This window comes from Flavobacterium antarcticum DSM 19726, assembly GCF_000419685.1.
Classification (GTDB): Bacteria; Bacteroidota; Bacteroidia; order Flavobacteriales; family Flavobacteriaceae; genus Flavobacterium; species Flavobacterium antarcticum.
Window position 1 is genome coordinate 346,029 of the sequence record NZ_ATTM01000004.1, and the last position, 57,671, is coordinate 403,699.

The 57,671-nt window shown below is 34.6% G+C and carries 52 protein-coding genes (2 of these 52 cut by a window edge); 26 read left to right on the forward strand and 26 right to left on the reverse strand.

The features are described from left to right. Positions 1-135, forward strand: partial view of a hypothetical protein gene (locus YWA_RS0108930; RefSeq protein ID WP_022828174.1) — the end only. The gene continues 330 nt to the left of window position 1, outside the view; only the last 135 of its 465 coding nucleotides appear in the window; its start codon lies off the left edge, out of view; its stop codon occupies positions 133-135. A 212-nt stretch (positions 136-347) separates the two neighbouring features. Here the strand turns inward: YWA_RS0108930 and YWA_RS15680 are convergent, their stop codons facing one another. Then, positions 348-485: a hypothetical protein gene (locus tag YWA_RS15680; protein WP_157505323.1), complete on the reverse strand. Its 138-nt coding sequence runs from the start codon at positions 483-485 to the stop codon at positions 348-350. Between the two features lie 207 nt (positions 486-692). Between YWA_RS15680 and YWA_RS0108935 the strand changes: the two genes are divergently transcribed. After that, complete coding sequence (locus tag YWA_RS0108935) at positions 693-1,082, forward strand: hypothetical protein (RefSeq protein ID WP_022828175.1); 390 nt, start codon at positions 693-695, stop codon at positions 1,080-1,082. Positions 1,083-1,215: 133 nt separating this feature from the next. On the opposite strand, the gene YWA_RS14865 is transcribed toward YWA_RS0108935, so the two are convergent. After that, positions 1,216-1,872, reverse strand: a complete 657-nt coding sequence (locus YWA_RS14865) for a hypothetical protein (RefSeq protein WP_022828176.1) — start codon at positions 1,870-1,872, stop codon at positions 1,216-1,218. A 227-nt stretch (positions 1,873-2,099) separates the two neighbouring features. Further along, the gene (gene prfA / locus YWA_RS0108945; protein WP_022828177.1) at positions 2,100-3,176 is read right to left on the reverse strand and encodes a peptide chain release factor 1; all 1,077 of its coding nucleotides are present in this window, start codon (positions 3,174-3,176) and stop codon (positions 2,100-2,102) included. 657 nt (positions 3,177-3,833) lie between these two features. Between prfA and YWA_RS0108950 the strand changes: the two genes are divergently transcribed. The 10 genes from YWA_RS0108950 to YWA_RS0108995 all read left to right on the forward strand — a co-directional run bounded on the left by YWA_RS0108950 (position 3,834) and on the right by YWA_RS0108995 (position 15,073). Further along, on the forward strand, positions 3,834-4,373 hold the full coding sequence (locus tag YWA_RS0108950; RefSeq protein ID WP_022828178.1) for an IS1096 element passenger TnpR family protein: 540 nt from the start codon (positions 3,834-3,836) through the stop codon (positions 4,371-4,373). A gap of 99 nt (positions 4,374-4,472) precedes the next feature. Next, positions 4,473-4,889, forward strand: coding sequence for a four helix bundle protein (locus tag YWA_RS0108955; protein WP_084683040.1), 417 nt, complete (start codon positions 4,473-4,475; stop codon positions 4,887-4,889). Beyond that, on the forward strand, positions 4,873-5,931 hold the full coding sequence (locus tag YWA_RS0108960; protein ID WP_022828180.1) for a nucleoid-associated protein: 1,059 nt from the start codon (positions 4,873-4,875) through the stop codon (positions 5,929-5,931). The genes YWA_RS0108955 and YWA_RS0108960 overlap by 17 nt, the downstream gene beginning before the upstream one ends. Positions 5,932-6,043: 112 nt before the next feature. Further along, complete coding sequence (locus YWA_RS15355) at positions 6,044-6,430, forward strand: hypothetical protein (protein ID WP_022828181.1); 387 nt, start codon at positions 6,044-6,046, stop codon at positions 6,428-6,430. A gap of 258 nt (positions 6,431-6,688) precedes the next feature. After that, positions 6,689-7,585: an ABC transporter ATP-binding protein gene (locus tag YWA_RS0108970; RefSeq protein WP_026718698.1), complete on the forward strand. Its 897-nt coding sequence runs from the start codon at positions 6,689-6,691 to the stop codon at positions 7,583-7,585. 10 nt (positions 7,586-7,595) lie between these two features. Beyond that, positions 7,596-8,447: an ABC transporter permease gene (locus YWA_RS0108975; RefSeq protein WP_022828183.1), complete on the forward strand. Its 852-nt coding sequence runs from the start codon at positions 7,596-7,598 to the stop codon at positions 8,445-8,447. A gap of 15 nt (positions 8,448-8,462) precedes the next feature. Then, complete coding sequence (locus YWA_RS0108980; protein WP_022828184.1) at positions 8,463-10,763, forward strand: choice-of-anchor L domain-containing protein; 2,301 nt, start codon at positions 8,463-8,465, stop codon at positions 10,761-10,763. 44 nt (positions 10,764-10,807) lie between these two features. Next, on the forward strand, positions 10,808-13,237 hold the full coding sequence (locus tag YWA_RS0108985) for a T9SS type B sorting domain-containing protein (RefSeq protein WP_022828185.1): 2,430 nt from the start codon (positions 10,808-10,810) through the stop codon (positions 13,235-13,237). Between the two features lie 79 nt (positions 13,238-13,316). After that, on the forward strand, positions 13,317-14,498 hold the full coding sequence (locus tag YWA_RS14875; RefSeq protein WP_022828186.1) for a cation:proton antiporter: 1,182 nt from the start codon (positions 13,317-13,319) through the stop codon (positions 14,496-14,498). Between the two features lie 404 nt (positions 14,499-14,902). Then, on the forward strand, positions 14,903-15,073 hold the full coding sequence (locus YWA_RS0108995) for a hypothetical protein (protein WP_157505324.1): 171 nt from the start codon (positions 14,903-14,905) through the stop codon (positions 15,071-15,073). Positions 15,074-15,249: 176 nt separating this feature from the next. Here the strand turns inward: YWA_RS0108995 and secDF are convergent, their stop codons facing one another. From secDF to gyrB, 4 genes are all read right to left on the reverse strand, one after another. Beyond that, positions 15,250-18,216: a protein translocase subunit SecDF gene (gene secDF / locus YWA_RS0109000; RefSeq protein WP_022828188.1), complete on the reverse strand. Its 2,967-nt coding sequence runs from the start codon at positions 18,214-18,216 to the stop codon at positions 15,250-15,252. Between the two features lie 224 nt (positions 18,217-18,440). Further along, positions 18,441-19,376 carry a malate dehydrogenase gene (locus YWA_RS0109005; RefSeq protein ID WP_022828189.1) on the reverse strand — a complete coding sequence of 312 codons (936 nt, stop codon included), beginning with the start codon at positions 19,374-19,376 and terminating at the stop codon, positions 18,441-18,443. Positions 19,377-19,401: 25 nt separating this feature from the next. Then, positions 19,402-20,406: a DUF6588 family protein gene (locus YWA_RS0109010; RefSeq protein WP_026718700.1), complete on the reverse strand. Its 1,005-nt coding sequence runs from the start codon at positions 20,404-20,406 to the stop codon at positions 19,402-19,404. Then, positions 20,399-22,339 carry a DNA topoisomerase (ATP-hydrolyzing) subunit B gene (gyrB, locus tag YWA_RS0109015; protein WP_022828190.1) on the reverse strand — a complete coding sequence of 647 codons (1,941 nt, stop codon included), beginning with the start codon at positions 22,337-22,339 and terminating at the stop codon, positions 20,399-20,401. The genes YWA_RS0109010 and gyrB overlap by 8 nt, the downstream gene beginning before the upstream one ends. Positions 22,340-22,592: 253 nt before the next feature. Between gyrB and YWA_RS0109020 the strand changes: the two genes are divergently transcribed. Beyond that, complete coding sequence (locus YWA_RS0109020; RefSeq protein WP_022828191.1) at positions 22,593-23,213, forward strand: porin family protein; 621 nt, start codon at positions 22,593-22,595, stop codon at positions 23,211-23,213. Positions 23,214-23,267: 54 nt separating this feature from the next. Here YWA_RS0109020 and YWA_RS0109025 read toward each other — a convergent pair whose 3' ends face one another. From YWA_RS0109025 to truA, 4 genes are all read right to left on the reverse strand, one after another. Then, positions 23,268-23,621: a hypothetical protein gene (locus YWA_RS0109025; RefSeq protein ID WP_022828192.1), complete on the reverse strand. Its 354-nt coding sequence runs from the start codon at positions 23,619-23,621 to the stop codon at positions 23,268-23,270. A gap of 173 nt (positions 23,622-23,794) precedes the next feature. Further along, positions 23,795-25,183: a dihydrolipoyl dehydrogenase gene (lpdA, locus tag YWA_RS0109030; RefSeq protein ID WP_022828193.1), complete on the reverse strand. Its 1,389-nt coding sequence runs from the start codon at positions 25,181-25,183 to the stop codon at positions 23,795-23,797. 145 nt (positions 25,184-25,328) lie between these two features. Further along, positions 25,329-27,089: an ABC transporter ATP-binding protein gene (locus tag YWA_RS0109035; protein ID WP_022828194.1), complete on the reverse strand. Its 1,761-nt coding sequence runs from the start codon at positions 27,087-27,089 to the stop codon at positions 25,329-25,331. A 53-nt stretch (positions 27,090-27,142) separates the two neighbouring features. After that, positions 27,143-27,889: a tRNA pseudouridine(38-40) synthase TruA gene (gene truA / locus YWA_RS0109040; RefSeq protein ID WP_022828195.1), complete on the reverse strand. Its 747-nt coding sequence runs from the start codon at positions 27,887-27,889 to the stop codon at positions 27,143-27,145. Between the two features lie 236 nt (positions 27,890-28,125). On the opposite strand from truA, the gene YWA_RS0109050 reads away from it, so the two are divergent. Then, positions 28,126-28,623: a metallophosphoesterase family protein gene (locus YWA_RS0109050; RefSeq protein WP_022828197.1), complete on the forward strand. Its 498-nt coding sequence runs from the start codon at positions 28,126-28,128 to the stop codon at positions 28,621-28,623. Here YWA_RS0109050 and YWA_RS0109055 read toward each other — a convergent pair. Beyond that, entirely contained in the window at positions 28,620-29,261 is a 642-nt protein-coding gene (locus tag YWA_RS0109055; protein WP_022828198.1) for a protein-L-isoaspartate(D-aspartate) O-methyltransferase, read from the reverse strand. The genes YWA_RS0109050 and YWA_RS0109055 overlap by 4 nt on opposite strands. 144 nt (positions 29,262-29,405) lie before the next feature. On the opposite strand from YWA_RS0109055, the gene YWA_RS0109060 reads away from it, so the two are divergent. The 10 genes from YWA_RS0109060 to YWA_RS0109105 all read left to right on the forward strand — a co-directional run bounded on the left by YWA_RS0109060 (position 29,406) and on the right by YWA_RS0109105 (position 38,950). Next, positions 29,406-30,374 (forward strand): Gfo/Idh/MocA family protein, encoded by a 969-nt coding sequence (locus YWA_RS0109060; protein WP_022828199.1) that lies wholly within the window; start codon positions 29,406-29,408, stop codon positions 30,372-30,374. A gap of 26 nt (positions 30,375-30,400) precedes the next feature. Beyond that, entirely contained in the window at positions 30,401-30,955 is a 555-nt protein-coding gene (locus YWA_RS0109065; RefSeq protein WP_022828200.1) for a hypothetical protein, read from the forward strand. A 120-nt stretch (positions 30,956-31,075) separates the two neighbouring features. Next, positions 31,076-31,945: a hypothetical protein gene (locus YWA_RS0109070; protein ID WP_022828201.1), complete on the forward strand. Its 870-nt coding sequence runs from the start codon at positions 31,076-31,078 to the stop codon at positions 31,943-31,945. Positions 31,946-31,955: 10 nt separating this feature from the next. Next, on the forward strand, positions 31,956-32,849 hold the full coding sequence (locus YWA_RS0109075) for a 3-hydroxyacyl-CoA dehydrogenase NAD-binding domain-containing protein (protein ID WP_022828202.1): 894 nt from the start codon (positions 31,956-31,958) through the stop codon (positions 32,847-32,849). 196 nt (positions 32,850-33,045) lie between these two features. Next, positions 33,046-34,263 carry a DUF1015 domain-containing protein gene (locus YWA_RS0109080; protein ID WP_022828203.1) on the forward strand — a complete coding sequence of 406 codons (1,218 nt, stop codon included), beginning with the start codon at positions 33,046-33,048 and terminating at the stop codon, positions 34,261-34,263. An 85-nt stretch (positions 34,264-34,348) separates the two neighbouring features. Further along, positions 34,349-35,011 (forward strand): YggS family pyridoxal phosphate-dependent enzyme, encoded by a 663-nt coding sequence (locus YWA_RS0109085; protein ID WP_026718701.1) that lies wholly within the window; start codon positions 34,349-34,351, stop codon positions 35,009-35,011. A 71-nt stretch (positions 35,012-35,082) separates the two neighbouring features. Further along, complete coding sequence (locus YWA_RS0109090; protein WP_022828205.1) at positions 35,083-36,444, forward strand: exonuclease domain-containing protein; 1,362 nt, start codon at positions 35,083-35,085, stop codon at positions 36,442-36,444. Between the two features lie 3 nt (positions 36,445-36,447). Continuing rightward, the gene (locus tag YWA_RS0109095) at positions 36,448-37,299 is read left to right on the forward strand and encodes an ion transporter (protein WP_022828206.1); all 852 of its coding nucleotides are present in this window, start codon (positions 36,448-36,450) and stop codon (positions 37,297-37,299) included. After that, positions 37,296-38,222: a tRNA (adenosine(37)-N6)-dimethylallyltransferase MiaA gene (gene miaA, locus YWA_RS0109100; protein WP_022828207.1), complete on the forward strand. Its 927-nt coding sequence runs from the start codon at positions 37,296-37,298 to the stop codon at positions 38,220-38,222. Before YWA_RS0109095 ends, miaA begins: the two co-directional genes overlap by 4 nt. Beyond that, positions 38,213-38,950, forward strand: coding sequence for an acyl-[acyl-carrier-protein] thioesterase (locus tag YWA_RS0109105; RefSeq protein WP_022828208.1), 738 nt, complete (start codon positions 38,213-38,215; stop codon positions 38,948-38,950). Before miaA ends, YWA_RS0109105 begins: the two co-directional genes overlap by 10 nt. 30 nt (positions 38,951-38,980) lie before the next feature. Here YWA_RS0109105 and YWA_RS0109110 read toward each other — a convergent pair whose 3' ends face one another. The 14 genes from YWA_RS0109110 to YWA_RS0109175 all read right to left on the reverse strand — a co-directional run bounded on the left by YWA_RS0109110 (position 38,981) and on the right by YWA_RS0109175 (position 56,246). Further along, complete coding sequence (locus tag YWA_RS0109110) at positions 38,981-39,712, reverse strand: response regulator transcription factor (protein WP_022828209.1); 732 nt, start codon at positions 39,710-39,712, stop codon at positions 38,981-38,983. Between the two features lie 3 nt (positions 39,713-39,715). After that, positions 39,716-41,302, reverse strand: coding sequence for a sensor histidine kinase (locus tag YWA_RS0109115; protein WP_022828210.1), 1,587 nt, complete (start codon positions 41,300-41,302; stop codon positions 39,716-39,718). A 67-nt stretch (positions 41,303-41,369) separates the two neighbouring features. Further along, positions 41,370-41,963, reverse strand: a complete 594-nt coding sequence (gene coaE, locus YWA_RS0109120; protein ID WP_051126935.1) for a dephospho-CoA kinase — start codon at positions 41,961-41,963, stop codon at positions 41,370-41,372. 6 nt (positions 41,964-41,969) lie between these two features. Beyond that, entirely contained in the window at positions 41,970-42,962 is a 993-nt protein-coding gene (locus YWA_RS0109125) for a glycosyltransferase (protein WP_022828212.1), read from the reverse strand. Between the two features lie 79 nt (positions 42,963-43,041). After that, complete coding sequence (locus YWA_RS0109130; protein WP_022828213.1) at positions 43,042-47,640, reverse strand: T9SS-dependent choice-of-anchor J family protein; 4,599 nt, start codon at positions 47,638-47,640, stop codon at positions 43,042-43,044. A gap of 335 nt (positions 47,641-47,975) precedes the next feature. Next, positions 47,976-49,166 (reverse strand): enoyl-ACP reductase FabV, encoded by a 1,191-nt coding sequence (gene fabV, locus YWA_RS0109135; RefSeq protein ID WP_022828214.1) that lies wholly within the window; start codon positions 49,164-49,166, stop codon positions 47,976-47,978. 46 nt (positions 49,167-49,212) lie between these two features. Then, on the reverse strand, positions 49,213-50,865 hold the full coding sequence (gene recN, locus YWA_RS0109140) for a DNA repair protein RecN (protein ID WP_022828215.1): 1,653 nt from the start codon (positions 50,863-50,865) through the stop codon (positions 49,213-49,215). Positions 50,866-50,931: 66 nt separating this feature from the next. After that, positions 50,932-51,822 carry a type IX secretion system protein PorD gene (gene porD / locus YWA_RS0109145; protein WP_022828216.1) on the reverse strand — a complete coding sequence of 297 codons (891 nt, stop codon included), beginning with the start codon at positions 51,820-51,822 and terminating at the stop codon, positions 50,932-50,934. After that, positions 51,815-53,026 (reverse strand): bifunctional phosphopantothenoylcysteine decarboxylase/phosphopantothenate--cysteine ligase CoaBC, encoded by a 1,212-nt coding sequence (gene coaBC / locus YWA_RS0109150; RefSeq protein WP_022828217.1) that lies wholly within the window; start codon positions 53,024-53,026, stop codon positions 51,815-51,817. The genes porD and coaBC overlap by 8 nt, the downstream gene beginning before the upstream one ends. An 8-nt stretch (positions 53,027-53,034) precedes the next feature. Next, positions 53,035-53,355: a DNA-directed RNA polymerase subunit omega gene (locus YWA_RS0109155; RefSeq protein WP_022828218.1), complete on the reverse strand. Its 321-nt coding sequence runs from the start codon at positions 53,353-53,355 to the stop codon at positions 53,035-53,037. A 7-nt stretch (positions 53,356-53,362) separates the two neighbouring features. Continuing rightward, positions 53,363-54,160 carry an outer membrane protein assembly factor BamD gene (locus YWA_RS0109160; protein WP_026718703.1) on the reverse strand — a complete coding sequence of 266 codons (798 nt, stop codon included), beginning with the start codon at positions 54,158-54,160 and terminating at the stop codon, positions 53,363-53,365. Positions 54,161-54,333: 173 nt separating this feature from the next. Beyond that, on the reverse strand, positions 54,334-54,843 hold the full coding sequence (locus YWA_RS0109165) for a ferritin (protein ID WP_022828220.1): 510 nt from the start codon (positions 54,841-54,843) through the stop codon (positions 54,334-54,336). A gap of 9 nt (positions 54,844-54,852) precedes the next feature. Beyond that, complete coding sequence (dapA, locus tag YWA_RS0109170) at positions 54,853-55,728, reverse strand: 4-hydroxy-tetrahydrodipicolinate synthase (protein WP_022828221.1); 876 nt, start codon at positions 55,726-55,728, stop codon at positions 54,853-54,855. Between the two features lie 2 nt (positions 55,729-55,730). Continuing rightward, complete coding sequence (locus YWA_RS0109175; RefSeq protein ID WP_022828222.1) at positions 55,731-56,246, reverse strand: DUF6913 domain-containing protein; 516 nt, start codon at positions 56,244-56,246, stop codon at positions 55,731-55,733. 49 nt (positions 56,247-56,295) lie between these two features. Between YWA_RS0109175 and YWA_RS0109180 the strand changes: the two genes are divergently transcribed. Both YWA_RS0109180 and YWA_RS0109185 read left to right on the forward strand, forming a co-directional pair. Beyond that, positions 56,296-57,075: a 5'-nucleotidase C-terminal domain-containing protein gene (locus YWA_RS0109180; protein WP_022828223.1), complete on the forward strand. Its 780-nt coding sequence runs from the start codon at positions 56,296-56,298 to the stop codon at positions 57,073-57,075. Position 57,076: 1 nt separating this feature from the next. Continuing rightward, a protein-coding gene (locus YWA_RS0109185; protein WP_022828224.1) for a bifunctional metallophosphatase/5'-nucleotidase crosses the window boundary here: on the forward strand, positions 57,077-57,671 show its 5' portion. It continues 320 nt past the right edge of the window; only the first 595 of its 915 coding nucleotides appear in the window; the start codon lies at positions 57,077-57,079; the stop codon falls past the right edge of the window.

A 57,671-nucleotide genomic window follows, 5' to 3' on the forward strand; every position in this document is an offset into this window, starting at 1 on the left:
GAATTACTTGGTAGTAGATTTCAATTTTGTTTTGTATCTATAAATCCAAAAAGCCCATCATATAAACTTCTATCGTTATTAGAATTAGAAAATATTATTCGCACAAAAAGAATTCAGTATCAAATTAATTTATAAATAGAATTTCTGTTAACAGCTTGTAACATCAATCGCGGAGATTTCGGTAAAGGTAAATTGTAGTTTCACGAATAACGTCGATCTTGGGCAGAAAGAAATCGTTCCGCTTTGATTTGCGACTGACGTTTATAGGGTACACTTTATTTCTTTAGACCATCAGTGGGATTAGATACGGGTTTCGCACATGCTCTTTTACGAGCAAAATATCAAAGTTAGAAAGGAACGAAAAGCCACATGCGAACTATTGGAACTATACTTTTACTTCTTTTAGATATCCATTTGGTCATTCTATATTGGTCAATAATAACGGCATTAACGCTTTTAATTTTTAAATTAGTATTGTTTCTCATCTTAATTATTTTGACTTTTTTAATCAACGTCAGTGATAAACAAAATTTAAAAAATAATAAAGAAGGAAATTTAAAACAAATAGAACTAAGGGAATAACTCACTTTAGTAGGTATTTTAATTATTACAATTGTAGTAAATGTTTTTCATTAAAAAATTACGACACTAAAATCTTTTACATAACTAACCTATTTCTAAAAACTTAAACGATGAACATCGAACTTAGTAAATGGATCATAACTCTCTTTGGAACTTTTATTATCTTCATTGGATTTCTAATGCTAATTGCTCCAGTAAAAGCAAGGAATACTTTAAAGAAAGCCGGTAGTACCAACTTTATAAATTACACAGAAATAACGCTTCGACTGATTCCGGCAATTGCATTAATCATTTGTTCTGAAACAGCTAAATTCCCTGTTACTTTTAAAACGTTTGGATGGGTAATGCTCATCACTTCTCTGATTCTTTATGCAGCACCAAGAAAACTACACCACCACTTTTCGATGAAAAGTGCTGAAATACTTAAGCCTTTCTACTTTCAGTTGCTTGCTCCGTTTGCGTTTCTTCTTGGCGGATTCCTTATTTACAGTATAATTTGAACTGAGAATAAACCAGTTTGAGATTATATACACAACGAGAAACTGAACATAGCTTTGATCGGTAAATTAAATACTGAAAAAGGCAAGAGAAGTCAAAAAGCACTATTTTAGTTGGATTCATTTCCAAACTAAATTATTTCCCTTTTAAATTATTAATTTTTGACGTTAGTTCCTGAGTGAAAACGTCAAGTGCAAGAGCGGAATTCTTCATTCCGTCTATCAGCTCTTTATCAGCACCGGAAAGATGAGAACCTTCAAGTTGCGTAGCCAAGCCAATGATATTGGTTACCGGTAATCGGACCGCATGGGAAGTTATGAACATCAGTTCCTCTAAACCTTTGATATACTCCTTCTGCTCTTTTCTTATTTTTTTTAGTTGTCGGTTTACCGCTAGTAATTCTTTAGCTCGTTTTCCCCTTTCTTCATTTTGAAAAACAAGTTCAATATTAGCAAGGATTAATTCTGCAGCACGTTTTACTTTTTCGCTGTTTTGAAATTTCAATTCCTTTTTGGCAAGAACTAGTTCACCGGCTCTTTTTTCCTTTTCAGAATTTTGAAAAACCAGTTCCGTATTTGCGATAATTAATTCCGCAGCACGTTTAAGCTTTTCAGATTCCTCAAAAACAAGTTTTTTATTCGCGACGATTAATTCGGCGGCGCGTTTTATTTTCTCAGACATTTGATACGCCAATTCCGTATGAACCGCCTTCAATTGGTCTATTTTATTTGATTCCCTTCCATTTTGAGAATCAAGAACTGGCGGTCTCGATATTCTAATATATCTTGTCATTTTTACGGTATTGTACTACTTTTCAATTACTTAATTAAATTCAGTAAACAATCATAGGTGTTATTTAATTAGAACCGACGTTTATCTACAAACAAATATATTAAATTAACGCTTATCTCAAAGGAATTAAAGAAGTACAAGTGCATACTTTCAAAAATTAACAAAAAAAACACCGAACAAAGTCCGGTGTTTTTTCTATTCTCTTAAATCTATTTTATTTTCGCTTCTTAAAAAACCTCACTCGCTTCTTTCAACTTCTCCATATTATTAACCAACTGAAGTTCGTCAATTAATTTTTGGATTTTACCGTTCATTACACCATCCATGTCAAAAATGTCCATCCCAATTCGGTGATCCGTAACCCGACCTTGCGAATAGTTATACGTACGAATCTTTGCAGAACGGTCACCTGAACTTACTTGTGAAGTACGTTTAGTAGCATCTTCCGCTTGTTTTTTAGCCAATTCTTGTTCGTATAAACGAGAACGTAAAACACCAAATGCTTTATCCTTATTCTTATGTTGTGATTTCTGATCCTGACATTGAGCCACTAATCCTGTAGGAATATGCGTCAATCGAACCGCTGATTTCGTAGTATTTACCGATTGTCCACCAGGTCCTGACGAACAAAAGAAATCGACACGAACGTCGTTCATATCAATTTGCACGTCAAATTCTTCCGCTTCTGGCAAAACCATTACTGTTGCTGCTGAAGTATGTACGCGACCTTGCGTTTCCGTTTGTGGAACGCGTTGAACACGATGAACACCCGCTTCAAATTTCAAAGTTCCGTAAACATCTTCGCCGGAAACCTCAAAAATCACCTCTTTAAATCCACCAGAAGTCCCCTCATTCATATCCACAACCGAAGTTTTCCAACCACGGCCTTCGCAATATTTCGTGTACATACGGAATAAATCGCCCGCAAAAATACTTGCTTCGTCTCCACCCGTTCCTGCACGAACTTCCACCATTACGTTTTTCGCGTCTTCGGCATCTTTTGGAATCAACATAAACTTGATTTCCTCTTCCAGTTCAGGAATTCGGTCTTTTGCTTCGTCCAGTTGCATTTTTGCCATTTCAGTCATATCGGCATCGCTCCCGTCAGCAATAATTTCGTTCGCTTCGTCAATATTTGCCATCAACAAAACGTATTCATCGCGCTTTTCAGCCAATGCTTTTAAATCCTTGTATTCCTTATTTAATTGTACGTAACGCTTCTGATCTGAAATCACTTCCGGCTGAATAATCAAATCCGAAATCTCGTCAAAACGCTGCTTTACTATCTGAAGTCTATCTAACATAGTTCAATTCCTTTATTTTGGAGTGCAAATTTACGAAAAAATAGTTTAGTTTTTAAAAAGTTGTTACTGTAGCAATTAATTTGAATTTTTAGGAGCTACTTCCAGCTATCCACTTTATCTTTTCCCTGCTAAAGAAGCAGGAAAAAGGATGTCGTTGCTATCTGGGCTATGGATTTAGGGATTTTAAGAAATTTATGCATCAATTAAACATTCAGATCTCTTAACTCCGACAGCGTTTGAAACTCTGTCCGAGTTTATTAAAAAAAATAAATTACTAAAATCTTCAGGCTAAAGCCTGATGCTAATGCATTAAAAATTATAATGGTAGCATTTTAGCATTTACTTTTGGATCTATTAAAAAGTGAAATTACTAAAGTCTAAAGTCATTACCCTAACAATTATTTATGAAAAATTGCCTCATTTGCTTTTGGCTTTAGCCAAATGAAAAAATGGTAAAAGAAAGCCACAAGAAGATCTCTAGCCCTGATAGGAGGAATCTCGTCTTTTGGGACGAGATGGAAGGATAGTAGAAATATGGATATTAGAAAAGCCAAAGCCTTTCGCTCCCAAAAAAATAAAAACCCAATTGTTGATTACTTTTTAAACAAAACCAAAATATAAATTTTACCTTTGAACCCTCAATACTATTTACAGATTATGGTTTATAAATTTAGAGTAATTCTCGATGCGGAAGAGGATATTTTTAGAGATATTGCAATTCAGGAAGACGATACCTTAGAAGATTTGCACAATGCAATTTTCAATGCATTTGGCTTTGATGGAATGGAAGTGGCTTCTTTTTATACGTGTGATGAAACTTGGAATCAGGAAGATGAAATTTCGCTTTTTGATACAGGTGACGAACCGGGTGAACAAAAAATCATGAGTGATTATGCACTTTCTGATTTGCTTGACGCACAGAATACTAAAATTATTTATGTGTATGATTTTATTCAAATGTGGACATTTCTTGTAGAACTTGCCGCAATTGAAGAACCACAATCGGGCGAATCGTATCCTGCGTTACTTTTTTCACACGGAGAAATGCCGGATGAAGCAGGAGAAAAGATTTTTGAAGCTGAGAATCCAGACGACCTTTATGGCGACTACGACGATGATTATGACGAGGAAGACCTTGATAATCTGGATGGTGGAGACAACTTTGAGGACTACGGATTTGAAGAAAATTGGAACTAAAAACTAGTTTGTAGAATTTATTCTACAAATATTTTGTATTTTTGTTGCGTGTTAAAATATTTTGATTAATTTTAGCATAACCTATTAATACAAAATGTTATGAGATTTACAAAATCCCTTCAAGCTTGGCATCAATCAATGCAACTTGTATCACAAATCCACCATTTAATTCCAACTCAGTCAGAGTTAAGTTATAACTTACAATTTAAAAAATCAGCTGCTGCAATTACCCATTCTATTGCAGAAAGTTTCGGAACAATTACGTACAATGCGTATTTGCTTAATTTCAGCGAAACAAATGCGATAATTAATAATTTGAAAACAGAATTAAAAGTTGCCAACGAAACCGGTAACTTACATTTTACTGATTATTTAATTTTAGTAAACAGTGCAACTATCGTTCAAGAAACATTAGTTCAGTTGCTTTCTAAAATAACAGAACGAAAAAACAAACAAAAAATCAGAGTACCTGTATTCCCTCTGAACCCTAATTTAAAAAATGATAAATTTATTTAATACCCATATTGAGTCGTTATCAATCCACCGGGTTGGCAATAAAAGCCGTAACGAACCACTATTTTTATCCGAACAAACATTTAGCCTCAGCGATGAGATTGTTCCCTTAATTAAGGAGTATTTTTTTAAACCTTTTAGAGATAAAGAGGAAAATTATTTTCAGTTTGCACACGAAGTCGACTTAGACTATAATGACATGTTTATGTTTGCAAGCGAAATTTTTGACAACCCAAGTTCAGTTCATGAGGTTTCAAAAAAAATAACAAACCACCTTTTCGAGCAAAGTAATCATCCACACATTAAAAACGGAGAAGTTTACGTCGCTCATTTAACCAATATAAATATTGACAATAACGTCGTTGACGCCATTGGAATTTTTAAAAGTGAGTTGCAAGCCGATTTCCTGCAATTTGAAGAAAAAGGAACGCATCTTGAAATGATCTTGCAACAAGGAATTAACTTGAATAAGTTAGATAAAGGTTGCTTGATTTTTAATTACAAAAAAGAAGAAGGATACAAAATCTTAACCGTTGACAGTAATCGCTACGATGCACGGTACTGGTTAGAACATTTTTTATCCGTTGATGCTTTTCAGGATGAAAATTTTATTACCAAAAAATACCTGAAGTTTTGTCAAGATTTTGCAAAAGACGTTGTTCTTCCTGCAGAAGACAAAAAAGAAGAAGTCATGTTCCTGAATCGTTCTGTGAATTATTTTGCAAAGAACGATCAGTTTGAAGAAACGAATTTCCTAAATGAAGTTTTAGATAATCCGGATTTAATTCCTGAATTTAAAAATTATAAAGTAGACAAAGGCGAAAAATACAGTATTGAAGACATTACCAACTTCCCTATTGCAAATGCAGCCGTTTCAGACGCGAGAAAGAAGATGAAAAACGTCATTAATCTGGACACTCATATCCAAATTAAATTAGACTTCATCAATCCCGAAAGTGCTGAGAAATATGTTGAAAAAGGTTGGGACGAGGAAAAGCAGATGTACTACTACCTTGTTTATTTCAACAAAGAACAGAAAAGTTAGTTTTAGTTAGAAATTAGATTGCAAAAATCTCCACTGTAAAGTTGGGGATTTTTTTTTTACGCAACCATTTGATTATAAATTACTCTTAGAATAAACCAATACATCATTTACCATGAAAACATTTTACTTCTCTTGTCTCGCTTTATTTTTATTCAGCTGTAATTCAAATGATGTTACTGCTGACAATTGTCTTGAACTTACACCAGCAGGCATAATTAGCGTTGAACCAAATTTATCTACAGAAGAAATAGAAAACGATTTTGAAGTCACTTTCCCGGTTACTAATGGTTGTGGCACATTTGAATCATTCAAGCAAACTGCAGTTGGCAATATAACTACTATTGAGGTTATTGCAAAATATGAAGGTTGCATTTGTACACAAGACATCCGATTATTAAAATCAGTTTATAATTTTAATCAAACGACTCCTGGAACCTACACGTTAAAATTTAAAATGACGGATGGTACTTACACCAATGAAACAGTAATCGTAGAATAATTAAAACACTGCGTATTTTAAAACAACGACGCAACCTTTTTAGTTTTCTTACATCTAAGTAGTATTAAATCAATTTCCCAACTTGATTTATCATAAAGTTTTTGGTTAGACTTTCATAATGTTTTGTTTAATTGTTATCCCTTTACGGGAATTGAGATGTGTTTTCGAAAGAGAACGCATCTTTTTTTTTGCATAACTTTTTTTATTAGTAACAAATATTCGGTTTTGGCGTCTTACTTAAAAACAAATAGCAGTGGTATGGAAACGATTCTTTCTATTAAAAATTTGCATAAATCCTACGGTCGAATTAAAGCCGTAAAAAACCTGTCGTTAGAAATAACAAAAGGGAATGTTTACGGTATTTTAGGTCCAAACGGTAGCGGAAAGTCTACCACATTGGGAATTGTACTGAATGTAGTGAACAAAACATCCGGTGATTTTGAATGGTTTGATGGAAAACTTACGACACACGAAGCTTTGAAAAAAGTAGGTGCGATTATCGAACGACCAAACTTCTATCCATATATGACTGCCTATGAAAACTTAGCTTTAGTTTGCAAAATCAAACAAATTAATTTCTCAAAAATTGATGAGAAGTTAGAAATTGTAGGTTTAACTGATCGAAAAGACAGTAAATTCAGAACTTTTTCACTTGGAATGAAACAACGGTTGGCCATTGCTTCTGCCTTATTAAACGATCCTGAAATTCTAATCTTAGACGAACCCACCAATGGTTTAGATCCTCAAGGTATTCACCAAATTCGCGATATTATCAGATTTATTGCCTCGCAAGGAACCACTGTTTTATTGGCTTCTCATTTGCTAGATGAAGTTGAAAAAGTTTGCAGCCATGTTTTGGTTTTACGAAAAGGTGAAATATTGTACCAAGGAACCGTAAATGGAATGATTACTACGCAAGATTTCTTTGAATTAAAAGCGACCGATAATCAACTGTTAGAAAGCATTTTACTAAAACATCCTGCGGTTAATACTATTGAACAACACCACGACAAGACAGTGGTGTACTTAAAAAATTCACTTTCGGCAGCTGAGCTAAACCGGTATTGTTTTGAACATAATATTGTTTTGGAACATTTAGTAAAGCGAAACAACAGCCTTGAAGAGGAATTTATTAAACTGATCAGCAACTCTTAATTTTCACAACATGAAACGATTATTATCCATTGAATTTCAGAAAATTCAGAAAAATAGAGCGAGTAAAATTTTGGTCATTACTTATTTCGTCTTGCTTAGTTTAATCAGTCTTATTGCTTCTTTGAAGTTCACTATTGGTAGTTTAGAAATCAATATTGCCGAACAAGGAATTTTCAACTTTCCATACATTTGGCATTTCAACACCTATGCGGCTTCTTTGTTTAAATTATTTTTAGCTGTAGTCATTGTTTCGATGATGGCGAACGAATACACTTATGGAACACTTAAACAAAACTTAATAGACGGTTTAAGCAAGAAAGAATTCATTTTGTCTAAATTTTATGTAGTCATTTCATTTGCGTTAGCTTCTACCGTTTTTGTATTTATAATGACTTTATTATTGGGTTATTCATTCTCGTCGTATACTGAAATTGCTATTGTGTTCAGTGATTTAGAATATCTTTTGGCTTATTTTATAAAACTAGTTGGCTTCTTTTCATTTTGTTTATTTCTTGGAATTTTAGTAAAAAGAAGTGCTTTTGCTTTGGGTTTTTTAGTCGCTTGGTTTTTTGTAGAGAAAATAACGTACGGATTTATTAAGTTCAATTTATTAAACGGCACTTACAAAACAAAAAATTTCGCAGATACCATAATTCAGTATTTTCCACTAGAATCCATGAGTAATTTGATTAAAGAACCCATTTCGCGACTTAACGCAGTAAAATCTATAGAAAATGCACTTGGCGGAAGCGAAAACATCAAAATTTATGCAGTGCAGTTTTCTGATATTGCTATTGTTAGCACGTGGATCGTTATCTTTATTTTAACATCTTTTTACATTTTGCGAAAAAGAGATTTGTAGTATCTTTACGCGATTATGAAAGGAATTAAATTTATTGGGTTTGTGCTGATTCTGTTGGGTTTTCAAACGATATCAAGAGCACAATTTATAACTGTCGACGAAACTTTGACTCCCACTCAACTCGTTCAAAATATATTAATTAACAATCCCTGTGCTAATATTTCAAATGTTTCCGTGACGACGTGGGATTTTGGAAACGGAAAAAGCTTTGGGAAATTTACTTCTGGCGGAAGCGTTTTTCCATTTGCCGATGGAGTTGTATTGACTACAGGTCGTGCGAAAGCTGCTATTGGTCCAAATAGCTCCATCATTAGTGATGGACCCTCAAATTGGTCAGGTGATCCTGATTTAGAAGAGGCTTTAAATATTGGACAAAGTTCAATAAATGCCACCGTTTTAGAATTTGACTTTCTTCCGCTATCGGATAAAATCAGTTTTGATTATATTTTTTCGTCCGAACAATATCTTACTTCACCAAGTCAAAATCAATGTAATTATACAGACGGATTTGTCTTTTTACTAAAAAAAGCCAATACAACGGATACGTATTCAAATCTAGCTGTTGTTCCTGGAACAAATATTCCAGTGCGAGTGAATACGGTGAGAGGAACAGGAACACTTTGTCCTCCTGCAAACCCGCAATATTTTGATGCTTTTAACGGCACGAATCACCCTACAAATTATAACGGGCAAACGAAAGTACTGACCGCTCAATCAACTGTTGTTCCTGGAACGCTGTACCACATTAAGTTAGTCGTTGCTGATCAAGGAAACAACCTGTATGATTCGGCCATATTTTTGGGTGGTGGAAGTTTTAAAGTTGAAAAAAACTTGGGATCTGATCGATTGCTATCTACGAATAACCCATTATGCTTTGGCGGAACGCTTGATTTATTTGCCAATGAACCTGGAACAAACACTTATAAATGGTTTAGAAATGGCGTTGCAATTCCTGGAGCAACAAACCCACTTTACACGGTCAGTCAAGCAGGAATCTATAGTGTTGAAATTAATCTCGGTTCTTCTGGATGCATTTCTACCGGTAAAATTAACATTGAATATGCAGCACAACTGACACCAAGTCCTGCTACAATTGTGCAATGTGATCCCGATATGGATGGCATCACAATTTTTAATTTAAAAAATGCGGAAACAAAAATAAAAGCAACGGATACTTCTATTCAAACTATAAAATACTATACGGATGCAAACGCCGATGATTTAATTTCAAATCCAACAGCATTCAATTCTACAGAAACAACGGTTTACGCTAAGGCATTTAATACATACAATTGTTTTGTAATTGTTCCCGTTACTTTAAAAATTTCAAACGAAACACCTGCTCCTCCTGCTCCACTTTCTTTTTGCGATACGGATGGAGGAAAAGATGGAATTCGTCAATTTAACTTAACAAACGAAGTTTCGCCTTCCGTTCTTAATGGACTTCCTGCAGGACTAGACGTAAGCTATTTTTCAAATGTAAACGACGCGTTGTCTGCTACAAATCCGTTGCCAAATGCATTCACCAACACGGATCCTTCACAAGAAATTATCTGGGCAAAAATCACAAACGGACCTGATTGTTATGGAATCATTCCTGTTACATTAATTATAAATTACCTTGAAGTTCCTAATTTTGATGATGAACAAAAAATTGTCTGTGAAGGCTTAAATTCAATTGTACTTTCTGTTCCATTGGGTTTTCAAAGTTATTTATGGAACGACAGCAATGCAAGTACTTCAAATAGCATTACCGTAACAACTGCCGGAAATTACACAGTTACAGTTACGGATGCAAATGGCTGTAGCGATACAAAAACATTTATAGTCAAGGCTTCTGGAGTGGCAACAATTACAGGAGTTAACATCGTAGATTTTAATGGCGGCGAAAATACAGTAACTATTGAATTTACCGGTCCTGGTATTTATGAATTTTCGCTTGACGGCTTTAGCTATCAAAGTGATCCTACTTTTTACAATGTACCGTCCGGAACTTATACTGTTTATGTTCAAGATACACAATTCTGCGGAAAACGCACACAGGAAATTTTTGTTCTAGATTACCCAAAGTATTTCACGCCAAACGGAGATGGTTTTAACGATATTTGGAAAATTGACTATCTACAAAAACAAAATCGAAGAGCTCAAGTACATGTTTTTGATCGCTATGGAAAACTGGTTTTCAGCGGAACTGGCGATACAGCTGGTTGGGATGGTACATTAAATTCCTATCCACTTCCGGCAAGCGATTATTGGTTTACTATTATTTTAGAAAATAAGCGCGTGATCAAGGGACACTTTTCTTTAAAAAGATAACAATTTTTAAAACTTTAGAATATATTTGACAAAAAAAACACAAAATGATTCAATTTCGTTATTTTCTTCTTTTAATACTAATAGGTTCGTTTTATAATGCTTCAGCTCAAAACGACTGTAGCGATGCGTTAGTAGTTTGCGGAAATACCGGATTTGAAGGTTTAAGTGCGACAGGTGTTGGTATCCAAGAATTATCGGGGTCAAACACGTGCGGAAGTCAAGAGAATAATAGTATTTGGTTGAAAATTTCTATTGATCAAGGCGGTACATTGGGTTTTACTTTAACGCCTCAAAGTACTAGCCTTCTTGTAGATTTCGATTTCTTTATTTTTGGTCCAAATGTGACCTGTGGAAATATTGGTCAAGCCATTCGATGCAGTACAACCAATCCTGAAGCAGCAGGAAGTAGCAGTAATACGACAGGTTTAAATGCCACAGAAACCGATACAGCGGAAGGTCCCGGTCCTACAGGAAATAATTTTTTAAAATGGTTAACAGTTAGCGATGGAGACAGTTATTTTTTAGTAATTGATCGTCCTCAAGGTTCTAGTAATTTCTCGTTGACTTGGACTGGAACCGCTACATTTACGGAACCTCCTGTTTTTGATATTCCCACTGGAGCCGGAATTGACATCGAAGAATGCGACATCGATGCGACTGACGACGAAAAAACCGTTTTTAATTTGGCACAAAATACACCAATCACCATTGGATCACAAACTAATGTTGCCGTAACTTACCATTTGAATTCGAATGATGCAATTGTAGGCGAAAATGCAATCGCTAATCCCGCAAATTTTACAAATTCACAGAATCCACAAACAATTTATACTAGAATAACCGATACGAATTCAGGGTGTTTCAATACTACTGATTTTGAAATTCGAGTGATCAATTCAATAAACATTCCAAATTCAGCATACGGAATTTGTGACGACAATTCCGATGGAAACAGTACAAATGGATTTGCAACATTCAACTTAGATCAAGCAAATGATGTGATTTTAGAAGGTGAAGACATCTCAAACTTAACGATTAAATATTACGCGAACAATCAAGATGCTGTTGATGGAGTAAGTCCACTTCCTAGTAATTTTACCAATACGACAGCTAACCAACAAATTGTATTTATTAAAGTGGTCAATCCTGATAATTGTTTTAAAATTAAGGAAGTTACTTTAATAGTGAATCCACTGCCGGTTATTGTTAATACCACATTGGTTCAGTGCGATTCAGGTTTCAATCCAGATGGATTGACCACTTTTAATTTAAATGAAGCACTTTCAGAACTAACCAATAACGATACGAATTTCGAAGTAAAATTCCGTTTCAATGGAACTGAAATTAATCCTATCTATAACAACATTTCAAATCCTCAAATTATTCAAGCGGTAGTAACAAATTTAAGTACCGGTTGTTCCAGTAGCAGTACCGTCAACTTAAATGTGAATCTTGTAAATCCAATTGTTACAATTCCGGCCGTTTGCGACGACGAGGCAAGTGAAGACGGATTTGCATCTTTTGATTTGTCAAATGCGGATTTAATCTTAACTCCAAATCAAACGGTACGTTACTTTGAAACAGTAAACGATGCTTTATTAGAGCAAAACACGATAACAAACACAGCTAATTATACCAACTTAACTCCGTACGACGCTACGATTTATTTTAGAATAGAAGAGCAAAATAGTTGTTCAGGTATTGGAAGTTTAGCCTTAAAAGTAAATCGCTTGCCCACTATTTTAAAAACGCTTGAAAAAGACTATTATGTCTGTGAAAATTTACCAATAAAATACATTTCACTTGATCCACGGCTTTTAGAAGGAAATCCTGCTGACTTTACTTATGAATGGTTTAAAGACAATCAAATTTTACCAGAAACTACTTACAGTATTCAAGTGAACGAACCCGGAAATTATTCCGTAACGGTAACAAATACACAAGGTTGCTCTAAAACGAGACTGATCCCGGTATTAAATTCAAGTGACGCAATTATTGACGACATAATTATTACGGATTTGACTCCCTATCAAAATAGTATAGAAGTTATTTTAAATCCGGCCAGTATTGGAAATTATGTATTTGCATTAGATTACGAAGATGCTATTTATCAATCTTCAGGTTTTTTTGACAACGTTAGTATGGGTTTTCATACCATTTACATCAATGATTTAAATGGTTGTGGAATGGTTCAAAAGCTAATTGCTATAGTTGGTGCTCCAAGGTATTTTACACCAAACGGTGATGGTTATAATGATTCTTGGAAAATTGAAGGAATAAGTCAATACTTTAGTCCTTCAACGGTTACGTACCTATACGATCGATACGGTAAATTTATACATAAAATATTTGCACTCGACGACGGCTGGGACGGTACATTAAATGGAACACCACTTCCTGCAGATGACTATTGGTATGTAATAAATTTAGAAGATGGACGAACGGTTAAAGGACATTTTTCTTTAAAAAGATAAAAAAAAGTTTTATATTTCGATAAATTAAGAATGGCTTCCCTCATACGAAGCCATTTTTAATTCAATCAATCTTGCTTATATGACTACATCGATTATAATTTCTATATGTGCTTTACTCCTGTTTGCTTATGTTTTTGACATAAGTTCCGCACGAACTAAAATCCCATCAGTAATTTTACTCTTATTTTTAGGTTGGGGAGTGAAACAAACAGCTAATTTCTTCGCTATTGAAATTCCCAATTTAACTTCCGTCTTGCCTATCTTAGGGACAATCGGTTTAATACTGATTGTTTTAGAAGGTTCGCTTGAACTAGAATTAACGCGATCCAAGCTTCCCTTTGTACGAAAGTCTTCACTGGTAGCGTTCATTCCAATAATCGTCATTAGCTTTGGTTTGGGAGCCGTTATTCATTATTACAGCGGCATTAGTTTTAAATCTGCTTTGACAAATTCGATTCCATTAGCAATAATCAGCAGTTCGATCGCGATTCCCAGTGCAAACAACCTAATATCGAAAAATAAAGAGTTTATTACTTATGAAAGTAGCTTGTCCGATATATTCGGGGTGATTATGTTTAACTTTATAGCGTTTAATGATTATTTTACCTTTGAATCCATTAGTATATTTGTAGGACAAATTATTCTTATTATCATTATATCCTTCATAGCAACCTTAGGTTTGGCGTTTCTATTAAGCAAAATTAAACATTCTGTAAAGTTTGCTCCAATCATTTTACTTGTTATCTTGATCTACGAAATATCAAAAATATACAACTTACCCGCTTTAGTATTCATTCTCCTATTTGGGATTTTCTTAGGGAATCTAGACGAATTAAAACACATAAAGTTTATCCAACGCTTGCGTCCTGAGATTTTAACCAATGAAGTACATAAATTTAAAGATCTAACGGCAGAAATGGCGTTCTTGGTTCGTGCCTTATTTTTCTTGCTTTTTGGATTCTTAATCGAAACATCAGAGATTATCAATACCGATACTATTATTTGGGCAGTCGGAATAACGGCCAGTATATTTGTTGTTCGATTTATACTTTTAAAAATATTTAAGATTGCCATCAGTCCGCTGCTTTACATTGCACCACGAGGACTAATTACAATTTTACTATTTCTCTCCATTCCTTTGAGTCAGGTTTCCCCTTTAGTAAACAACTCGCTTATTTTGCAGGTTATTATTATGACTGCTTTAGTAATGATGTTGGGATTAATATTCAATAAAAAAGCAGTTGAAAACAGCAAACAATAATTAGTACCTGTTTAGCTATTCAAAATAATTTTGTTGTGCAAATGTGTAAGTTACCATTACGCTCAAATAAAGATTGCGACAACTACTATAAATGAAAGTAAAAATATTCATATTACTATTTCCTATAGTGCTCTTTGGACAAGATCATAATTCAAATTTAAGTAAAATAAAAAGTATTGAATCTCAAATAAAATTTACTGACAGCATCTCTAATTTCACTTAAGAAGAAATTCAAAATGTTGTGGTCGTTCCTGCACATGGAAGGATTGATGGCAGACAAACAAAATCAATTCAAATTAAGACTCGTATAGTAATGTATTCAAATCAAATTTTGAGAATTATTTATGCTGAAAGTAATTCAAAATACAACTGGTTCTACTATTATGTTGATTCTAAACTTATCTATGCAGAATCAAATGTACTACGTGGTAAACAAAAGAAGACCAAAAAAGAAATTTTACTACCATAACGATAAACTAATAGCTCCATTATCTTCCGATATAAATTATGATTTGGAAGAAGAAGTCAATGTTTTCACATCAGCTAATGAGTTATTAAATTCTGCGAAACCATAATAATTGCTGCACAAAATTTACTTTCAAATCCTCAATTAGTATTATTATCAATAAATTACACATAAAGTATTTTATTAAAATACCGCAACCCACTTGTAAGTAAATTATTTATTTCCGTTAAAAGCAAAAAAAAGACCTGATTTCTCAGGTCTTTTCTATTTGTATAAAGTGTTTAGTTAAGCAACTGGATTGTTGTGTAACTCTTCAATTCTTTTATGTTCTGCTTCAGAAAGTGTATCACACAATACTGGAGTTGCAATGAAAAGAGATGAATAAGTACCTACAATCATACCGATTAACATCGCGAAGATAAATCCTCTGATTGATTCACCACCGAAAATGAACATCACTAAAAGTACCATAATCATCGTTAACGAAGTATTAATGGTTCTAGACATTGTCGAGTTAACAGATCTATTTACAATCTCATTAAATGTACCTGTAGTTTTACCACCTAGATACTCACGAATTCTATCAAATACAATTACTGTATCATTCATCGAGTATCCAATTACAGTTAGAATCGCAGCGATAAAATGCTGGTCAATTTCCATTCCAAATGGAGCCCATTTCCACATAAGTGAATAAATTCCTAAAACGAAGATAACATCATGTGCTACTGCAGCAATGGCACCAAGACTATACTGCCATTTACGGAAACTGATTGTTAAGTAAACAAATACAATTGCCATCGCTCCTAAAACCGCCCAATAAGAGTTGGTCTTAATATCTTCCGCAACTGTTGGTCCTACTTTTGAAGCTTGCAATATTCCTAATGCTTTACCGTCATAAATATTTACAAATTTATCGTAAGTCATGTCTGCTGCAAAATGTTTTTTCAAACCTTCAAACAACAATGTATTTACTTCCTCATCAGCAGCTGTTCCATGCTCTTCAACTTTATATTTAGTAGTGATTTTCAATTGATTTTCGCTACCAAAAACTTTAGCTTCAACTCCACCACCAAATACAGGATTCAATTCTTCTTTAACTTCATCCGTAGAAACTGGTTTTTCAAAACGAACTTGGAAGGTTCTACCACCTACAAAGTCAACACCTTGATTCAATCCATTAGTTGATAAGGAAACAATACTTCCGATAACTACAATTGCAGAGAATATGTACGCATATTTCTTAAATCCTAAAAAGTCAAAATTAAATTTTGTAAAGAAACCTTTAGAGAAGTCTGTTACAAATCGCAATGTTTTACCTTTATATGCATCCCAATCTAACATGATTCTTGTAATAAAAATTGCAGTAAACAAAGAGGTAAAAATACCGATAAGCAATGTCAATGCAAATCCTTGAATAGGTCCTGTTCCAAATATAAACAATACAATACCAGTTAAAATATGTGTTACGTTCGCATCCACAATAGAACGCATAGCTCCAGTCCAGCTGTACGATTCACTGATGGCTACATCAAGTGTTTTCCCTAAACGTAATTCTTCTTTCGCTCTTTCAAATATAATGATATTCGCATCGACGGCTGTACCAACAGTCAATACAATACCTGCAATACCTGGTAAAGTCAATACAAATCCGAAACTTGCAAGAACTCCAAAAAGGAACAATAAGTTGACTGCCAATGCAATATTTGCATAAAGACCTGCTTTACCGTAGTAAATCATCATCCAAATTGACACAATCAATAATCCTAACAACGCCGAGTTGATTCCACTATCAATAGCTTCTTGACCTAAAGATGGTCCTACTACTTCTGATTGAATAATATCTGCTGCAGCAGGCAACTTACCCGCTTTCAATACGTTCGCTAAATCTTTAGTTTCTGTTACCGTAAATGCACCAGAGATTTGAGAGTTTCCTCCAGCAATAGCTCCAGTTGTAACTCCAGGTGCAGAATAAACAACATCATCTAAAACGATGGCGATATTTCTTTGTTCTCTGTAAGCTATTCCAGTTAATTCTTCCCAAGTTTTCGCTCCAGCACCATTCATTTGCATAGACACACTTGGTTTTCCCATTGCATCAAATTCGTCTCTTGCTTCTGTAATTACACCACCGCTCATTGGTGCAACATTGTCTCTATTTCCTTTTAAAGCATAAAGCGACAATGCTTCCGTTTCAGCTGCTTTATCATCTTTCAAAGTTTCTGGTTTACCCCAAACAAATTTGGCATAACGTTGATCACCTTGTAATAAATTACGAATGTCTTGGCGTTTCAAGTAGCTGTTAATTACCGCAGTATCTTTTGGTGAAAACATAGCTAAAATTGGTCCACCACCTTGCGCAATAATTTTATCAAACAATGGATTATTACCTTTTGCAGTAGCCGAAGAATCAGCATCTGTTAATAGAGACGCTAAAGTATCTGTTACTACAGGAGCTTCTTCTTTTTTATTAATTTCAGTTTTTTGCAAAGCTGTATTCGCCGCTCCTAAAAACGGTCCCATTTCTTCTAACTTATAAGTTTCCCAAAACTCTAATTGAGCAGTACTTGACAATAATTTCTTAATACGATCCACATCTTTTGCTCCTGGAAGCTCCACTAAGATACGACCTGTCTCTCCTAATTTTTGGATATTAGGTTGTGTAACACCAAATTTGTCAATACGTTTTCTCAATACTAAGAACGCGCTATTTACAGACTCGTCCACTTTTCTTCTAATTACTTTTTCAGCTTCTGAATCAGTCATTTTGAAGTTGATTCCGTCTGAACCTTGCATGTTTTTATTTGCAAAAATACTAGGAGAAGCTAATTTAGTTTGTCCATTCGCGTTCTCTTTAAATGCAATAAAGAAAGCATCAATGTACGTTTGATTCCCTTTTAAATTTTTAGTAGCATCGTCTAAAGATTTATTAAAAATAGGATCTTTAGAATTGTTTGCCAATCCTTTCAAAACATCTTTAACTGAGATTTGAAGAATAACGTTGATTCCTCCCTCTAAGTCCAATCCTTTGTTGATTTTTTTCTCTTTTACTTCATTGTAAGTAAACATTCCCAGAAAAACATCTTGTTTCCCGATGGAATCTAAATAAGCATTTTCTTTTTCGCTGTCTCCATTTGCAAACGCTTTTGCTTTGCTTTCAACGCTACTTGCCACAAATGTGAAAGAAAGTTGGTAAATACTTACCAATGCAAACAAAATTGCAAAAAATTTAATAAGTCCTCTATTCTGCATTATTACTAATAATTAATTAATTTTATTGTCTTTTGGTGTTTTTAATAATAAATTCACATTTAAATTTCAAGATTAGCTAAAATACTTCAAACTCAAATGCCTCTGCTATTTTTAAAACGAGCAAATATATAATTTAGATAAAGATTAACCAATTTATTTCTTAATTAATCTTAAAAAAAAGACTGCAGTTGATGCAGTCTTTTCTATATATCTGTAATGTGGTATTATTTCAAATTTGCATTTAGTTCCGCATTCATACTTCTAACGGCAGTAGCACTTTTAGCAAACTTCGCTTTTTCATCTTCGTTTAAGGTAATATCTACAATTTCTTCGATACCATTTCTTCCGATAATACAAGGAACACCAATGCAAATATCACTTTCTCCATATTCCCCTTCTAGGAAAACAGAACAAGCAATCATTTTCTTTTGATTGTTCAAAATACTATCTACTAAGTAAGCTACTGAAGCTCCTGGAGCATACCAAGCCGAAGTTCCTAGTAAACCTGTTAAAGTTGCACCACCAACCATTGTGTCAGCTGCTACTTTATCTAATTCCTCTTGCGATAAAAATTCAGAAACCGGAATACCGTTGTAAGAAGCCAAACGAGTCAATGGAATCATTGTCGTATCTCCGTGTCCACCAATTACCATTGCCGAAACGTCTCTTTGTGGCTTGTTTAATGCTTTTGATAAATAATATCTGAAACGTGAACTATCTAAAGCACCACCCATTCCGATGATTCTATTTTTTGGCAAACCTGTCGCTTTTAACGCCAAGTAAGTCATCGTGTCCATTGGATTAGAAACCACAACGATGATTGCGTTTGGTGAATTTGCCAATACATTTTCTGAAACTGATTTTACAATTCCAGCATTGATGCCAATTAATTCTTCACGCGTCATTCCTGGTTTTCTTGGAATTCCAGAAGTAATAACAACTACATCACTGTTTGCTGTTTTTGTATAATCATTCGTAACTCCTGAAAGCTGTGTATTGAATCCTGTATTAGAAGCACATTGCATGATATCCATCGCCTTACCTTCAGCAAAACCTTCTTTGATATCTAATAAAACTACTTCACTTGCAATTCCTCTGTAAGAAATTACATCTGCACAAGATGCTCCAACGTTTCCAGCACCAACTATTGTAACTTTCATATTATGTTGTGTTTAAATTTATTATTTAGAACTTATATTGTAATGCAATATTTGAGTTTACAAATTTACCAAAAGCAATCGTAGTTTGAACAAAAAATCGAGAAATTTCTAATCTTCCTGCAATTTCTCCAATGCAATTGAACTTGTCGTTGGCAATTTGTTTCAATTCGTTATTCAATACATTTTGCAACGGTAGAACCTCTTCTATTTTACCTTTTTTACCCTTTACTTTGTACTCAAATGAACTTGTATTGGCTATAATACCGGAAGAAAGTTCAAATTTATTCCACTTTTTAGAGGCATTAATTTGAAATTGCCATGTATCAATTAAACTATTTAAAGCATTGAAACCAAGATTTCCATACTGCGTCTCCACATCTAAGAAGTTTACCGTTAAATCTTCCCGAGCATAACCAACTAAGGTAGAAATAAAGAAATTCTTACTTTCTATAGTTTGAAAATATTGACTTATAGAATGTTTCAATCCAAGTCCGTAAACTTGATATTGTACATTTTTAAGCGTAATTTGTGGCGAAAATTTAGCAATAAGCTCTGTACCAAACCCAATTCCAAGCGCACCTTGTAAGTAAGGATAAATAATCACATCGCGATCAACGCCTTCTGGACTTTTCAGAATAACATCGCTTCCGCCCAAAACTCCTTTCAACGTAACAAATTCGTTACTTCCTAAAGCAGTTGGCGTTAAAGCCGAATCTTGATTTTCAATTTGAAAAAAACTTAAGTCAGAATTATTCAGTCGAAAACTTCTATCTGACTTTGGAACTAAAAAAGTATTCATGTGAATTCCTAAAGTAAAATCCCATCGTTCCGCTTTTTGAGGAGTATTCACCCAACTGGATGCAGCTTGATAAACAGCAGCATCCGTTGCAGGTGTAATATAATGATCCGTAAAATATATCGCATCTTGAATTAAGTTGCCAATTGCAGGATCTAAAGTTTGAGCTGCAAGATTGATGTTGCTCAAAAAAAGCATAACAAAAAATCCAATTGCAGTATGTAATTTACGCATCAATTTTAGCGTAAACCGCGTTCTTTTCAATAAATTCTCTACGTGGTGGTACTTCGTCGCCCATTAACATAGAAAATACTCTGTCGGCTTCCGCCAAGCTTTCAATGGTAATCTTACGAAGTGTTCTGAAACTTGGATCCATCGTAGTTTCCCACAATTGTTCCGCGTTCATTTCTCCAAGACCTTTGTAACGCTGAATTCCAGCGCTTCCACCCATTCTTTCATTGGCTTGATCACGTTGAACATCGTTCCAAGCGTATTCTTTTTTATTTCCTTTTTTAACTAAATAAAGAGGTGGTGCAGCAATATAAACATGTCCATCTTCAATCAATTCACGCATGAATCTAAAGAAAAAGGTTAATATTAAGGTAGAGATGTGACTTCCATCGACATCGGCATCACACATAATAATTACTTTGTGGTAACGCAGTTTTGTCAAGTTTAACGCCTTACTATCTTCTTCCGTTCCAATAGTTACACCTAGCGCCGTAAATATATTCCGGATCTCTTCGTTTTCAAAAACTTTGTGCTGCATCGCTTTCTCCACGTTCAAAATCTTACCTCGTAAAGGCAAAATAGCTTGAAAATTTCGGTCACGACCTTGTTTTGCAGTTCCACCTGCCGAATCTCCCTCGACAAGATATACTTCGCATTTCGCAGGATCTTGTTCTGAACAATCCGATAATTTTCCTGGTAATCCACCGCCACCCATTACGGTTTTACGCTGTACCATTTCACGTGCTTTTTTCGCTGCGTGACGGGCTTGAGCTGCAAGAATTACTTTTTGAACGATGATTCGCGCGTCATTCGGATTTTCTTCCAAATAAGCTTCAATCATATCTCCAACTGCTTGACTTACAGGAGAAACAACTTCTCTGTTTCCAAGTTTCGTTTTCGTTTGTCCCTCAAATTGTGGCTCTTGCACCTTTACAGAAATAATTGCTGTCAATCCTTCACGGAAATCGTCTCCAGAAATGTCAAATTTCAATTTGTCTAACATTCCAGAAGCATCTGCATATTTCTTTAATGATCTTGTAAGACCTGTTCTGAAACCTTGCAAGTGCGTTCCACCTTCGTGGGTATTGATATTATTTACGTAGGAAAAAATGTTCTCAGAATAACTCGTATTGTAAATCAAGGCAACTTCTACAGGAATTTCTCCTTTGTCGCTGTCCATTGAAATAACGTGCGAGATAATCGGCTCACGGTTTCCATCCAAATAGCGGATGTACTCTTTTAAACCTTCGTCAGAATGGAAAACTTCTTGTTTGAATTCGCCTTTCTCGTCCGTTTCACGTTTATCTACAAAAGTAATTGTAATTCCTTTATTCAAGTACGACAATTCACGCATTCTAGCGGCAAGTGTGTCGTATGAAAACTCTATTGTTTGCGTAAAAATGGAATCATCTGGATAAAACGTCTGGCGTGTACCTCTTTTATCCGTTTCGCCAATTTGCTTTACAGGATACACTGCTTTACCACGAGAATACTCTTGTTCGTATACTTTACCATCTTTAAAAACGGTAGAAACCATTTTATTTGAAAGTGCATTTACCACAGAAACACCAACACCGTGCAAACCTCCAGAAACTTTATATGAATCTTTATCGAATTTACCTCCTGCACCAATTTTAGTCATTACGACTTGTAAGGCAGAAACCCCTTCTTTTTTATGAATATCAACTGGAATACCACGTCCATTATCTTCAACAGAAACGGAACCATCTTCGTTTATTTCAACAGTAATCGTATCGCAATAGCCTCCCATCGCTTCATCAATGGAGTTATCAACTACTTCATAAACCAAATGGTGTAAACCTCTCACTCCAACATCTCCAATGTACATGGAAGGTCGCATTCTTACGTGCTCCATTCCTTCTAATGCCTGAATATTATCTGCTGAATAATTTTGCTTATTGATTTCTTCGCTCATTTTAAGTTATATTCTGAATAAATTTAATTTAACGAACAAATATAACGAAACGAAGCGACAATTCATTGTAAATACGCATTTAGCGAGAGTAAGTTATTAACATTTGTTCGTTAAAACATGCGAGATTAAGCTCAAAAATAGTACGATAAAACGGTGCATTACTGATTACTCAAATTTGAAGCAAAAAACATAAAATATTCACAAATAAAATAAAAATAAATAGTACGTTTGTTACCTTTTTAAAAACAAAAACATGAAAAAATTATTTTTGACAGCCTTTTTAACTTTAGGCTGTTTCTTGTTTTCTTTTGCGCAAAACAAAGGAGATGTAGAATTTGGCGTTAATTTAGGTTTTAACTTATCAAATGCTACAGCAGATTCTTTTTCTACAGATACCGGAACTGGTTTCAATGTAGGATTCTCTACTGATTACTTTTTTTCAGACCATTGGAGTATCAAAGGAAAATTAATCTACGACCAAAAAGGTTGGGATAATGGTTATTTTCAAGGTCAAGCTGGTGTTCATGAACCGGACGCAGACTATAATTTGAACTACTTGACTATTCCTGTTACTGCAAATTGGCACTTTGGAAGTAAACGAAATTGGTATTTGCATTTTGGCCCTTACGTGGGATTTCTTTTAAACGCTAAAGAAAGCTCTTTAAACACTGAAGTTACAGATTACTACAGTTCCACTGATTTTGGCTTAGCCGTGGGAATTGGAGTAAAAATACCTGTATCAGACAAGTTGAAGATATTCATCGAATACGATGGACAAAGCGGCTTTCTAGATATTTTTAGAGACAATAGAGATGATGTTGTAACTGGAGCAAGAAGTGCATTCAATGTTGGCTTGAACTTCATGATGAAATAGTTTTCCCTTTTACATAAGCAAAAATGCCGTTTGAAATTCGAACGGCATTTTTTATTATAAATCATTTTCTCCTTTGTTCTCTTCTAAATCTTCGTGGTTATCACCGCCAATTGAGTAATAATTATTCTCTTCATCTTCACTTCCCACATTTTCTAATTCATCATCTAACTCTGAACCGGGAACATCCAAATCTGTACCTGTTTTTACAGTCTCAAAATCGAGTTCGTTACGTTTATTAGCAATTCGCGGATCAATTGTTTGCTTCATTCTTGTTGGATCACTTGGATCAATATCTTCTTCTTTTTTCCCTTGTCGGTACATATCCTCACTTGGTGGATAATTTAAAAAATCAGGCACTTTTGAATCGTCTTTTCCTTCTTTATGATCGTGTTTATCTGAATTATTCATCACAATTGGTTTTAAAAATTAAGTATTGAAAGTTACTTAAAAATTCCACGATATAATTATACGATTACTGCCATACCTTATGTTATTTCACAAAAAAAGTCTGCCGTTAAGCAGACTTTTCAATATAAACATCAATGGCAATTGTAATTTAAATAACAATTACATAATAAATCTTACATGTGAATTACTTCGTCATACGCTGCTGCAACGGCTTCCATAACCGCCTCACTCATTGTTGGGTGTGGGTGAATTGTTTTCAACACCTCATGACCCGTAGTTTCTAATTTACGTCCCAAAACTGCTTCTGCAATCATGTCTGTAACTCCAGCACCAATCATGTGACAACCTAACCATTCGCCGTATTTTGCGTCGAAAATCACTTTTACGAAACCATCTTTTGCACCAGAAGCACTTGCTTTACCCGAAGCCGAAAATGGGAATTTTCCAATTTTCAAATCGTATCCTTTTTCTCTTGCTTGTTTTTCAGTCAAACCAACAGAAGCAATTTCTGGAGTCGCATACGTACAACCTGGGATATTTCCATAATCAATTGGGTCCACGTGCATTCCTGCAATTTTCTCCACACAAGTAATTCCTTCAGCAGAAGCTACGTGAGCCAAAGCTTGCCCCGGAACTACATCACCAATTGCGTAATATCCTGGAACATTCGTTTGGTAAAAATCGTCAACTATAATCTTATCTTTTTCAAAAGTGATACCTACTTCTCCTAAACCAATATTTTCGATGTTTGATTTAATTCCAACAGCAGAAAGTAAAATATCAGCTTCTAAAATCTCTTCGCCTTTAGCTGTTTTTACAGTTGCTTTTACTCCAGCACCTGAAGTATCCACTTTTTCAACAGAAGAATTAGTCATGATTTTTACACCCGCTTTCTTCATTGAGCGCTCCATTTGTTTTGAAATATCTTCGTCTTCAACTGGAACAATATTTGGCATAAATTCAACGATAGTCACATCCGTTCCCATTGAATTATAAAAGTGAGCAAACTCAACTCCAATAGCACCTGAACCTACGATAATCATCGATTTTGGTTGTTCTGCAAGAGTCATTGCTTGACGGTAACCAATTACTTTTTTACCATCTTGTGGCAAACTTGGCAATTCGCGAGAACGCGCTCCCGTAGCAATAATAATATGGTCTCCTGAATATTCAGTTGTTTTTCCGGCTGCGTCAGTAACGTCAATTTTCTTACCCGTTTTGATTTTTCCAGTTCCTTGAATAACGTCTATTTTGTTTTTCTTCATCAAAAACTCAATCCCTTTACTCATTCCGTTGGCAACACCTCTTGAGCGTTGAACAACAGCGCTAAAATCCTTGTCGAATTCTGAAATAGTCAATCCGTAATCAGAAGCATGTTTTAAATAATCGAAAACTTGAGCAGATTTCAATAATGCTTTCGTTGGAATACAACCCCAATTCAAGCAAACGCCACCTAAACTTTCTTTCTCGATTACAGCGGTTTTAAAACCCAATTGCGAAGCACGAATCGCAGTTACATAACCACCTGGTCCACTTCCTAAAACAATAATATCGTATTTCATTTTTTCTTTGGTTTAATATTTTATAAAAAAGAAACGGCCAAATGCACATTTCTTACATTTAAAAATTGTCGTTTTTCAGGTAGCGAAAATAAGCAATTATTCTGTTTTAGAAAAACTTCAAAGTTGTTTATTTTTTGTCGAAAAATTATCCGATTTTCTCCACTGAAAACTGTGAATCATACAGTCGTTTATAGTACCCATTTTCGCGATGCACTAAATCATAATGATTTCCTTGCTCTACAATCAAACCTTTGTCCATCACAATAATTTTATCAGCGTTGATAATTGTCGCTAATCGGTGTGCAATTACAATTGAAGTTCGACCTTTAGTAACGGTTTCTGTTGCTCTTTGAATTAATTCTTCAGAATAAGTATCTATCGAAGAAGTTGCTTCATCCAAAATCAAAATACTTGGATTACTCACATACGCTCTTAAAAAAGCGATTAATTGGCGTTGACCAGAAGACAACATCACTCCTCTTTCTTTTACATTATAATCGTAACCGTTTGGCAAATTCATAATAAATGGATGCACTCCAATATTTTTTGCAGCAGCAATCACATCTTCTCTCGAAATTTCTGCATTATTAAGCGTAATATTATTGTGAATCGTATCTGCAAATAAGAAAACATCTTGTAAAACGACAGCAATTTGTTTTCGCAATGATTCTAGCGAATAGCTATTAATGTTTTCTCCATCAATACAAATGGTTCCCGAATTAATTTCGTAAAAACGATTCAACAAGTTAATAATTGTCGATTTACCAGCTCCTGTAGAACCAACGATTGCAACAGTTTCGCCCGGATTCACTTTTAAATTAATTCCTTTAATTACTTCTTCATTTTCTAAATAACCAAAATGAACGTCCTTGAATTCAATTTGACCTTCAAAAACGGGAGCGATAAGAGCGCCTTTGTCTTGAATTTGATCCTCAGTATCTAAAATATCAAAAACACGATTTGCGGCAATCATACCCATTTGCATCTCGTTGAATTTATCTGCAATTTGTCGCAAAGGATTAAAAAGCATAGTGATGAACATCGTGTAGGAAAATAAATCTCCAAAAGTGGTATCTAAATCACCGCCTAAAATTCGGGTTCCACCGTACCAAACCACCATTCCTAAAGTCAGCGATGAAATAATATCAGCAATCGGGAAAAATATGGAGTTGTACCAAACAGTTTGAATCCACGCTTTTTTGTGTTTGTCGTTGATCTCGCTGAATTTCCGCGCTTCAATTGTCTCTCTATTAAACAATTGAACGATTTTCATTCCCGTCACACGTTCTTGTACAAAGGTATTCATGTTTGAAATCTGTGTTCTAACTTCTTGAAACGCGACTTGCATTTTCTGCTGGAAAATACGTGTAATGATGACTAAAATAGGCATTGCCACAATTACAATCCAAGTCAATTTCCAATTCATATAAAACATAAAAATCAACACCACGACCATTTTCATTAAATCACTGACAATCATAAACAAACCTTGACTGAAAATTTTTGCAATAGCTTCAATGTCAGAAACTGAACGCGTTACCAATTGGCCAACTGGCGCGTTATCAAAATATTTCATTCTAAAACTCAACAAGTGTTTGAACAATTTAGTTCGGATGTCTTTTACGATATCTTGTCCGAGCCAGTTGGCCCAATACACAAAGTAAAACTGCGAAATAACTTCCAGTAATAACACAATTCCCATCAAAATAATATAGAAAAGAAGGCCTTTTCCATCATGAGTTTGAATATAACCGTCAACCGTTTGCTTCAACAAATAAGGACGTAATGCTGCGAAAATAGACAACGCGATTGCCCAAACAATAACGCTATTAAAACGCCATTTGTAAGGCTTGGTGTACACCATTATTCGTTTAAAAACTTTTGTATCGAATGCTTTTGCTTTCATTAAAATTTTAGATTTATGGCTTTAGATTTATGACAAAACTTATACCCTATAACTTATAACAATTCTATATAATCGTACTTAATTTCAGTTAAATAAAGTCCGCATGCGGGAACTGAAAACCCTGCTTTTTTTCGGTCTTTACTTTCAATTATGATTTGGAAATCGGCTTTTGAAATTTTACCTAAACCTACATAAACTAAAGTTCCAACAATGGACCGAACCATATTCCGCAAGAATCGATCTGCTGAAATGGTAAACGTAAGTTGGTCGTCTTCTTCTTTCCAAAATGCTTTGGTAATTTTACAATTAAACGTGTTTACATCCGTATGTACTTTTGAAAAACATTGAAAATCGTTGTGTTTCATCAGCAAAGATGCGGCATCATTCATCGCTTCAACATTTAATTTCTTATTGTAATACCAACTCAATTCATCCAAAAAAACATTTTTTGAAAGATTAATTTTATATTCATACGTTCGTTGTTTTGCATCAAAACGGGCATGTGCATTTTCATCAACAAGGATAATATTTGAAACCGCGATATCTTTTGGTAAAAACGAATTTAATTTATGGACAATGGTTTTTGAATCTATTTCATTTTCATAATCAAAATGAGCGAACATTTGACTTGCATGAACGCCTGTATCAGTTCGGCCGGCTCCCATAATTGCGATATTCTTGTCATTCAAAACAACGCCAAGTGCTTTAGTCAACGTTTCTTGTACAGAAGTAGCATTCGGTTGAATTTGCCAACCGTGGTAGTTTGTTCCGTTATAAGAAAGTTGTATAAAAAACCGCAATATCCTGAAAATTTAAGGCTACAAAGATACTTTATTAATGCTAAAAAAATCAGATTTGAAATACAACAAAATGTTAATATGATTTTGAAAACAAATGTCCTAATTTTGCACAAACTCATAGCCCGGATAGAAGTGGAAATCCTTTTATTTTTTTTCTTTAAAAAAATAAAAGATTGGAATGTATAGCCGGAAATAGCTTCTGAAATAAATTCAGAACAAATCCAAAATATATTCTTTTGAAAAAAATACTTTTACTTTCAGATACACACAGTCACATTGATGATACGATCTTAAAATACGTAAACCTTGCCGATGAAGTGTGGCATGCCGGAGATATTGGCGACTTAAAAGTGACCGACACGTTGAAGAAACTGAAACCACTTCGGGCAGTTTATGGAAATATTGACGATGCTCAAGCACGAATGGAATTTCCATTAAACAACCGTTTTTTCTGTGAGGGAGTTGATGTTTTAATCACCCATATTGGTGGTTATCCGGGGAAATACAACCAAGCAATTCGCGAGGAATTGACTAAAAATCCACCGAAATTATTTATTTGTGGACATTCGCATATTTTAAAAGTGATTTACGATAAGAAACTAAATTTCTTACACATGAATCCCGGTGCTGCTGGAGTGAGCGGTTTTCATCAAGTCCGAACGATGTTGCGTTTTGAAATTGACGGCGATAAAATTCAGAATTTAGAAATTGTAGAAATCGGAAAACGCGGTTAGTTTTTGTTTTCCAATAAAGGTACAAATCGGAATTCTCCAAACTCGTGTTTTTCAAATTGCGTTTCATTCTTGCGAATCAGTAAAGTCATAATTTGATGGTCTTCGCCTAAAGGAATTACTAATCTACCTCCAACTTTTAGTTGTGCCATCAACGGTTTTGGAATAAAAGGCGCTCCGGCGGTTACAATAATACTATCAAATGGCGCGTAATTTGGCAATCCTTTATAACCATCACCAAATGATATGTATTTTGGTCTGATACCTAATTTTGGCAACAATAACGAAGTCGATTTAAACAATTCGTTTTGACGTTCGATGGTGTACACTTTTGCACCAATTCCGCACAATACCGCTGTTTGATATCCAGAACCAGTACCAATTTCTAATACTTTATGGTCTTTTTGAACTTCTAAAAGTTGGGACTGAAAAGCAACCGTATAAGGCTGCGAAATCGTTTGTCCCGCTCCAATGGGAAATGCTTTGTCTTGATAGGCATAGTCTTCAAAACTAGAATTCAGAAATAAATGCCGTGGAATTTTTTGAATAGCGTCCAAAACAGCAACATCAGTAATTCCCTTTTCTTTCAAAACGGTGATCAACTGATTACGAAGTCCCTGATGTTTGGCGGTATCTCTCAAAATAATGACAAATTAATTTTGACAAAAATAAGAAAGTATTCCCTATTTTTTGATTTGGATTTTTGAAATAATAGATTTGAAACTTTACCACGCAAACTTTAATCTTTGAACAATTAATGTTATTTTTGTTGAAAATACATTTATATGCTAAAAGTGGGCGTTTTAGGTGCTGGACATCTGGGAAAAATACATTTGCGATTATTACAACAATCAACTAAATATGAATTAGTTGGCTTTTATGACGAAAATGCCGAGAATGCATTGAAAATCGAAAAAGAGTTTGGATACAAGCGCTTTGATACAATTGCCAAATTGCTTACTGCTGTTGATGTCATTGACATTGTAACTCCTACGCTTTCTCATTATAAATGTGCAAAAGTCGCTATAAAATCGGGAAAACATGTTTTCCTTGAAAAACCGATTTCAAACACGGTCGCAGAAGCAGAAGAAATTATAGCTTTAGCCAAAGAATATAATGTAAAGGGGCAAGTTGGTCACGTGGAACGATTCAATCCTGCTTTTATTTCTGTGAAAGATGCAATTCAGAACCCAATGTTTATTGAAACCCACCGATTAGCTGAATTTAATCCACGAGGCACGGATGTTCCTGTAGTTTTGGATTTGATGATTCACGATATCGATGCGATTTTAAGTGTGGTCAAATCAAAAGTAAAAGACATTCATGCAAGTGGTGTTTCGGTTATTTCAGATACGCCCGATATTGCAAATGCTCGAATTGAGTTTGAAAACGGATGTGTTGCCAACTTAACTTCAAGCCGAATTTCACTAAAAAATATGCGTAAATCTCGCTTTTTCCAGAAAGACGCATACATTTCTGTTGATTTCTTGGAGAAAAAATGTGAAGTGGTAAAAATGAAAGATGCTCCAGAAGTTCCTGGTGATTTTGATATGATTTTGCAAAATGCGGAAGGTTTGAAAAAGCAAATCTATTTTGACAATCCCGAAGTGGAAAATAATAATGCAATTTTAGAGGAATTAGAAACTTTTGCAGATGCAATTGTGAATAATACGGCTCCAATTGTGACTTTAGAAGATGGAACTGAAGCATTGAGAGTGGCTTACGCGATTATTGAAGCGATGAAGAGACAATAATTTCTGCTAATTTATAAACGTATTATATGACTTACCATCAGAAAAAAGCTGGCACAGAACTTACATTTGAGTTAGGAGAAGAAGGTTTAGATTTCACCATGAAAGATGAAACTATTCATAAATCTGAATTCATTTCTTACGAAGATATTCTGAACAAAACGCATGAGTATTTTGAGAAAAATGCAGGTCATAAAAGTAGAGCAATTTACTTTTTGGTTGTTGGTGTGCTGTTCATGTTTGCAAATATAATCTTTAAAATGAAGCTTTGGGCTTGGATGTTTTTACTTGGTGCTCCAGTTTTTTATTTTTTATATCGAAAATCAGTTGTCAATTATAAAGTGATTAATACTGATAATAATAAAATGGATGTCTGGGTGATGGATGACAAATCTCAAGATGAAATTGTTCAAGCGATTTACGCTAAAAGAGACGCGTACTTAAAAGAGAATTATTTAGCTATAAATTATAACAATGAAGCGAATAGCGAGGTTGAGAAATTTATGTGGCTTAAAAGTTTAAAATTAATTAACCAAAAGGAATTTGAAGTGATTAAAGAAGAGATTTATAATAATGAAAAATAAGTTTTAAATATATTATAAAACTTTTCCAATTGCGTCCTCACTGCGGACGCAATTGAGTTGATAAGTAGAATTAAATAAACAATTTAAAAACATTCAGAAAAGAAATATATAACGTCACGAATGAATAAATTAATCCTAGTTTTCGCCCTAATTTTGATTTCTTGTAACGAAAAAGGAACAATAATAAATCAACCTACTATCTTGGATGAAAATGCTGGATTTGATTTAGAAGAAATTACCTTTAATGAAGACGTTGCTAAATTATTTTCAAAAAATCCGTTCAGTTACAGTGATGTAGATTTTGATAGAGATACTACTAAACCAATACCCGATTCTATTTTTAAATACAAAATCGAAAGCTATTTAGCAGAAACATTTAAACTAACAATACCTGCTAAAGAATTAGGATTTTTATATAAAACGCGCGAAATTGACAGCCTTGCACGAATAGGAAATCAATATTTTGACCGACTTTTCGTATTGACAAATCTAGAGAAAAAGCCTATCGCCTATTACGCGGAATCCAGATTTGACTCTAAAAAAGACCGAGATGCTTTTATAAAGAATTTCAAAGAAATGTACGGTCAAACAAAGTATGAATTTTTAATAGATTCCAGTTTCGATAACCTTTCCTACCAATGGGATTTAGATACTAGAATCATACAAATCGAAACTTCCAAAGGATTTTCAATGTCTGCAAGTTCTGATGGAACATCAAAATCAGGAGAATACTACCGACTTGACGTACTCATAATTGACAACGCACAAAAAGACGCGATTTATAAAGCACATATTCTTGAACTTCCTGACAAATTTAATATTAAAGGAAAGGTAGATACAAACGTTTCTTACACCAATTTAAAAGAATTAGGTTTAGAAAGAACAAATATTATTGAAGACGAATTTTTACTACACTCCTACTTTGAAAAATATATTAAAAATGAGTACGGAGAATATACAATGCCAGACGAAGAACAATTAGAAAAATAAACAATATATAATGAAAAACATAGCAGTTATAGGTGCCGGAACAATGGGTAACGGAATCGCACACACATTTGCACAAAGCGGTTTTACCGTAAAATTAATCGACGTTTCAGAGAAATCATTGGATAAAGGAATGGCTACAATTGCCAGTAATTTAGACCGAATGGTTTCAAAAGGAACCATTACCGAAGCCGATAAATTAAAAACCATCAGCAACATCATTACTTACACCGACATTAAAGACGGCGTTGTAGGAGTTGATTTGGTAGTTGAAGCAGCAACAGAAAACGTTGATTTAAAACTTAACATTTTCAAACAATTGAATGAAGCTTGTTCGCACGATACGATTTTGGCCACAAATACTTCCTCCATTTCTATCACGCAAATTGGTGGCGTAATTTCACATCCAGAACGTGTAATTGGAATGCACTTTATGAATCCTGTGCCAATTATGAAGCTCGTTGAAATCATTCGTGGTTACAATACTTCAGATGAAGTGACTAAAATAATCATGGATTTGTCCGTGAAATTAGGGAAAACGCCAACTGAAGTAAACGATTATCCAGGTTTTGTAGCAAACAGAATTTTGATGCCGATGATTAATGAATCCATTGAAACTTTATACAACAAAGTTGCAGGAGTTTACGAAATTGACACAGTGATGAAATTAGGGATGGCACATCCGATGGGACCTTTGCAATTAGCTGATTTTATTGGTCTAGACGTTTGTTTGGCGATTTTAAATGTAATGTACGACGGTTTCAAAAATCCAAAATACGCTCCTTGTCCACTTTTAGTAAATATGGTTCGCGCCGGAAAATTAGGCGTAAAATCAGGCGAAGGATTCTATGATTATTCAGAAAGCAAGAAAGCAGAAAAAGTAGCAAAACAGTTTGTAGTGAAATAATTTGAAGCGAATGGCTCGGGAATTTGTTTAGTCCTTATTCCCGCTTTCCGCTTCAATCTTTTACTTTTTTAAAGAAAAAAAGTAAAAGGATTTCCACTTCAATCGGGGCTAGTATAAAATCTTTACGAAATTTTTTATCGCTTGGGCTTTTTTGTCCTTCAATCTCTAAATCCTTTAATCTTTCAATCTCATAATTTTGGCAAAAATAATTCCTTTCAAAGCCGTTCGGCCCACTCGCGATAAAGTAAGTTTAGTTACTTCTCGTTCTTACGACGAATATTCGCCGGGCGAGTTGGCTTCGCAATTGGACTTTAATCCATTTTCGTTTTTACACGTTTTGAATCCCGCTTACGTCAATCAGCAAAAAGCAGGATTGGAAAAGCGTTTTAAATTGGTTGCCCAAAAATATAGAGATTTCAAAGAAGAACATGTTTTTCTAAAAGAAGAAGAGCCTGTTTTTTTTATTTATGAAATTGAAACAAAAAACCAAACTTTCACAGGAATTATAGCTGGAACTTCGCTTGAAGATTACCGAAATAATGTGATTAAAAAACACGAAGACACGTTGCAATATCGGGTCGAATTGTTCAAAGATTATTTACATCAAACAGGTTTCAATACCGAACCTGTTTTAATCACCTATCCTGAAAACGCTGAACTATCTGAATGGATTTTAGCGAAAAAGCAGTTTGATTCTCTCTATGATTTTTCGACTACAAGAAGAGAAAAACACCAACTTTGGAAAATTGACAATCCACAGGAAATTGCGTGGTTGCAAGAGAAATTCGAATCCATTGGTGATTTATATATTGCTGATGGACATCATCGGTCGGCTTCCGCGGAATTGCTTTACCAAGAAGATAAAAATTCTGGAAATGAAAATCTGAATTATTTTATGAGTTTCTTAATCGCTGAAAACAATGTCAAAATTTACGAGTACAATCGGATTATTAGAGATTTAAATAATCATTCGAAAGTTGAATTTTTAAAGTTGTTATCGAATTCTTTTTCAATAAAGAATAAAGAGCAAGAACTTTGGAAACCAGGTAAAAAATTCGAATTTGGAATGTATTTAGACGGTGAATTTTATTGTTTAACGCTGAAAAAGCAAGAAGGTTTTTCGGGTGTTTTAGAACAACTTGACGCTCAAATTTTATACACACAAGTTTTACATCCAATCCTAGGAATTGAAGATTTAAGAACAGACGAACGAATTGATTATATTCCCGGAAAGCAATCCATCATCACGATAAAAGAAGTAATTGACGAAGGAGAATTTGAGGTGGGATTTATGCTTTTTCCAACCGCAATTTCAGAAATTAAAGAGTTAGCGGATAAGAACTTGATTATGCCTCCGAAAAGCACTTACATTGATCCGAAATTTCGAAGTGGATTAGTGGTTTATGAATTATAATTTAAAAAACTTTTGCAACACAGATCTTAGAAATTTTTAAAATTATTCAAATTTCTTAAATATGTGTTCAAATAAAAATCAAAAAATGTCAATAAAATCAAACTTACTCGAAATAAAATCTTGCCTTCCAGAAAACGTAACGCTTGTTGCCGTCTCTAAAACTAAACCGGTTTCGGATTTGATGGAAGCGTATGAAGCAGGTCAACGGATTTTCGGTGAAAACAAGATCCAAGAAATGGAGGAGAAATTTAATCAAATGCCAAAAGACATTCAGTGGCACATGATTGGTCACGTTCAGACGAATAAAGTGAAATTTATGGCGCCATTTGTGAGTTTGATTCATGGTGTTGATTCGCTCAAATTATTGAAGGAAATCAATAAGCAAGCTTTAAAAGAAAATAGAGTTATTGATTGTTTGTTGCAAATGCATATCGCGGAAGAAGAAACTAAATTTGGTTTAGATGAAGCGGAATTGCAAGAGATTCTGAGTGAAATTAACAGTGATAATTTTGAAAATATCAAAATTATTGGTTTGATGGGAATGGCAACTTTCACAGAAAATAAAGACCAAATCAAAAAAGAATTCCTTCATTTGAAATCAATTTATGATACACATAAAGCATTAAATACTAAAAACTGTCAACTGACCACTCTTTCCATGGGAATGTCAGGCGATTACCAACTTGCAATTGAGTGCGGAAGTACAATGGTTCGGATTGGAAGTAGTATCTTTGGAATCCGAAATTAGAATAAAGAAAAAATAACATAAATTAAAGGCTTGATAACTAACGACTTACAACCGATAACTGAGAACTGAATTTGTATACCATATTAGACATAGAAACCACTGGAGGAGCATTTAATGAAGAAGGAATTACGGAAATTGCTATCTATAAATTTGACGGACACGAAATTGTCGACCAATTTATCAGTTTAGTAAATCCTGAAAAGCCAATTCAGCCGTTTGTGGTGAAATTGACAGGGATTAATAATGAGATGCTTCGGACGGCTCCAAAGTTTTACGAAGTGGCTAAGCGGATTATTGAAATTACAAACGATACGGTTTTAGTCGCTCATAACGCTCAATTTGATTACCGAATTTTGCGAACAGAGTTTTCTAGATTGGGTTATAATTTTGAAATTCCAAATATATGTACCGTTGAATTAGCTAAAAAACTAATTCCAGAGCAAGAATCCTACAGCTTAGGAAAATTAGTTCGGGCTTTGGGAATTCCTATGGCAGACAGACATCGCGCTTCGGGAGATGCTTTGGCCACGGTTAAATTATTCAAACTTTTATTGGCGAAAGACCAAGAAAAAGAAATTGTAAAAAGCTTTATTAAAACTGAAGTTGAAAAAGGTTTGTCACCAAAATTATTAGAAATTGTTGCGAAAGTTCCTTCTACGACTGGAATATATTACATTCATAAGCAAGACGGAAGCATTCTTTATATTGGCAAAAGCAAAAATATGAAGAAGAGAGTTAACCAACATTTTGCGGGAACGACTAAAAAATGCAAGAAAATTCAGGCTGAAGTTTACGAAGTCAGTTATGAAGAAACGGGTAACGAACTGATTGCTTTACTAAAAGAAAATGCCGAAATAAAAATAAATCGACCGGTACTAAATCGAGCGAATCGTAAAAATATTTTTCCCTATTCGCTTTATCAAGAAAGAAATAAGGAAGGATATATTTCCATTTTCATAAAAAAGACCGATTTCAGAAAGAAAGAAATTACCTCGTTTGCAACTGAAATGGAAGCGCAAACTGCGTTATATAAAATCACAGAAAAATATACGCTTTGCCAGAAAATTAATTTATTGGATAAAGTAAAGACAAGTTGTTTTCCGTACCAAATGAAGCAATGCAATGGCGCTTGTGTTTTTGAAGAATCAACTGAATTATACAATTTACGTGTAAAAGATTTCCTACAAAATAACGAGTACCAAAATCAAAATTTAATTTTAATTGAAAAAGGACGTGTTGTTGACGAAAAAAGTGCAATCTTGATCGAGCATGGCGTTTTCAGAGGTTTTGCCTTTTTTAATTTGAACTACCAAATTACGAACGTTGAAATATTAAAGAATATTTTGACGGAATTACCTGAAGACAGAGACGCTAAAAATATAATTTTAAGCTACTTACGCAGAAATCAACGTACGAAAGTAATTCATTTTTAATTCATGAGAGCAAGGAAGCAGAAAGTAAAAACGTATTTAGATAAACTACGACAGCGAATAAATATTATTATCCACGGCGTAAATACACCAATGGGTAAAATCTTTGACATTGCTCTTTTATTTATCATATTATTGAGTGTACTGTTAGTTTTGCTCGAAAGCGTGCAGAATTTAGACGATCAGTACCACGACATATTGGTACTTGCGGAATGGGTCATCACTATTTTCTTCACCATAGAATATATATTGCGTATTGTTTCTACTCGAAAGCCGCTAAAGTACATGCTTAGCTTTTACGGAATAATTGACTTGATTTCGATAATGCCGATGTACTTATCGTTTTTTATTCCAAGTACAAAAATACTTTCCGTAGTTCGTGCATTACGATTACTCCGATTATTTAGAATTTTAAATTTAGGAAATTTCACAGGGCAAGCTGCTGAATTGAAGTTAGCCATTAACGCAAGTCGCACCGCTATTACCGTTTTTGTCTATTTTATCATCATTATCTCTATACTTTTAGGAGCCGTAATGTATGTTGTTGAACCTGTAGAAAGTGGTTTTACCAGTATTCCAACGAGTATTTATTGGTGTATCGTGACATTAACCACCGTTGGTTATGGTGATATCGCACCAGTTACTGCATTAGGAAAAGGAATTGCATCGCTAATAATGATCATGGGTTACGGTATTATCGCCGTTCCTACGGGAATTGTGACTGCACAAGTTGCAAATGGTAAAAATCGCAGAAAGGTTTACGCACCAAATTGCCCAACTTGTAAAGCAGTACCCTCTTCGGACGACGCCCATTTTTGTCACAACTGTGGAACTAAATTAGGTGCAATTCTGAAATGAGAAAATTTCTAATTACTGTTGTAGGACCTACGGCTATTGGCAAAACTGCCTTGAGCATAAAATTAGCGAATCAGTTTAAAGCTGAAATAATCTCCTGCGATTCTCGACAATTTTTTAAGGAAATGAATATTGGAACTGCTGTTCCTTCATCCGAAGAATTGCAATCAGCCCCACATCATTTTATTCGAAATAAATCTATTTTCGACAATTATACCGTTGGCGATTTCGAAAAAGAAGCGCTTTTACAACTTGATGATTTATTTCAAAATAACGACTATGCTGTTTTAGTAGGAGGCTCTGGACTGTATGTAAATGCTGTTTTGAAAGGCTTTGATACTTTTCCTGCAATTGATTCAGAAGTTCGAGAAGAAGTTAAGGAACAATATGAATTAAAGGGAATTTCTTATTTAGTACAGAAACTACAAGAAACAGATCCTGATTATTATCATTTTTTATTAGAAACAAATCCACAAACTTTGCAGAATCCACAGCGACTAATGCGTTTTGTGGAAGTTGGCTTAGGTTCAGGAAAACCATACTCGTCTTTTTTAAATCAAGAGAAAGTAGGACGGAATTTTATTCCAATTATAATTGGCTTAGAAGCAAATCGCGAGGCACTTTACGACCGAATCAATCGTCGAGTTGACATCATGATTGCCGAAGGTTTAGTGGAAGAAGCGAAAAATTTGTATGAAAACAAAAACCTTAACGCTTTACAAACCGTAGGTTATAGAGAGTTATTTGATTATTTTGATGGAAACATTTCGCTGGAATTTGCCATTGAAGAAATCAAGAAAAATACCCGTCGGTTTGCCAAACGTCAGATGACTTGGTTTAAACGAACAGAAAACATTCATTGGTTTGCTTATCAAACTGATGTCGAAGAGATAGTAAAATTAATTAATTCAGTAGCATGCCCATAGATTCAAATTTTAAATCCGTACACGAAAAAGAATGGGAAATTAATTTCTCTCAATGTGCTCCAAACGGTGCGTTGAACTATACGGATTTATGTAATTTACTACAATTAACCGCTGCAGAACATGCCGATTTAGGCGGTATTAGTTTTACAGATATGCAGGAATTTCACCAAGCTTGGGTATTGAGCCGAATGCGAATTGAAATTGAGTCTTTACCAAAATGGCGTGATAAAGTGATTGTTAAAACTTGGATCGTCTCTTTAGAAAACTCTCGTTCAACAAGAGTTTTAGAAGTTTACAAAGACAATGTCAGAATCATTTCCTGCGAAACTTTTTGGGCTGTAATTAATACCGAAAGACGTCGTCCGGAGCCATTAGCTTTGCCACACGAACATTTCGAAAAATTTCCTTTAAAATTTACTACAACTGAGCGAGTTAAGAAAATAAAACTTCCTGCTGATTCTGCGAAAGTTGGAATACACAAAGTAGTATTCTCCGATTTAGACGTAGTAAATCATGTAAACAATGTGAAATACTTAGAATGGTGTTTAGATTTGGTTGAACCAAAAATACTACTGCATCAAACTTTTAAAAGTCTCGACATGAATTTTCTGAACGAATTACTTTTAGAAAATGAAGTAGAACTTTTCTCCTCAACGAAAGACAACGACACTATATTTTCTGTAGCGAAAGATTCGAAGAACTGTTTTTCGCTTGAGTTTACCGTATAAAAAAACTCCGATTTCTCGGAGTTTCTAAAATTATTCTGCTGTTGGAGCTGCTGGTGGTTTGTTTTTAACCACTAAACGGAAACCTTCTCCGTGAATGTTTAAAATTTCAACCTCATCATCCATTTTCAAATATTTTCTTAATTTGGCAATGTAAACGTCCATACTTCTTGAAGTAAAGTAGTTGTCGTCTCTCCAAATTTTTGTCAATGCTAATTCTCTTGGCATCAAATCATTTTCATAAACCGCTAACATCTTCAGCAATTCGTTTTCTTTTGGAGAAAGCTTAATCGGCTCCGTGTCTTTGTAAGTCAAGAAACGCAATTTTGAATTCAAGTGGAAATTTCCAATTATAAATTCAAATTTAGTTGCATCCGCTTTAACTTCTGAAGATTTACGTTGAATAATCGCTCTGATTTTCATCAAAAGTACTTCTGAATCAAATGGCTTATTCAAATAATCGTCCGCTCCTACTTTGTATCCTTTCAATACATCGTCTTTCATAGACTTTGCCGTAAGGAAAATAATAGGCACTTCTTTATTCTTTTCTCTGATTTCTTTAGCTAACGTATATCCGTCTTTGTAAGGCATCATTACATCCAAAATACACAAATCAAAAGTGTCTTTTTTGAATTTTTCAAAACCTTCCATTCCGTTTTTTGCTAAAGTAACGTCAAAGTCATTTAGTATTAAATAATCTTTCAATATTGACCCGAAGTTCGGATCATCCTCAACCAAAAGAATTTTTTTGTTTTCGTTTTCCATAACTTAATTTATTAGTGGTAATTTTATGATAAAGGTACTTCCCTTACCTTTTTCGCTTTCTACTGCAATCTGACCATTATGATCTTCTACAATTCTTTTTACATAGGCTAATCCCAATCCGTGTCCTTTCACATTATGAATATCGCCTGTATGTTCTCTATAAAATTTTTCAAAAATTCGTTTCTGTGCTAATTTTGACATTCCTGCACCGTGATCTTTCACCTTAATAATCACAAAATCTTTTACATTCTCTGTGTAAACATCAATAATTGGGTTCTCTGGCGAATACTTAATTGCATTGTCTAAAACATTTACAATTACATTTGTAAAATGCACGTCGTTCAACAATACAGTTGTTCTTTTTGCATCTAAATGGGTATTGATGGTACCATTTCGATCTTCAATTATTAAATTAACATGCTCGATTGCTTCTTCTACAATTTCGTTAACATCAGCGGATTCTTTGCTAATTTCCAACTCTCGTTTCTCTAATTTCGAAATTCGCAACACATTCTCCACCTGTGCATGCATTCGCTTATTTTCATCCCGAATCATTTGCAAATAACGCGTTGTCTTCTCTAAATCGCCAATCACTTTTGGACTTTTTATTGCATCTAATGCCAAATTTATCGTGGCAATGGGCGTTTTAAATTCATGCGTCATGTTGTTGATGAAATCAGTTTTGATCTCAGAAATCTGACGTTGTTTGATCAATTGATTTAAAGCACTTGTATAAGCTATTATTATTATTAACGTAAAAATGATGGATAAGGTTGTAATTCCAATCAATTCTGAGAAAAGAAATTTCTTTTTCTCTGGAAAACTAACCAACAACTGATAGTCACTTTTCCCTTCTGAATTTGTCAAAAAAGGAATTGCAAACGTTGCATTTTTATCAAATTTAAAATCTGACGAGCGTATTTTAGTTGCTAAACCATTTTCGTAAATTCCAAATTCAAATGGTGTATCAACGTCGTATAATTTTAATTCTTTCTTGAGCGCCTTTTGCAAGAAGTTTACCGAAACCCGCTCTTTTAAAGACTTTGTTTCTGTAATTCCGTCAAAAAACATTTGAACTTGTACCTTATCTAAAAGTTCCATTCGACCGGACTTCTTCACCGTCAATTCAGGTGTAGGATTCAATTGCATATTGGAATTATCCATTCCGTCGCCGGCAAAAACTTCCGTTTTACTGTTGTAAACGAAATTTTTCAATTTGTTTACCGAATCCATTTTTTTGTCAAAAAAGGATAAATTAACGTTGTAATCTTCTGAAAGAATACTATTTGAATATATGATTGTTTTATTAGTTGTTCTGTTTTTTTGAACTAAAACAAAATCTAAAAGTTCGGTCTTTGTAGGCTTTTTACCTTTAGTTTCCTTGAGAATATTATACTGATTCAAGAGGTTATAGACTTCTTGCTCCTTAAAATTATCAGCAACATTACCAATCACCTGTTTTACATGATATTTAAATTGCTCTTCGTTGTTTTTAAACGAGGTATTAATTAAGTACAACTGTACCAAAATAATACCTATTAACGAAAGGCTCATTAAAAAGACCAATAAACGAAACAACAACTTATTCATATCAACAAAATTAACATTTTAACATTTGTCCTATAAATATATTAACCAAACATTAACATCTAAATATTTATAGCGAATAATTTACGATTTCGTTATAAATTTTAGATACTTGCTGAGATGTTGACTCTAAATTAATATTTTCAATAACAAAATCACTTAAGGCAATTCTTTTGTCGTCCGTCCACTGATTTTTGATGCGATTATTAATTTCTTCATCGGAACTATTGTCTCTATTCTTAACGCGCGACACCCTCAAATCAACAGGTGCAGAAACCGTTATTACATAATCACAGGCAAGATGGCTGTTTGTCTCGAATAAAATTGCGGTTTCTTTGATTACAAAAATTGCTTTTTCATGCTGACTGAGCCATTCTTTGAAATGTTGAGCGACCAAGGGATGGATAATTTTGTTGAGTAGATCTAATTTCTCAGGATTGCTAAAAACTATTTTCGCCATTGCTGCTCGATTTAATTTACCATCTTCAATAACTGACGGACCGAATTCTTCTGCAATCAATTTTAAAGTCGATTTTTTATCCGTTATCGCTTTGGCTTCCATGTCAGCAATATAAATTGGAACGCCTAATTTTTCAAACATTTTAGCGACGGTTGTTTTTCCGCTACCAATACCGCCTGTCAATCCAACAATTTTTGTCATCATTTATTATTAAAAAAAAAGTTCTGGAAATGCTTTTTGAGGTTTCTTTTTGAATACCTGAACTAAAATCATCGACTTTAAGAAACCGATTCCATACCCGTAAAACTGAATTAGTGTTGCTAAAACTGCGAGTAGACCAATCTTAAAACTCCTGGTTTGCAGAAGTGCTACAATAAATAGTAATTCAATATACGTTGAGAAAATGAGGAGCAAAATGTAGTTTTTAAAAAAAGCAGTGGCAATTGCTATTAAAATTCCAATTAAAAAAATGGTAGGAAAGTAAAATGTAATTTTTGAATACTTCGGATACCAATGATTCAAAATTGGTCTTGCTTTACCAAACTTATTCACTTGTTTGTAGAATTTGGACCAATCTATTCTTCGTTTGTGATACACGTAGGCTTCGGGAAATAGCTTTGTTTCAAAACCCAAATTCCAAAGTCGTATGGATAAATCTGGATCTTCTCCTGGATGAATTTTTCCAAAACCACCAGAAGCTTCAAATGCTTTTTTTGATAGTCCCATATTAAAACTCCGAGGCTGAAATTTAGTGATTTGTTCTGACCCACCTCTGATTCCACCTGTTGTAATAAAAGAAGTCATCGCAAAATTGATTGCTTTTTGCACATCTGAAAAACTATCTAGTGCTTTGTCAGGACCACCAAAACAGTCTACGTAATTCAGGAGCAATGCTTTTTCAACTTCCAATAAATAATTTGGAGGAATAATGCAGTCGGAATCAAATATGATAAAATAATCGCCTTTTGCTTTTTTCATTCCAAAATTACGAGAATCACCAGGGCCTGAGTTTTCTTTAAAGTAATAACTAATATTCAGTTTTGAATTAAAAGATCGCACCACAGCTTCACAGCTTAGCGAGGAACCATCTTCGATGATTACAACCTCGAAATCTTTATCAAAATCCATCAAAAGTAAACTGCTCAGCAATTCGTCAATCTCGTCTGGACGGTTGTACACTGGAATAATTAAAGAGAAAAACATGCTTTAAATTTTAACAAATATAAGCTTAAAAAAAAAAGCCACCCGAAGGTGGCTTATAAATTTAAAGAAATTTTAAAATTTATTCTTTAATCACTTTGATTGTTTTTACACCGTTCTCAGAATTCACTTTTACTAAGTAAGTTCCAGTAGCTAATGTTGACATATCAACTTGACCTTTGTTTGCATTCATGTTTACAGATAGAACTTGCTGTCCTAAAAGATTATAAACCGCAACATTTGAAATGTTTTGAGTAAAACTTACATTAAGAACATCTTTTACAGGGTTTGGATACGCTGTAAATGTATTGTTATCAAAGTCAGTAGTTCCTAACGCTTCTTGAATTACGATGTTATCAACAAACAAGTAGTACTGTTCTTCATCTGAATAAACGTTAAACCCGAATACATAATCACCAGTTGTTGGTGGAGTAAATGTAACTGAATTTGATTGTAACGTACCTTGACCGATAGATGGATGATCTGCAAGTTCTGTCGTCATTGCTGCAGCATTTGCAGTCGCACCGTAAGACACTCTTAATTTCTCAGACCAAGTACTTGAAATATTATTTCCGTACTGGTATGCGATGCTATAGTTTGTTCCTGCAGTCAAAGTAACTGTGTTTGTGTAAAACCATGTATTCGCAGCTGAGCCAGTATAGTCATAGCGCAATACTTTCGTATCAAAACCGTATCCTGGAGCAGCAGATGTTTTCCAGTTTGCACCTGTACCCATATTCTGGTTGTACGTACAAAGAGGTAGGTTTGGCACTACAGCATTTTCGAAATCGATTGTATAAGGTAATGTTGCATTTATACAACTTGATGTAAATGTACCTGCATAAGACCAAGAACTTTTATCATTCGTACCACAAATACTTCTAACGTAGATTTTATAGGTAGTAGAACCTACTAAACCAGTTAAACTTGCTGTAGTAACACCTGCTAAAACTGTACCTGAAGGCTCAGTTGTTGCATTTGGAGTCATCACTAAATCAGCAGTATAGAAATAATCGTAACCACCTGACGGAGCTGGCGTTGTTGCTGTCCAATTCATAGTAGCTGTAGTGATTGTTACATCAGTAGCTGTTGGTGCTGCAGGTGCAACACAAGTTGGAGTTGGCTCCAATCTGAAATCATCAAACCCAATAGAATATGGACTGAAACTAGGATCATGCACTCTAACTGCAAAGTAGTAGATACCACTTGTTGCAGGAACGATTGTATTGCTAATTAATTGGTAAGGCTGAACAACTGTTGCGTCTGGACCTCCTGGAGAAGTTGTGCCTCCCAATTGGGTAGCGCCAACACTGCTTTGGATTGTGTTTTGAAACACATCAACATTCCAAGAAGTATATCCGTCACCTTGCATGAAAAAACTGAAGTCATAACTTACACCCGCAGTTAATTCAAATCCTGGAGTCCACATGTATTCATTTTCCGCAGCATACAAGTTTCTTAAATAGTTATTTCCATTTCGTGGAGTAGTGAACGTTGTAGTTCCTGTATTTGAAGTACTAAAATCGCCATTTTCCTTAAACCAACATGGAGGAAATGAATTAGATCCTACAGTAGTTAAACTTTCGAAACCTTCTGTCCATGGAAATGTAGTTACTGGTAAACACGCTGTAATGATTGTTTTAGCTGGAGACCAGTTACCGAAATCAGCACCACAAACCGCTCTAACCCATACTTTATATGTGCTACTTGGCTGTAAATCAATAATTGTTGCTGATGCTGTTGTAACATCAAATAATGGTAAACCAGCAGGGCTTGTAGTAGTTGACAAAGCATAAGCATATTGCCATGCTACCTCTCCACCACCTGGTGCCCATGATATATCTGCCGTAGTTGGAGTTGCACCATTAAAAGAAACTACATAAATATCGGCACATGCAGGAGTTGGTTCCCAAACTACATCGTCAAGATTCACAGTTTGATAAGTCGCAGTACCAACAAACTTGAAAGCAACATGCTGATCAGTCGTTGAACCCATAAATGCAACTGCATAATCTGCAAAACTTGTTGTCAATTGAATTGCTTGAACTGCTGTAAATGTACTTTCATTAGCAGGATCAGTCATTGTTCCTACAATTAAACTTGTACCAGTAGGTCCATAAGCTTTAAATTTAATTCTATGTGTATTCGCCGGCAAAGCTGTTAGTGATGGAGTCACCATATACAATGCTGCTGCTGCGTCATTTGAATTACTGAATGATGCATAACCATTGTAGTAATACACTTGTACACTTGGGTTTGTATTTACAGCATTTTTCAATGTGTACCAACATTCAGGTGCTGGAATCGTTGTTGTTGTAGTAAAATCTTCTGTGAAATCACCAAAACTTGCACAACCCGTTCTAAATGTAAATGGACCTGTCCACGGACTTAGATTTGACGTTCCACAAACTGTTTGAATGTAGTAAGAGTAATCTGCCTGAGAACTTAAATTTGATAGCGTTGTAGAATTACCAGTAATTGGATCAATGATAGTTCCAGAAGCGGAACCTTGTACAAAACCTAGCTCACCATATTCTACTTTAAAAGTAGTTCCAGTAGAAACCCAGTTTAACGTTGCTCCAGTAGAAGTAATATTAGTTACTGAACTAGCAGTTGGAGGCAAACAAGTTGGCGCTTCAAGTACATTCACCAAATAGTCAATGGTTACACCATCATAACTACTGTAGCAAGGATTCGCAGGCGTAATATTAGAATAAGTAGAAATTGATCTCATTCTATGTTGACCTAAATTTGCCGTCAAAGATGTCATAAATGTAGTCTCTACGATACTAGGTACTGTATTATTTGGCGCTTGACCCGTGTAAACCAATTCTGATGGTTCAAAAGTGTAATTGTTATTGTAGTCAATCCAAATATTTGTATAATATCTGTAACCCGTAGCCATGGTTAAATTCATAACTGTATTTACACCTCGAGTGATATCAATAGGACCGTTTTCAACAAAACTTGTATAAGTTACATCCGCAACTGCTTGACTGAAACTATTCACCTGTACGTTAGTTACACCTGTACCATCACTAGAAGTTGGAACAGAAGGACAATAACATCCCACTAAATCTGTAGTAAAATTATCAATATAACAATCTACTGCTGTTAAATCACCTGCAAAAGGCTTAACAACGTAATAATAAGTTGTGTTAGGATTTCCTACAAATGAGTACGTTAAAACGTTTCCGATGTCTTTATTATTCTGTCCTTCAACAATATCAGTTACAGTACTAAAATCATCTGATATAGAAGTTCCGATCGTCACCTTGTAACCATCTATTCCAGCAATAGCACCCCATGTAAAAGTTGTTGGTGAATTCCCGCAACCAACATTTGTAACCGTATTCATATCTTGAATACATCCTGGAGCTGTAGAAGGTGTTGGTTCAACCTCAACGTCATCAATAAACAATCTGTATCCATCTAAACCTCCTGGTGGAACGTGAAAAGCAACAAAAACATCACCTGTATAACTTGTTAAGGAAATTGTTTTAGTAAGTGCCTCTATACTTGAAACTTCTGTTAAAGGCATTAAAACTGTCGTGAAATCAGCTGGAGTATTACCAGTAGTTGACAATTTTACCATGAAATCATTAGGCTCAAAAGAAGACTGTGCTTTATATTTAAATTTCAATCTTTCATTACCTGTCAAAGTTATTTTCGGACTAATCAACCAATCGTCGTTCGCACCTGCAGCATAATCTGTAGTTATAACCGCTGACTGATCACCATTGATAGGGTTACTTGTGTAACTCGTATTCCATAGAATTGCATCATTATTTGCATTTATAACCGTCCAACAACCTTTAGTGTCAGAATCTGAGTTGAAATTTTCTACAAATGGAATTGGAAAACTAACACAAGTAGTTTTAAAAGTAACCGGTCCAGCCCATACACTTTCGTCACTTGACGTACACAAGCTACGAACCCATAAATAATATTTAGTATTATCCAATAAAGAAGTCAAATCAGCAGTTAATCCTGCAGCTGCAACACCTTCTGTAAGCGCTGGAGTTGTATTCGATGTGGAAACGTAATATTTGTATCCTAAAGTTGGTGCAACAGTTGGTGCTGTCCAACTAATCGTTGCAGTAGAATTTGTAACAGCAGAAGCAGTAAGAGCTGTTGGAGAAACACAAGACGGTGGAGCACCTTGCTCAGCAATTACATTGTCAATATAAAAGTAGGAATCTCCTCCATTAATTGAATTTGCTTTAAATCTAATAAATAAACTTCCTGCCGTTGCAGAGAAATTAAAAGTCATTGTAGCACAAGTATTAGATACAGTATGACTGTTCTCATCGATTGTACCAACTAAATTCCATGGTCCCGTAACGCTATTTGACCATTCAGTTATAATTTCCAACTGATTAGCCGGAGTTCCAGCACCGCCAGAATAATTTATAACCTTGTAATCAAAATTCAATGCAACTACTCCTCCATTTGATGTTCCTAAACTAGGAGAAGTAATAGAATGATTAGGTGAAAACTCATAAGCATTTACCCGTACGGATGCTGTTTGCAAACAAGGAGTCACTGTCGATCTAGAAAAACCAGTACTGGTCCAAGATCCGAGTCCGGTGGGTTCCCATCCATACTGATAAGAAACTTGTCCGTAGCCGCTCATGACCATGGCCAAGAGGAAGACTAGTGATAAGGTAATTTTTTTCATAATAAAAAAATAGTTTAATGTTAATATGTTGCTAAAATAGCCATAATTTTTCAAGAGAAAAAAATTCAAATGTTAAGATTTTGGCTTTTAAGAGTCCAAACAACTCCAAATTGACATATATAACAAAAATTTTTACAATTGTTACAACTAGGCAAAAACGTATTAAATTTTCCCACGGACATCCTTAACCGATTATACCAACTGTATATTTATACTGAGTCAATAATTTTTACTGAATAAAAAAAAACGCTTTTTGAATAAAAATTTTCTTTCCATGTAGACCAAAAAAAAAAATCCAGACTTTCGTCTGGATTTTAATCAACTTTATAATACTACTATTTTATACTCTCGATCTGAACAAGTTCATCTGTGTCTTTGGCATAATCAACGCCATCTACATCAAAACCAAATAATCTGTAAAATTCAGTTCTATATCCTTCTAAATCTCCTAGCTCCGCTAAATTTTCAGAAGTAACTTCATTCCATAACTTCTCTACTTCAGCTTGAACATCGTCGCGCATTTCCCAGTCGTCAATACGAATACGACCTTTTTCATCTATTGGAACATCTTTCCCAGAAAACAATCGGTCTTGAAATAAACGTTGGATTTGCTCAATACATCCTTCGTGAATTCCTTTCGCCTTCATCGTTTTGTACAACAAAGAAATATACAACGGAATAACAGGAATTGCCGAACTCGCTTGCGTTACCAATGCTTTATTCACAGAAACATACGCTTTTCCGCCAATATCAGAAAGGTCTTTTGTGATTGTAAATGCCGTAGCTTCTAAATCATCTTTTGCTTTTCCAATTGTTCCGTTTCTGTAAACTGCTTCTGTCAATGAAGATCCAATGTATGAATAAGCAACAGTCATCGCTCCTTCTGCCAATAGATTTTCTTTTTTCAAGGCATCCATCCACATTTTCCAATCTTCACCTCCCATTACAATAACGGTATTTTCGATATCATCACCTGAACAAGGTTCGATACTTACTTCTGAAACTTTTCCTGTGTGAAAATCAACTGTGTTGTTAGTAAATTTTTCTCCAATTGGTTTCAAAACAGAACGATGCATCACTCCCGTTTTAGGATGTGTACGAACTGGCGAAGCCAAACTGTATATGATTAGGTCAATTTGTCCTAAATCTTTTTTAATTAAAGCCAATGTCTGCTCTTTAATTTCGTCAGAAAATGCATCACCGTTAATACTCTTTGCATACAATCCTGCACTTTTTGCTTCTTTTTCAAAAGCAGCCGTGTTGTACCAACCAGCAGATGCCGTTTTTCCTTCCGCCGGTGGTTTTTCAAAGAAAACACCTACCGTAGAAGCGTCCGATCCAAAAGCGCTTGTGATTCGAGAAGCTAATCCAAAACCTGTTGAAGAACCAATGACCAAAACACGTTTTGGACCGTCAATTTTCCCTTTAGATTTTACATAGTCTATTTGCTGTTTTACATTTCCAGCTGCTCCATCAGGATGTGCTGTCGTGCAAATAAATCCTCTCATTCTTGGTTCTATAATCATAAGATTCGTTTTTGTTTATTAGGTAAGGCAAATATAATTCAAAATATTAGTTAAGCAAGGTTTTAGCATGATTTATGGCCGCTTCAGAAAGGTCCTTTCCTGCAATCATTTCGGCTAATTCTTGAACGCGTTGCTCGTGCGTCAAACGTATAATTTGCGATTGCGTTTGATTGTCAATCGTTTCTTTAAAAACTTTGTAGTGTTGTTTTCCGCGAGCGGCAATTTGTGGTAAATGTGTGATTGAAAACACTTGCATATTCGCACTCATTTCTTCCATAATGAAAGCCATTTTATTTGCAATTTCTCCTGAAACTCCTGTGTCAATTTCGTCAAAAATAATCGTAGGTAATTTTGAATATTGTGCCAAAACTGCTTTCACAGCCAGCATGATTCGAGACATTTCTCCTCCCGAAGCTACTTTTTTCAACAAACCAAAACCAACGCCTTTATTCGCCGAAAATAAAAATTGCAATTCATCTTTTCCGTTTGTGAAATAGTTTTCCTTTGGCGAAAGCTGAATATCAAACTGCGAATTTGGCATTCCCAATTGCACTAAATAACCAACAAGCTTTTCAGCCAAAACAGGAATTGCTTTTTGTCTTCTTTGATGCAAATGCAATGCGACTTTATCTAAATCCTTTTCGTTGTTTTCCAAAGCTGTTTCCAACTTTGCAATCGCATCTTCTAAATCCTGAACAGCAAATGCTTTACTTTCCAATCCAGATTGAATGGATATCAATTGCTCAACAGTATTGACTTGGTGCTTTTTCTGTAGTGAATAAATCAATTGTAATTTCTGATTCAGCAATTCTAATTGCTCTGGATCATTTACTAATTGTTCTGCCAAAGTATTAATTTCCGAAACAATATCTTCAAATTCAATTAAAACCGAATTTGCTCGCTCTGAAATTGCATTATATTCGGTAGTTAGATTAGAAATTTTCTGTAAAGAAGTTCGGATTTCTTTTAAACTTTGGCTTACGCCAAATTGTTCTCCTTCTGCCAAAGACAATGATTTCTCTAAATTCTCTTTGATAAACTCGACGTTGTTCAATTGTTGAAATTGTTCTTCCAAATCCTCTTGCGAACCTGAAACCAACTTCGCTTCAACTAATTCGTTTAATAGAAAAGTATTGTAATCCTGTTCCTTTTGTGCATTTGAATACGCTTCGCGTTGCTTTTGCAATTCACTTTTGTTCGACTTATACGTTTTTAAAAGCAAAGAATATTCGTCCAATAAATCTCCATTTTCAGCAATTGCATCAATGATTTCAAATTGAATTTTTTCGTCTGATAACTCTTGTGTTTGCTGTTGCGAATGAATATCAATTAGATAAACACCCAATTCCTGCAAATCAGAAACATTTACCGGACTGTCGTTTACAAACGCACGCGATTTCCCCGATGGAAGAATTTCCCTACGAATAATTGTAAATGCGTCATAATCGAAATCATGACTTTCAAAAAAAGACTGTAAATTATATTTAGAAATAGAAAACTGCGCTTCAATTACGCATTTTTCTTCTTTATTTTTAAGTGAAGTTAAATCGGCTCTTTTTCCAAGAACCAAGCCTAAAGCGCCTAAAAGAATGGACTTTCCCGCACCAGTTTCACCGGTAATTGTGGTAAAACCATTTTCAAATTCAATAGAAAGCTTTTCTATTAAGGCAAAGTTTTTAATGGAAAGTGAAGTTAGCATTGTAGCATTTTAGTCGTTAAAGTCGAATTCTAAATTATTCTTTAAAGCGCAAAAAACAATTTAATTTTAAAATTTGATTCCAGCCCATTTAGAAGCATTCAATGGCGAAATTCGATTTAGATTGTCTACTAAATCAGCACTATTAATTTGGGGTCCACCCGAAAAAACAGAAGTAATTTCATCTGACTTTGCATCAAAAAACAAACGCGTTAAAAAAGCATTTGGGCGAACAGCATGAATTTTTTCTAAATCCATCAAAGCCCGCTTTACGCCTTCTTTCCCTTTAGTAACATCGTCGCTCATTAAATCCATACCGTTTCGGTGGTAGTTGTAAAGAACCAATTTGATCGGATCGTACGTTCCCGACATTAAATCATTTACCAGGAAAAAACGGTTTTGGCTACCACCGTCATTTTGACTCCAGCCTTTGTAGCTGCTTTGTTGTGCGACATTTACAATTTCTTGTGCTTTCTCATAAAATTCTTTACCAGAATTGTAGTCAAAAGTGTCGGCGTCTAAACCAATAATCACGTAAACGTAATAAGCAAGAGCCGAAATTAGATTAGAATCAAAGCTATTTGGATTGAAGTTAAGATTCTCATATTCAACATATCTAAAGCTAAAATCTTTATCGTTGTAATTTAAAACAGGGGAAATATAGCTTGAATTAAAAGTTGGACGAGAAGAACCTACTTGCAAAGTCGCTACAAACTGGTCCGAACCATAACTTGTGACATTGATGAAGACGCTGCAGTCAATTTTCTCGTTTTGTTTAAACTTCTTATTGGTCCACTTTGTTTTATTTATAAAATCAGTTAGTGCACTCTCAAGCGTTTTAAAAACCGATTGATTGCTGTTTGTCAAGCTTTGCGAATTGACCTTTACCACGCAATTCAATTCTTGAGATTGAACGCTGATGCAAAGAAAAATCGCAATAATAGAAAAAAGTTTAGTCATTATAATGGGCTATTACCTTGTTTAAAATATCTTGAGCAACCTTTCCTTTCGATTTTAAATCCATAGGTTCGATTGTGAAATTTTTATCAATAAACGTTACTTTATTGGTTGGCGTTCCAAAACCAGCACCGTCGTCTTGCAAAGAATTCAGAACAATCAAATCTAAGTTTTTTTTCTGAATTTTTGCCTTTGCATTTTCAATTTCATTTTCGGTTTCCAAAGCAAAACCTATTAAAAACTGATTTTTCTTGATTTCACCTAGAGAAGCTAAAATATCTTTAGTTCGTTCCATCTCAATATTAAAACTACTTTCTACCTTTTTTATTTTCTGTGAAGCGACATTTTTTGGTCGGTAATCCGCAACTGCAGCCGCTGCAATAGCAACATCTGTGTTTTCAAAATATTGATGACAAGCTTCATACATTTCCTGAGCAGAAATTACGCGAATTAAATTGATGGATTTCTGTGAAACATTTAAATGAGAAGGTCCTGAAATCAAAGTAACTTCAGCTCCAAGTTTCGCAGCCTCATTCGCAATTTCAAAACCCATTTTTCCCGACGAATGATTTCCAATAAATCGCACCGGATCAATTGCTTCATAAGTAGGACCGGCCGTAATTAGTATTTTCTTTCCACGTAACGGAAGTTTTCCTGCCAGATCATTTTCAATAAAAGAAACGATATTTTCAGGTTCGGCCATTCTTCCTTCACCCGAAAGACCGCTTGCTAATTCGCCTCTTTCAGCAGGAATTAGTATATTTCCGAAGGATTGTAACTTTGAAAAACTTGCTAAAGTAGAAGGATGTTTGTACATATCTAAATCCATTGCTGGCGCAAAATAAACGGGACATTTTGCAGAAAGATACGTAGCTAACAAGAGGTTATCGCAAGTTCCGTTTGCCATTTTAGACATCGTATTTGCAGTAGCGGGAGCAATAACCATTAAATCAGCCCACAGACCAATTTCAACATGATTGTTCCACGATGCATTCTCGTCTTCTTCGTTGTAAAAAGTAGAATAAACGGGATTTTTTGAAAGTGTCGATAAGGTCAAAGGAGTGACAAAATCTTTAGAAGCAGGCGTCATGATTACTTGAACCTCGGCACCTGCTTTTATAAAAAGTCGGACTAATGGAGCAGTTTTATAAGCGGCAATTCCACCAGAAACGCCCAGCACTATTTTTTTTCCGCTTAAAACCGACATCTAATATATTATTTAGTAGTTGCGTCTCTATGGTAGATTTTATCGTCTAACCATTCTTGAACTGCTAATGCATGCGGTTTTGGTAATTTTTCGTAAAATTTAGATACTTCAATTTGTTCTTTATTTTCAAAAATTTCTTCCAAACTGTCGTTGTAAGTAGCAAATTCCTCTAACTTTTCAGTTAATTCTTTTTTAATTTCAGAATTGATTTGGTTTGCTCTTTTAGCCATAATTGTGATTGCTTCATACACATTTCCAGTAGGCTGCTCAATTAACGATTTATTATACGTAATTGTGTTTACTGGAGCATTCGTCTTTTTTAAATCCATGACCTTATTATTTATTTGAAATTTGTTTTAATTCTTTTTCTATTCGATCCAACATCTGGTCCGATTCTTCTTTAAACTCTGAACTGGGATTGAATTTTACCAAGTTCAAATAAGCTGTTTTTGCATTGGTCAATCGTTCCTGTTTTTTACTATCAATACTATTTATTGCTAGTTTATAGGAAGAATCCAACTTGTAATACAACGCTTGTTCTTTATATTTCGTTCCCGGAAAATCGGTAACAAAGTTATCTAATACCACTACAGCCGCTTTGTGATCTGAAATCGTATTGTACTGCTTTGCAATTTCAAACGATTTTTTCTCTAGTTTTTCGCGTAAATCTTTAACAATAACATTCGCTTCCGCTAAAAACGGTGAAGTTGGGTAATTATTGATGAACGATTGTAATTTATCAATCGCTTTATACGTATCCACTTGATCCAAACTGTATCTTGGCGAAAGCTTCGAATAACTTAAAGCCGCTAAATAACTGGCTTCTTCTACCTTTTCACTTTTGGGATAACTCGACACAAAACTCTCGAATTGGTATCCTGCTGAGTAATACTGTTTTGTCTTAAAGTACGACTGAGCATACATGTAAAACATTTTTTCAGCTTGTGGACGCCCTCTGTACGAAGGTGCGATTTGCTCAAATAGACGAATCGCTTTAGCGTACTTTCCGCTATCATATTGCTTGGTAGCAACATCATATTTCACACCAATTTCATCGGTTTTTAAAGCTTTTTGATATTCGCCACAAGAGGTAAAAATCAGAACAAGTAAGAGTATTGAAAGTGTTTTTTTCATTTTAAAAATAAAAGTTTCTTGACTGCGAATTAGGTCGTTAAACCCAAATACGAATTGCCGAAACATAGCCGGCAAAGTTAATCATTAATTATGGACTACAAAATATTTTTTTCAGTACTAATTTCATGCAAAAAGCAACTGAAAAACAATTCTGAAATCGTCGTGTTTTAGAATTACTTTACAGCTGGAATTGGGCTTGTGAAGTTCTTCATTTCATTGTCAAAAAGATACAATCCACCTTTGTCGTCACCAATCAAATTGATTTTATCTAAAATATACCGTGCATTTGCCTCTTCTTCAATTTGTTCAGAAACATACCATTGTAAGAAGTTATGAGTCGCATAATCTCTTTCATCTAAAGTAATTCCAACCAATTCATTGATACTTTCCGAAACTTTTTCTTCGTGAATAAGCAACTGCTTGAACAAAATTTTATAATTTGACAAATCTAAAGTTGGCTCAACTGTTGCAGAAATTTTTGCTTCACCACCTCTTTGGTTGACGTATTTAACCAACTTCAACATGTGCATTCTTTCTTCGTCTGATTGAGCATACATAAAGGTAGAAATCCCTTCAAAGCCCTGTACTTCTGCCCAAGACGCCATCGCCAAATAAATTTGAGATGAATTTCCTTCTACACTAATCTGCCTATTTAAGGCTTCTTGAATCGTATTTGATAACATAATTTTGTATTAAATATTTTTAGTATATTCATTTAGTCGGTTTGCTAAATCTTCATTTACAGCCACTAACGGCAAACGAACTGTATTTTCTGCTAAACCTAATGCTTTAAAAACTTGTTTGATTCCAGCAGGATTTCCTTGCTCAAAAATCATATCTGTTGCGTTTGCAATTTTATAATGCAAAGCGTACGCTTGGTCTACTTTTCTTTCTAACCCCAAGCGAACCATTTGCGAGAATTCCTTTGGAAAACCTTCTCCAATTACAGAAATAACGCCCGAACCACCTGCTAAAACCATTGGCAATGTGATCATATCGTCACCAGAGATCACGTGGAAATTTTCAGGTTTGCCTTGAATTATCTTCATCGCTTGAACAATATCCCCAGCTGCTTCTTTAATGGCAACCACATTTGAAAACTCATGTGCCAATCGTAAAACCGTTGACGGCAACATATTACTTGCTGTTCTTCCTGGAACATTATATAAAATCACAGGAACCGGCGAAGCTTTTGCAATAGCGCTAAAATGCTGGTAAATCCCTTCTTGAGTCGGTTTATTGTAATACGGAGAAACAGACAATATAGCAGCAAATGCAGAGAAATCTCTCGTTTTCAATTCATCCACCAATTGCATTGTGTTGTTTCCTCCTACGCCTAAAACAAGTGGCAAACGTTTATTATTAGCCTTAATAATCGTGTCAATTACTAATTCTTTTTCTTCAGCATTCAAAGTTGCAGGTTCTCCGGTAGTTCCTAAAACTACTAAATATTCTACACCACCTTCGATAACGTGATTTACAATTTTTTCTAATGCCTGAACGTCAACAGAAAAATCTTTTTTAAATGGAGTTACAAGTGCCACTCCCGTTCCAACAAATGATTGCATAATTATATTTTATTTAGGATTTTTAGGTATTTAAATAATTCTTCGATAAAAACAGCGCTATTTTCGACTGTCGTTTGTATCATAAAATGATTGACTCTTTTGTCAATATTTGAAAAGCCAACTTTAAACGTCGCTTTTGAACGTTGTGTTACCAATAAAAGTGGCGCTTTTTCCACATCATAATAACTAATCAGCAAATCAAAGTTCTTGGCTTTAAAATCTACAATTTCTTGGTCGCCAATCGCTCCTGACCAACTTACGCTTTTTAAACTGAAAGAAGTAAAGTTTACGTCTCTCTTTTTGTTTTTATCGTGATACAAAAGTAAAGTAATTGACTGTTCTTCAATTCCTTTTGCTTTCAATTCCTGTAGTAATTGTTCTTTACCACTAAAATAGGTTTCATCAATCACCAATCCCACCGTTTTAATTTTATCAGATGAAAAACTGTCGGTAAAGATTCCAAAAGCCTTTTTTAACTTTCTTTTTAATAAAAATTTCTTCAAAAAATCTAAAAACATAGTACTTTTACTTCAATTTACAAATTTAATTAAATAAGTATAATTTGAGATGGTAAATCTAAAAAAGTATAATGCTTTATCTCGCTATTTTGTTTTAATCTTAACAGTTTTCACGTTGCTTTCGTGTGCTGAAAAAAAACTCTATGTCGATAAAATAGAAGGCAAACAAATTCCTGTTACGGAAAGCTTTTCGCAAACCCAATCTATTGAAGATTTTATAGCTCCTTACCGCAAACATATTGACGACGATTTAAATACCGTATTAGCGTATGCTCCTGAAAGTATTGACAAAAAAGGAATGTGGCAAACTAAAATTGGCAATCTGCAATCAACAGTTACGTTAGCAAGTTCGAATAAAATTTTCCAAATGCGAGAAAATAAAAGCGTAGACATTTGTCTTTTAAACAATGGCGGAATTCGTGCCATTATCAACAAGGGAAACATAACAACACGAACTGCTTTTGAATTAATGCCTTTCGAAAATAACTTAGTAGTTGTGGCTTTAAAAGGTGAACAAATTGTAGAAATGGTCAATTATATTATCGAAAAGAAAACACCTCACCCTTTAGCAGGTTTGACTTTTACAATCGATAAAAATAATGTTGCAAAGAATATTTTGGTTCAAAACAAGCCATTAGATTTACAGAAAACCTATTATGTTGCGACGAATGATTATCTATATAATGGAGGTGACAATATGAATTTCTTCAAGAAATCGACTGCAGTATTTGATTTAGATTATAAAGTAAGAAATGTTTGGGTTGATTATTTTAAAGAAGTTGACACGATTCCAATATTAACCGATATCAGAATCGTTAAAGAAAATTAATATGAAGAGGAGAGATTTTATTCAAAAAACAGCTACAGGTTCAGCAATTTTAGCATTACCAAGTTTACCATTAATGTCTTTTGGCAAACCAGACATTAAACATTTGACGATTTTACATACCAACGACGTACACAGTCATATCGACCCGTTTCCGGCTGATGACTCACGGAATCCAAATAAAGGCGGTGTTTCACGACGCGCTTCTTTGATCGATAGTATTCGCAAGGAAAATCCAAATGTATTGCTTCTTGATGCCGGTGATATTTTTCAAGGAACACCTTATTTCAACTATTACGGGGGCGAATTGGAATTCAAATTAATGAGTATGCTCAAATACGATTTGGCAACCATGGGAAATCACGATTTCGACAACGGAATTGAAGGTTTTTATGCTCAATTACCGCATGCTAAATTTGATTTTGTTTCTGCAAATTATGATTTCAAGAACACTATTTTAAATGAGATTGTTAAACCTTACAAAGTTTTCAATAAAGGCGGAATTAAAATTGGCGTCTTCGGTTTAGGAATTAAATTAGAAGGTTTGGTCGACAAAAAAATGTATCAAGAAACTGTTTACAACAATCCAATTGAAACGG

What these genes read in the sequence shown, in the direction of transcription:
- YWA_RS15680 (WP_157505323.1), bottom strand. Translation starts at nt 485, where the DNA reads ATGAGAAACAATACTAATTTAAAAATTAAAAGCGTTAATGCCGTTATT.
- YWA_RS0108935 (WP_022828175.1), top strand. Translation starts at nt 693, where the DNA reads ATGAACATCGAACTTAGTAAATGGATCATAACTCTCTTTGGAACTTTT.
- YWA_RS14865 (WP_022828176.1), bottom strand. Translation starts at nt 1,872, where the DNA reads ATGACAAGATATATTAGAATATCGAGACCGCCAGTTCTTGATTCTCAA.
- prfA (WP_022828177.1), bottom strand. Translation starts at nt 3,176, where the DNA reads ATGTTAGATAGACTTCAGATAGTAAAGCAGCGTTTTGACGAGATTTCG.
- YWA_RS0108950 (WP_022828178.1), top strand. Translation starts at nt 3,834, where the DNA reads ATGGTTTATAAATTTAGAGTAATTCTCGATGCGGAAGAGGATATTTTT.
- YWA_RS0108955 (WP_084683040.1), top strand. Translation starts at nt 4,473, where the DNA reads ATGAGATTTACAAAATCCCTTCAAGCTTGGCATCAATCAATGCAACTT.
- YWA_RS0108960 (WP_022828180.1), top strand. Translation starts at nt 4,873, where the DNA reads ATGATAAATTTATTTAATACCCATATTGAGTCGTTATCAATCCACCGG.
- YWA_RS15355 (WP_022828181.1), top strand. Translation starts at nt 6,044, where the DNA reads ATGAAAACATTTTACTTCTCTTGTCTCGCTTTATTTTTATTCAGCTGT.
- YWA_RS0108970 (WP_026718698.1), top strand. Translation starts at nt 6,689, where the DNA reads ATGGAAACGATTCTTTCTATTAAAAATTTGCATAAATCCTACGGTCGA.
- YWA_RS0108975 (WP_022828183.1), top strand. Translation starts at nt 7,596, where the DNA reads ATGAAACGATTATTATCCATTGAATTTCAGAAAATTCAGAAAAATAGA.
- YWA_RS0108980 (WP_022828184.1), top strand. Translation starts at nt 8,463, where the DNA reads ATGAAAGGAATTAAATTTATTGGGTTTGTGCTGATTCTGTTGGGTTTT.
- YWA_RS0108985 (WP_022828185.1), top strand. Translation starts at nt 10,808, where the DNA reads ATGATTCAATTTCGTTATTTTCTTCTTTTAATACTAATAGGTTCGTTT.
- YWA_RS14875 (WP_022828186.1), top strand. Translation starts at nt 13,317, where the DNA reads ATGACTACATCGATTATAATTTCTATATGTGCTTTACTCCTGTTTGCT.
- YWA_RS0108995 (WP_157505324.1), top strand. Translation starts at nt 14,903, where the DNA reads ATGCAGAATCAAATGTACTACGTGGTAAACAAAAGAAGACCAAAAAAG.
- secDF (WP_022828188.1), bottom strand. Translation starts at nt 18,216, where the DNA reads ATGCAGAATAGAGGACTTATTAAATTTTTTGCAATTTTGTTTGCATTG.
- YWA_RS0109005 (WP_022828189.1), bottom strand. Translation starts at nt 19,376, where the DNA reads ATGAAAGTTACAATAGTTGGTGCTGGAAACGTTGGAGCATCTTGTGCA.
- YWA_RS0109010 (WP_026718700.1), bottom strand. Translation starts at nt 20,406, where the DNA reads ATGCGTAAATTACATACTGCAATTGGATTTTTTGTTATGCTTTTTTTG.
- gyrB (WP_022828190.1), bottom strand. Translation starts at nt 22,339, where the DNA reads ATGAGCGAAGAAATCAATAAGCAAAATTATTCAGCAGATAATATTCAG.
- YWA_RS0109020 (WP_022828191.1), top strand. Translation starts at nt 22,593, where the DNA reads ATGAAAAAATTATTTTTGACAGCCTTTTTAACTTTAGGCTGTTTCTTG.
- YWA_RS0109025 (WP_022828192.1), bottom strand. Translation starts at nt 23,621, where the DNA reads ATGAATAATTCAGATAAACACGATCATAAAGAAGGAAAAGACGATTCA.
- lpdA (WP_022828193.1), bottom strand. Translation starts at nt 25,183, where the DNA reads ATGAAATACGATATTATTGTTTTAGGAAGTGGACCAGGTGGTTATGTA.
- YWA_RS0109035 (WP_022828194.1), bottom strand. Translation starts at nt 27,089, where the DNA reads ATGAAAGCAAAAGCATTCGATACAAAAGTTTTTAAACGAATAATGGTG.
- YWA_RS0109060 (WP_022828199.1), top strand. Translation starts at nt 29,406, where the DNA reads ATGCTAAAAGTGGGCGTTTTAGGTGCTGGACATCTGGGAAAAATACAT.
- YWA_RS0109065 (WP_022828200.1), top strand. Translation starts at nt 30,401, where the DNA reads ATGACTTACCATCAGAAAAAAGCTGGCACAGAACTTACATTTGAGTTA.
- YWA_RS0109070 (WP_022828201.1), top strand. Translation starts at nt 31,076, where the DNA reads ATGAATAAATTAATCCTAGTTTTCGCCCTAATTTTGATTTCTTGTAAC.
- YWA_RS0109075 (WP_022828202.1), top strand. Translation starts at nt 31,956, where the DNA reads ATGAAAAACATAGCAGTTATAGGTGCCGGAACAATGGGTAACGGAATC.
- YWA_RS0109085 (WP_026718701.1), top strand. Translation starts at nt 34,349, where the DNA reads ATGTCAATAAAATCAAACTTACTCGAAATAAAATCTTGCCTTCCAGAA.
- YWA_RS0109095 (WP_022828206.1), top strand. Translation starts at nt 36,448, where the DNA reads ATGAGAGCAAGGAAGCAGAAAGTAAAAACGTATTTAGATAAACTACGA.
- miaA (WP_022828207.1), top strand. Translation starts at nt 37,296, where the DNA reads ATGAGAAAATTTCTAATTACTGTTGTAGGACCTACGGCTATTGGCAAA.
- YWA_RS0109105 (WP_022828208.1), top strand. Translation starts at nt 38,213, where the DNA reads ATGCCCATAGATTCAAATTTTAAATCCGTACACGAAAAAGAATGGGAA.
- YWA_RS0109110 (WP_022828209.1), bottom strand. Translation starts at nt 39,712, where the DNA reads ATGGAAAACGAAAACAAAAAAATTCTTTTGGTTGAGGATGATCCGAAC.
- YWA_RS0109115 (WP_022828210.1), bottom strand. Translation starts at nt 41,302, where the DNA reads ATGAATAAGTTGTTGTTTCGTTTATTGGTCTTTTTAATGAGCCTTTCG.
- coaE (WP_051126935.1), bottom strand. Translation starts at nt 41,963, where the DNA reads ATGATGACAAAAATTGTTGGATTGACAGGCGGTATTGGTAGCGGAAAA.
- YWA_RS0109125 (WP_022828212.1), bottom strand. Translation starts at nt 42,962, where the DNA reads ATGTTTTTCTCTTTAATTATTCCAGTGTACAACCGTCCAGACGAGATT.
- YWA_RS0109130 (WP_022828213.1), bottom strand. Translation starts at nt 47,640, where the DNA reads ATGAAAAAAATTACCTTATCACTAGTCTTCCTCTTGGCCATGGTCATG.
- fabV (WP_022828214.1), bottom strand. Translation starts at nt 49,166, where the DNA reads ATGATTATAGAACCAAGAATGAGAGGATTTATTTGCACGACAGCACAT.
- recN (WP_022828215.1), bottom strand. Translation starts at nt 50,865, where the DNA reads ATGCTAACTTCACTTTCCATTAAAAACTTTGCCTTAATAGAAAAGCTT.
- porD (WP_022828216.1), bottom strand. Translation starts at nt 51,822, where the DNA reads ATGACTAAACTTTTTTCTATTATTGCGATTTTTCTTTGCATCAGCGTT.
- coaBC (WP_022828217.1), bottom strand. Translation starts at nt 53,026, where the DNA reads ATGTCGGTTTTAAGCGGAAAAAAAATAGTGCTGGGCGTTTCTGGTGGA.
- YWA_RS0109155 (WP_022828218.1), bottom strand. Translation starts at nt 53,355, where the DNA reads ATGGATTTAAAAAAGACGAATGCTCCAGTAAACACAATTACGTATAAT.
- YWA_RS0109160 (WP_026718703.1), bottom strand. Translation starts at nt 54,160, where the DNA reads ATGAAAAAAACACTTTCAATACTCTTACTTGTTCTGATTTTTACCTCT.
- YWA_RS0109165 (WP_022828220.1), bottom strand. Translation starts at nt 54,843, where the DNA reads ATGTTATCAAATACGATTCAAGAAGCCTTAAATAGGCAGATTAGTGTA.
- dapA (WP_022828221.1), bottom strand. Translation starts at nt 55,728, where the DNA reads ATGCAATCATTTGTTGGAACGGGAGTGGCACTTGTAACTCCATTTAAA.
- YWA_RS0109175 (WP_022828222.1), bottom strand. Translation starts at nt 56,246, where the DNA reads ATGTTTTTAGATTTTTTGAAGAAATTTTTATTAAAAAGAAAGTTAAAA.
- YWA_RS0109180 (WP_022828223.1), top strand. Translation starts at nt 56,296, where the DNA reads ATGGTAAATCTAAAAAAGTATAATGCTTTATCTCGCTATTTTGTTTTA.